The organism is Shewanella hafniensis (assembly GCF_019655335.1).
GTDB classification, from domain to species: Bacteria; Pseudomonadota; Gammaproteobacteria; order Enterobacterales; family Shewanellaceae; genus Shewanella; species Shewanella hafniensis.
On record NZ_BPFD01000038.1, the window covers coordinates 1 to 45,286 of the forward strand.

Annotated in this window: 35 protein-coding genes and 1 pseudogene; 21 read left to right on the forward strand and 15 right to left on the reverse strand. The window is 46.7% G+C overall.

From position 1 onward, the window contains the following. Positions 1–399: 399 nt before the first annotated feature. Together K5Q99_RS12130 and K5Q99_RS12135 are read right to left on the reverse strand one after the other, a co-directional pair. Positions 400–3,021, reverse strand: coding sequence for a PKD domain-containing protein (locus K5Q99_RS12130; protein ID WP_220777000.1), 2,622 nt, complete (start codon positions 3,019–3,021; stop codon positions 400–402). Positions 3,022–3,753: 732 nt separating this feature from the next. Continuing rightward, positions 3,754–4,536: pseudogene (locus K5Q99_RS12135) on the reverse strand (DUF4097 family beta strand repeat-containing protein). Positions 4,537–4,812: 276 nt separating this feature from the next. Between K5Q99_RS12135 and K5Q99_RS12140 the strand changes: the two are divergent. After that, positions 4,813–5,580: a class I SAM-dependent methyltransferase gene (locus tag K5Q99_RS12140; protein WP_220777001.1), complete on the forward strand. Its 768-nt coding sequence runs from the start codon at positions 4,813–4,815 to the stop codon at positions 5,578–5,580. Between the two features lie 25 nt (positions 5,581–5,605). Here K5Q99_RS12140 and K5Q99_RS12145 read toward each other — a convergent pair whose 3' ends face one another. From K5Q99_RS12145 to K5Q99_RS12155, 3 genes are all read right to left on the reverse strand, one after another. Next, a complete protein-coding gene (locus K5Q99_RS12145) occupies positions 5,606–7,660 on the reverse strand; it encodes a M14 family metallopeptidase (protein ID WP_220777002.1) in 2,055 nt (684 codons plus the stop codon). Positions 7,661–7,793: 133 nt separating this feature from the next. Further along, positions 7,794–8,912 carry an FUSC family protein gene (locus K5Q99_RS12150; protein WP_220777003.1) on the reverse strand — a complete coding sequence of 373 codons (1,119 nt, stop codon included), beginning with the start codon at positions 8,910–8,912 and terminating at the stop codon, positions 7,794–7,796. A gap of 267 nt (positions 8,913–9,179) precedes the next feature. Next, positions 9,180–10,430: a dicarboxylate/amino acid:cation symporter gene (locus K5Q99_RS12155; RefSeq protein ID WP_220591662.1), complete on the reverse strand. Its 1,251-nt coding sequence runs from the start codon at positions 10,428–10,430 to the stop codon at positions 9,180–9,182. A gap of 531 nt (positions 10,431–10,961) precedes the next feature. Between K5Q99_RS12155 and K5Q99_RS12160 the strand changes: the two genes are divergently transcribed. Beyond that, positions 10,962–11,318, forward strand: a complete 357-nt coding sequence (locus K5Q99_RS12160; protein ID WP_220777004.1) for a DUF7716 domain-containing protein — start codon at positions 10,962–10,964, stop codon at positions 11,316–11,318. Positions 11,319–11,400: 82 nt separating this feature from the next. On the opposite strand, the gene K5Q99_RS12165 is transcribed toward K5Q99_RS12160, so the two are convergent. The 5 genes from K5Q99_RS12165 to K5Q99_RS12185 form a co-directional block, all read right to left on the reverse strand. Continuing rightward, positions 11,401–13,134, reverse strand: a complete 1,734-nt coding sequence (locus K5Q99_RS12165; RefSeq protein ID WP_220777005.1) for a hypothetical protein — start codon at positions 13,132–13,134, stop codon at positions 11,401–11,403. A 373-nt stretch (positions 13,135–13,507) separates the two neighbouring features. Further along, complete coding sequence (locus tag K5Q99_RS12170) at positions 13,508–14,812, reverse strand: hypothetical protein (protein ID WP_220777006.1); 1,305 nt, start codon at positions 14,810–14,812, stop codon at positions 13,508–13,510. 140 nt (positions 14,813–14,952) lie between these two features. After that, positions 14,953–15,339 (reverse strand): hypothetical protein, encoded by a 387-nt coding sequence (locus K5Q99_RS12175; RefSeq protein ID WP_220777007.1) that lies wholly within the window; start codon positions 15,337–15,339, stop codon positions 14,953–14,955. 2 nt (positions 15,340–15,341) lie between these two features. Then, positions 15,342–16,130: a hypothetical protein gene (locus tag K5Q99_RS12180; protein ID WP_220777008.1), complete on the reverse strand. Its 789-nt coding sequence runs from the start codon at positions 16,128–16,130 to the stop codon at positions 15,342–15,344. A 39-nt stretch (positions 16,131–16,169) separates the two neighbouring features. Then, positions 16,170–16,601 carry a hypothetical protein gene (locus K5Q99_RS12185; protein WP_220777009.1) on the reverse strand — a complete coding sequence of 144 codons (432 nt, stop codon included), beginning with the start codon at positions 16,599–16,601 and terminating at the stop codon, positions 16,170–16,172. Positions 16,602–16,815: 214 nt separating this feature from the next. On the opposite strand from K5Q99_RS12185, the gene K5Q99_RS12190 reads away from it, so the two are divergent. Continuing rightward, on the forward strand, positions 16,816–18,279 hold the full coding sequence (locus K5Q99_RS12190; RefSeq protein ID WP_220777010.1) for an OmpA family protein: 1,464 nt from the start codon (positions 16,816–16,818) through the stop codon (positions 18,277–18,279). Between the two features lie 119 nt (positions 18,280–18,398). Here K5Q99_RS12190 and K5Q99_RS12195 read toward each other — a convergent pair whose 3' ends face one another. The 4 genes from K5Q99_RS12195 to hslR form a co-directional block, all read right to left on the reverse strand. Continuing rightward, positions 18,399–19,958 (reverse strand): AbgT family transporter, encoded by a 1,560-nt coding sequence (locus tag K5Q99_RS12195; RefSeq protein ID WP_220777011.1) that lies wholly within the window; start codon positions 19,956–19,958, stop codon positions 18,399–18,401. A 253-nt stretch (positions 19,959–20,211) separates the two neighbouring features. Further along, a complete protein-coding gene (locus tag K5Q99_RS12200; protein WP_220777012.1) occupies positions 20,212–21,753 on the reverse strand; it encodes a phosphoenolpyruvate carboxykinase in 1,542 nt (513 codons plus the stop codon). 211 nt (positions 21,754–21,964) lie between these two features. Continuing rightward, a complete protein-coding gene (gene hslO / locus K5Q99_RS12205; RefSeq protein ID WP_106648507.1) occupies positions 21,965–22,825 on the reverse strand; it encodes an Hsp33 family molecular chaperone HslO in 861 nt (286 codons plus the stop codon). A gap of 14 nt (positions 22,826–22,839) precedes the next feature. Next, on the reverse strand, positions 22,840–23,238 hold the full coding sequence (gene hslR, locus K5Q99_RS12210; RefSeq protein WP_107946231.1) for a ribosome-associated heat shock protein Hsp15: 399 nt from the start codon (positions 23,236–23,238) through the stop codon (positions 22,840–22,842). Positions 23,239–23,491: 253 nt separating this feature from the next. Between hslR and gspC the strand changes: the two genes are divergently transcribed. The 12 genes from gspC (at position 23,492) to K5Q99_RS12270 (ending at position 35,059) form a co-directional block, all read left to right on the forward strand. Continuing rightward, positions 23,492–24,421: a type II secretion system protein GspC gene (gene gspC, locus K5Q99_RS12215; RefSeq protein WP_220591670.1), complete on the forward strand. Its 930-nt coding sequence runs from the start codon at positions 23,492–23,494 to the stop codon at positions 24,419–24,421. 24 nt (positions 24,422–24,445) lie between these two features. Next, complete coding sequence (gene gspD / locus K5Q99_RS12220; protein ID WP_220777013.1) at positions 24,446–26,563, forward strand: type II secretion system secretin GspD; 2,118 nt, start codon at positions 24,446–24,448, stop codon at positions 26,561–26,563. After that, the gene (gspE, locus tag K5Q99_RS12225; RefSeq protein WP_115335979.1) at positions 26,556–28,121 is read left to right on the forward strand and encodes a type II secretion system ATPase GspE; all 1,566 of its coding nucleotides are present in this window, start codon (positions 26,556–26,558) and stop codon (positions 28,119–28,121) included. The genes gspD and gspE overlap by 8 nt, the downstream gene beginning before the upstream one ends. A 3-nt stretch (positions 28,122–28,124) precedes the next feature. Then, positions 28,125–29,348: a type II secretion system inner membrane protein GspF gene (gene gspF, locus K5Q99_RS12230; protein ID WP_115335980.1), complete on the forward strand. Its 1,224-nt coding sequence runs from the start codon at positions 28,125–28,127 to the stop codon at positions 29,346–29,348. Between the two features lie 62 nt (positions 29,349–29,410). Next, positions 29,411–29,845, forward strand: a complete 435-nt coding sequence (gspG, locus tag K5Q99_RS12235; protein ID WP_006083645.1) for a type II secretion system major pseudopilin GspG — start codon at positions 29,411–29,413, stop codon at positions 29,843–29,845. A gap of 1 nt (position 29,846) precedes the next feature. After that, positions 29,847–30,422, forward strand: a complete 576-nt coding sequence (gene gspH, locus K5Q99_RS12240) for a type II secretion system minor pseudopilin GspH (RefSeq protein ID WP_011848173.1) — start codon at positions 29,847–29,849, stop codon at positions 30,420–30,422. Continuing rightward, positions 30,409–30,777, forward strand: a complete 369-nt coding sequence (gene gspI, locus K5Q99_RS12245) for a type II secretion system minor pseudopilin GspI (RefSeq protein ID WP_011982092.1) — start codon at positions 30,409–30,411, stop codon at positions 30,775–30,777. The genes gspH and gspI overlap by 14 nt, the downstream gene beginning before the upstream one ends. Beyond that, the gene (gene gspJ, locus K5Q99_RS12250) at positions 30,758–31,531 is read left to right on the forward strand and encodes a type II secretion system minor pseudopilin GspJ (protein ID WP_220777014.1); all 774 of its coding nucleotides are present in this window, start codon (positions 30,758–30,760) and stop codon (positions 31,529–31,531) included. The genes gspI and gspJ overlap by 20 nt, the downstream gene beginning before the upstream one ends. Then, positions 31,528–32,526, forward strand: coding sequence for a type II secretion system minor pseudopilin GspK (gene gspK / locus K5Q99_RS12255; protein WP_106648496.1), 999 nt, complete (start codon positions 31,528–31,530; stop codon positions 32,524–32,526). The genes gspJ and gspK overlap by 4 nt, the downstream gene beginning before the upstream one ends. Positions 32,527–32,617: 91 nt before the next feature. Then, on the forward strand, positions 32,618–33,805 hold the full coding sequence (gene gspL / locus K5Q99_RS12260; RefSeq protein WP_220777015.1) for a type II secretion system protein GspL: 1,188 nt from the start codon (positions 32,618–32,620) through the stop codon (positions 33,803–33,805). A gap of 1 nt (position 33,806) precedes the next feature. Next, a complete protein-coding gene (locus K5Q99_RS12265) occupies positions 33,807–34,283 on the forward strand; it encodes a type II secretion system protein M (RefSeq protein ID WP_106648494.1) in 477 nt (158 codons plus the stop codon). Between the two features lie 14 nt (positions 34,284–34,297). Beyond that, positions 34,298–35,059 carry a type II secretion system protein N gene (locus K5Q99_RS12270; RefSeq protein ID WP_220777016.1) on the forward strand — a complete coding sequence of 254 codons (762 nt, stop codon included), beginning with the start codon at positions 34,298–34,300 and terminating at the stop codon, positions 35,057–35,059. A gap of 78 nt (positions 35,060–35,137) precedes the next feature. On the opposite strand, the gene yrfG is transcribed toward K5Q99_RS12270, so the two are convergent. Beyond that, positions 35,138–35,800 (reverse strand): GMP/IMP nucleotidase, encoded by a 663-nt coding sequence (gene yrfG, locus K5Q99_RS12275; protein WP_220777017.1) that lies wholly within the window; start codon positions 35,798–35,800, stop codon positions 35,138–35,140. Between the two features lie 166 nt (positions 35,801–35,966). Here yrfG and K5Q99_RS12280 point away from each other — a divergent pair, with 166 nt between their 5' ends. The 6 genes from K5Q99_RS12280 to K5Q99_RS12305 all read left to right on the forward strand — a co-directional run. Beyond that, positions 35,967–36,554: an aspartyl/asparaginyl beta-hydroxylase domain-containing protein gene (locus tag K5Q99_RS12280; RefSeq protein WP_220777018.1), complete on the forward strand. Its 588-nt coding sequence runs from the start codon at positions 35,967–35,969 to the stop codon at positions 36,552–36,554. Further along, a complete protein-coding gene (locus K5Q99_RS12285; protein ID WP_220777019.1) occupies positions 36,532–38,589 on the forward strand; it encodes a phytanoyl-CoA dioxygenase family protein in 2,058 nt (685 codons plus the stop codon). Before K5Q99_RS12280 ends, K5Q99_RS12285 begins: the two co-directional genes overlap by 23 nt. After that, on the forward strand, positions 38,589–39,749 hold the full coding sequence (locus K5Q99_RS12290) for a sulfotransferase domain-containing protein (protein ID WP_220777020.1): 1,161 nt from the start codon (positions 38,589–38,591) through the stop codon (positions 39,747–39,749). The genes K5Q99_RS12285 and K5Q99_RS12290 overlap by 1 nt, the downstream gene beginning before the upstream one ends. Next, positions 39,746–40,234 (forward strand): GNAT family N-acetyltransferase, encoded by a 489-nt coding sequence (locus tag K5Q99_RS12295; RefSeq protein ID WP_220777021.1) that lies wholly within the window; start codon positions 39,746–39,748, stop codon positions 40,232–40,234. Before K5Q99_RS12290 ends, K5Q99_RS12295 begins: the two co-directional genes overlap by 4 nt. A 243-nt stretch (positions 40,235–40,477) precedes the next feature. After that, positions 40,478–41,077, forward strand: a complete 600-nt coding sequence (locus K5Q99_RS12300) for a phage tail protein (protein ID WP_220777022.1) — start codon at positions 40,478–40,480, stop codon at positions 41,075–41,077. A 92-nt stretch (positions 41,078–41,169) separates the two neighbouring features. Beyond that, the coding region (locus K5Q99_RS12305) for a beta strand repeat-containing protein (protein ID WP_220777023.1) at positions 41,170–45,286 on the forward strand (4,117 nt) is incomplete at its 3' end.

Here is a 45,286-nt window from a genome sequence, read left to right on the forward strand (position 1 = left end):
TCAATCAGTGCCTTAGAGGCCAGCATCAAGCTGTTTAATCGTTTTAGGTGAAGTTCTGGGCAGTATTGGTGTAAAGAATGTTGTAGGATATTGGCTTCGCGCATCTTGTTGTCCAAGTGTAGTTTTTGGCGAAACCATTTGATCATGCAACAAGATGCGCTTCCACCCTAATTTGATGATTTATTTGTAAATCATCAGGGGATTCTTCAGCATTAAGCGTCCTTATGCTATCGCGTCAGACGCTCGTCCCTGATTCGACTGACGCTATCTCGGCATCCATGCCTCGCTCACGCAACGAACGCAAATGCCCTGCGGCAACTCCGAGGGGATGTGTATTCTGTTGCTTCGGAGTTGTCCGTGATTTGCTTGAAAAACATGCAAATCAGTCTTTATTATATTTTATTTATTAGTGGCTATTGATACCCAACCACATGATGTACAAAGTGACGGGATATTCGTTCTATTTAACTGCTCACCATTTAGGTTTAATTCATATAGGTCACCAGTAGCATTATCTAAAACTCTTATTACATCATTGGTGTCGATATCAATATCATTCACATTAATTTTTGGAGCAATAGTGGCTACAAACGTTGTTACACCTGTATCGGTATTTATTGTAACTAGCTGTCTGCTTGTAAATCCGATGCCATATAAAGTGCCATTTGATGAATAGTCAATTCCAAAAATAACATCTTCTTCACCACTTAAAGAAAGTTCACTTAACACGGTTCCATCTTTTTCTAACTGATAAAGTTTAGTATGTTGTCGGTTATCGTCAGTATATTCTAGCTCTGAGGTTCCCCAAAATTTTCCATTACTATCGATTGCTAAGCCATGCATTTTATTAGGCTGAGGGCCTTTTTTGATACATAGCGGTTGGCTTGGATCTACAGCTAGCATTCCATTCGGTTGATAAGTACTTACAGAGTAAAGGATACCCTCTTTATCAATATCTAAAGCTCCCACATTCGAGCAAGCAGTTGTTTGAGCTTGCAACACCTCATCATAATTAGTACCAGAAAAACCATGATATTTATTTCCAGCTACAATGATTAAATCTATATTCTCTGATATTGGGTTTACACCTTCAACCACCGTAAGAGTAATTGAAGATGGTTCGCTGTCTTCTGTTCCATCATTAACGACAAGTGAAATGAGGTACTCGCCAGCCTTATCTACTTTAATACTAGGTGTTGCTGTTGTTGCATTATTCAAAGATGCAAAACTAGTAAATGGCTTAGAGTCTAACGACCAAATATAAGTTAATTGATCGCCATCGCCATCATAGCTGCTAGTACCATCTAATTGTACAATAGTACCTGTATTTATGGATTGGTCCTGACCTGCATCTGCAACAGGTAACGCTGTAGGTGGAATATTATCTGCTAGAGTAACGGTGATATTCTTTTCTGTTTGTGCGCCATATTGATCAGTTGCATAAGCGGTTAAGGCATATTCTCCTGCGGCTTGATCTGTGTCGATTGAGATTTGACCACTCAAAGTAACTGTGTGCCCCTCAGGATCGGATACATCACTCTGTTTAATGAGAGTTATAATGCCTTGATTGGTATTCAATGAAATTGAGTTTGGTACTTCAACACTAAATGTGGGTGCTTGATTTTTTACTATTTGATAGGACTGTGATTGATTGACTACGCTATTGTCTGAGCCATCAGTAACCGTTTGTGTTACATGATAACTACCCTCAATGTTTGTTAGTTCTAGGCAGTATTGATTTGCGTCATTCTTTTGTCCAAAAGCAATGTTTTCAGCCAATCCATCACTGGAAGTTAGTTCAAGCGCTTCTGATACGTAGCTGCTATTATCTTCAACCGTAGTGGAAACACAGATATTGCCAACATCTAATCCACCATTATCATAAGGGACTGAGAAAGATATTTCATTAATAGACCCTACAGGATCTAATGCATCAATTATAACTTTTTCGCCTGCAATCTTACCAATCAGGCTAGAGTTGAACGTTGTACCTTCAAATTCAACGGTTCGTGAACATTCCAGAGTAAATTTATTGTTATCATCAATCAGTTCATCAATATCATTAACTATGTCATTCACATTTAGCAAATAAGTCGAGTTTGTTTTTGATAAGGTGTAATTGCCACATATCACATCATGCATGTTTCCTTCTAATGTGATTCCAGATCCTGTTGATGCGGATGAGACAGTAGTACCATTTACTGTAGTTTCAATTGTTAACGTAATATTTTGAGCTGTATATTCTAAGTTGGAGGCCGCGCTTGAATAGCTTGAAATTGCTGTTTGAGCTTTTAATAATTTTTTATTGACGCTTTTTGCTTGAGTGGTGGTAAAACATTCCATTGGATATACTACATCTGAGCTAGGTACGGTTACTCCTGAAGTATCTTTTTGAACTTCTAAAAGCTTGTGTGGGACAGAAGAGCCACATACGCCATAAGGGGATTCGTTTTGAGCTAATTGTTTGTCATTTAGTGGAGTGTCTAGGTAACCAATGTTGACATTACTTGCACTTGTTGAAATACCAAGTAGTTCAGTACCTTCGTAGCTACCGCCACTGACGAATCCGCTGACGCTATTTTCTAAATGAGAGATAACATCTTCGGTGTTTGGCAGAACACTTAAGTCAACATTAGATGTTGTTGAAGCTCCTTTGCTGTCATTAGCTTTAACTGAAACTTTATAGTCACCTGCTTCAGGTGCAACAAAGCTAGCTTGGTGGGTGAAATTAAGCTCACCAGAGTATTCTTCAAGGTTTACTTCTACATTGCCCAATTCGGCAGTCCCAGATATAGAATCACCATCACTATCTGTTATTGTTAATAAGACTGTAAAATTATCGTTTCTTTCAATAGCTGTACTATTTGCTTCATCAACGACAGAGCTTGTTGAGCTTATTACAGGAGCTTGGTTTACAGGAGGAGTTGTTACTTCTTCATTTCCTCCAGAACTACCACCGCCACACGCAGTTATATTAAGAATAGCTAATAAAATTGCTAATTTTGGGAATGTCGACTTCATAATTAACTTCCTTATTGATTGTTGATTCCATTGCGAAATCTTAAATTTATTAACACTCATAATTTAACCACGAAAAGGCTTGCTTGCACAGTTGCATATGTGGGACAGAACGTTTAAACGAGACACCCATTGTTAAATTTTTTTCCAGGAATGATAGGGCTGGAAAACTCTTTTAGGATTAACAGCCTGTACCGGAGGTTCAGAAGTTCATCTCCCCTGCGAAGTTGCTGAGGGGCGTTGAAGAAAATCGCGTGAGCGAGGCATGGATGCCGAGTTAGCTTTCGGGGTACAGGATGTACCATCGGAAGCGTTAGCGATTTTCGAATAAGCACGAAGCTAGTAACTAATGCATGTAACTTCGCTAGGGGCGTCTTGGAGCATCCAAGGAGGATAGGACGAGTAGTCCTCCTTGGTCGGGTGTGGGGTGAAGCCCCACGACTTTGACTTTTTTAAAACGTATTAACAAACAAAATAATGCCTTATTTATATACTCATTGCTAAATTTTTCTAGTAAAAACAAATAGGTAAAACGTTACCAACGACTGGCCTGAATTGAGGCTGAGAAAGTCTCAGACGATGAAAAAAATGCCGCTACCAGGGAGTCGCGGCAAAATTGCAATAACTGCAAAGGGTGGGTAGAAGACTGACATCTTGGCTGGGAACCTTTGCAACATCAGTCTCTACGCCGGGAAGTGGGTAAAACCTTTGGGTGTAGGGTGGCAAAATAGCGCGTTATTCCATGCTTACTGGGCCGTCGATTTTGTTAAATTTCACATCGCCAGAACCTGCCGCAAGAATCGTTAATCCCTAAGTGTTAAACACATTAATGTCGCCTGAGCCATCTGTGATGGTCACAGGACTCTGCACATTGGCGACTTCGATGTTGCCCGAGCCGTCATCAATTGCGATATTGCCGCGAATATCGGTCACCTTGATGGCACCAGAGCCATCGTCAATCTTGAGGTTACCGTTAATTTGACTGACTTCAATGTCCCCTGAACCATCATCAATGCTGACATTGTTACCGCCGTTGATGATGAGTTCGCCTGAACCGTCTTTAACATTGATATCTGCTGTCATCTTGTTGATCAAAATGGCACCTGAGCCGTCATCGATATCCAGTGCTAAATTCGCAGGCACTTGCAGTTTTAGGTCGATATAGGGCGAGTAATTATTAAAACCGCTTTGTTCAAAATCGGCTTTGAGCTTGGCCTTGTTGGCCTTTTTCTCAAGGGTGAGAATGAGTTTGCTGTCGTTGCTGTCTTTATTACTATAGATATCAGCGACGAGTTTAATTTGAGTTAGGCCTTCTACACCGATAATTTCGAGGCCGCCTGCGCCGGTTTCGGCAATCAGACCTTGTAAGTCTTGGCTATCGAGTATGAGTTCGCGTTGTTGGTGGTCTAAGTCTGGCATGCCTGCGGCGTTGACATTAATAATGCAGCCAGTGAGCGATACCCCTGCGGTAAACACCAATATAAAAGCGAGGGTGAATATAAATGGACGTAGTGACATGTTAGCTTCCTTGTTTATCTGGCACTCGTTTTTCGGGTGAGTGCAGAGTAGTCTGGCGATGGATAAGACATTGCACAGCCCATGCCAATTTTAAGTTTCATTTATAATCAAATGTTTAAACTAAAAGTGTCCGTGCTTTGCGGTGCGGACATGTCCGCCAAATGAGTGATTTACTCACAGATTAGTGAAATTGCTTATTTATTAAGTTAGCTTGAGCCTCATAGGTCTGGCTGGGCAAACATACAGACAAGACAAAAAACATAAGAAGGGATGCAGATGGATTATTTAACGACGAACAAAACGGCTTGGGATGCGCGCACTCGGGTACATTTAACTTCGGATTTTTATGATGTGGCGGGCTTCCTGCGTGGGAATAGCTCATTACGGGAAATTGAGCTGAGCGAGCTTGATGTGGTGGGGAAAAGTTTGCTGCATCTGCAATGTCATTTTGGCTTAGATACCCTGTCGTGGGCGCGCATGGGTGCCAGAGTCACAGGCGTCGATTTGTCTGAAGTGGCGATTGATGAAGCACAAAAGCTGGCGCAGCAGACACAGTTGTCCGCCGAGTTTATCTGTAGTGATGTTTACAGTGTGGCGGGTAAGGTTGAGCCGCAAGATATTGTGTTTACGTCTTATGGTGCCATTGTGTGGTTGCCGGATTTAACCCTGTGGGCGCAGACGGTTGCCGACTGTTTAAAGCCGGGCGGACAGTTCTATATGGCTGAATTTCATCCGGCGCAGCAGTTGTTCGATGGTTATAGCTATTTTAATCGGGGTGAGCCAGACATAGAGCTGGAGGGCACTTATACCGAAAATACCGATGATGAACAGCAAACCTTAATGTGTTGGTCGCACAGTCTATCGGAAGTGATCAATGCGTTATTGCAGGCGGGCTTAGTGTTAGAGTTCTTCCACGAGTTCGATTTTAGCCCGTACAACTGTTTCGAAGGGCTCGAAGCGCAAACTGATGGCCGTTATGTGTTAACACACCAAGGGCAGAATGTGCCCTTAGTGTATAGCATTAGCGCTCGTAAGCCTGTGTAATGCTTGCCGTTTGTGTTGGCGAGGATTAACGACTACGGTAAACCGGATACTTAAGGTAGCGGTTATCGTAGTAAGGGCTGCGTTCATAGAACCAGCGCAGACGTGCCTCGGGATCGGCGGCAAATTCGGCGTTGGTTAGTGCCTTGTCGAACTCAGCCTGCAGCTTAGGATCATCTTTTAGCATCTTGGCTGCTAGCGGTTCAACCGCATAATCTTCAATGTATTCAGTGCGGGTAAAGATAGGATTGAAGAAACCCCATTGCAGCAAAGAATCTGGCGATTGCGGCTCTAGCAGTAAAACAGCCAGATCGCCCAGCGGTTGATCTGTGCTGATTTTAATGGTGCCAGCGGGCAGAGTGGTGCTGACTTTAGTCAACTCTGACTCGGCTTTGACCGTTTGACGGCCCTCAAAATCCTTAGTGTTAAACACGGGATTACTGAGTTTATATTGCTGTAATTTAAGCTCTGTCGGTTTGGTCAGGCGCGTCATACGAATGCCGTGTATGTTCAAACGATCAATCACTTGCGTCCATTGCGCCGGAATATAGTAAGCACTCGGACGAGTGACTTTAATATCGGGCACAGTCTCGGCGATCACGGGCAAGTTGGGGTACAGCTTAGGTTGACCGTTCCAGCGCACCACCTCTGTGCCGCTAATCGGACTCTGCTCTAGCTGGTAATCTATACCCTTAAAGTCCCAACCTTTTGCGAGCGGTGCCGATTTCCACGTTAATGTAATCAGCGGCGAAGCGCGGTACTTATCTTCCTGAATCGCACTCTTCAGTTTAGTGGCCTGTTCGCCCACGGTTTTGAGGGTTTGCTCCAGCATCACATAGGTGCCAAGCACTCTTTGTTTAAAGGGTTTTAAGCTATGGTTTTCAATCAAAATAGTGGGTAAATGGCGGGCATCGCCATAACCGTTAGAGAAGCGTGGGCTAGGATTCCACAGCGACATGCCTTTGGTGATATCGGCGTTATCCACGGCAAAAATCAGCGGGCCGGGAATATGGCCTTGCTCGGTTAATGCCGCTTCAACCGCGGGTCTGTAGCTGTTTTCGAGCCAGCGGTAACTGGCTGGGCTTAACCCTTGGGCTAGGTTATAACCAAAGGTGACATCGTATTGATAGTCGATGCCGTCGGTGACATGCACGTCGATATACAAGTCAGGTTGCCATACGTTGATTGCGCGCAGCATGTGCTGCATTTCTAAGGTATCGGCCTTGGCATAATCGCGGTTAAGGTTGAGATTATTTGCGGTAGTACGCCAACCCATATTCACAGGGCCGCGTTGATTCACGCGATTAAATTCGCCGCTGCGCTCATGGGCATCGACACTAAACATAGGCACAAACAAGAGGTTGGCTTTATCCAGCAGGGCGCTTTTATCGCCCTTAATAATGTCGCGTAGCAGCATCATGCTGGCATCTTTACCGTCGATTTCTCCGGCATGAATCCCCGCTTGCACTAACACAGTTGGCTTAGTGTTTTGCTTGAGGCGTGCCGATTCATTAATGCCTTCACTGCTGGCGATATACATCCAAATATCGCGGCCCTGTGGGCTCTTACCTAAGCTAACCTTTTGTAATTTATCTGTCTCACCAGCCAGCTTGTCGAGCCAAGCGATAGTGGCATCGTAGCTTGGGCTCTCAATGCCACTACTTTGCTCAAACGGCGTTGCCCACTCATTATCGACACTCAACATGAGCGATTCGCTGGCGCCATGCCAAGTGATACTCGGCGGTAAAATGGCATCGTTGACAAAGGTATTGGCTCGCTCAGGGATCGGTGCGGGCTCTGGCGCTACTGCCGCCGCATCGGTTACGACATCCGCTGCGGATTCAGTTGCTTGGGTATTCGCAGCCGGATTCACATCCTGTGGCGCTGTTGCTACTGGGGTTTCAACTGGCGTTTTGTCGGTAACGGTTTGCGCCGCAGCGACTGGCGTTGAGGCCGACAACTCAGTAGATGCTTGAGCTGTTTTGGCTAAGGTTTTTGCCTCGTTGGCAACAGCATCGACTGAGTAGAGACTGCCCGCAGAAAGGCAGGCAATGGCGATAACGGAGAGGGAAAATAAGCGCATGAAAAGAGTCCAGATATCGAATTTTTAATAGGACGGTATCTTTTCATTAAACGCCCCGTTAACGCAAGGGCGGTCAAGGGGTTATCTTGGTTCGCGAGAGTGATTTTTAGCTGTGATTCCCCGTGGTAACGGCTTATGAACGCTTGGCAGTTTTGTGTAACACGGTTTGTCCGCGATAGGCGATTTCGATAATCTCGATATCGGCGTAGAGGGCTTCGACGGCGATGGCGAGTTGATAGATAAGCCAGCCGTATCCCGTGAGGGCAAATCCTTGAGCGACTTCATTTGCTAAAGGGGCTGAATTCGGCGTCTGAGCGGCCAAGCTGATTTGTAATCTGAGTTGCAACTCTTGCCCTAGGGCGGTGGGCAGCGTGGGTAAAGATGCGGTTTTACCTGCGACAAATTCACTCAGCCTTTGAAGATGGGCGGTAAGCTCGGCGGCGACGCGATTGATTTGGTGGTAAGCCTCTTTGTCGGCTTCCTGCCAGCGACTCAAAGGCAACAATTCGAGTAGGGTGATCAGCCGAACCTGTTTATTGACCAATTCCGCCAGCAGTATTTTATGTTTTTTTAAGGTTTGGCTTTCCCATTCTAGGGAGAAAAACAGCTTCTTTTGGGTTAATACCGCTTTCATGGCCGTTTCGAGTTCGGCGCGAAAATCTAAATCATGGTTAGCGGGAGCGTGTAAATGTTGGGTGAGCACCTTTGCCATATTGTCGATGGCATTGGCGAGCTGGCTGCGCCAGTCTTGTTTGGCCTTGATTGGGAAAATAAATAGCGAGACTAAAATAGCAATCACGCAGCCTGAGAGTATGTTGGCTGTGCGCCACAGCGCTTCAGAAGTATCATGGTTAGCATCGCCGACCACTATGATGATGGTAAATCCTGCCACGAGATAGGCGTAGCTGTAGCGTCCCGCCGAGATAAAACAAATCAAGCTGACGGCTAAGATCAGTAGCCCCATAATCAGCCAATAACTGTCGATAGTGGCGACTAACATCACGCCATAAGCAGAACCTAAACAAGTGCCTACCGCCCGTTGCAGGGACTTTTCAATCGCACCACCCACCTGTGGCAGGCTCATCATAATGATCACGATTGTCACCATGCTCCAAATAAAATGTGGCGGCGACCAAATGGCATTAATGGTGACGGCAATCAGCAAGGCGAGGCCAAGTTTAAGGGCATGAATGGCGCGGAAATGGCGATAGATAAAGTCGGCAAAAGGGCTTGCAGGGGCAAATACGGACATAATGCAACACTCCTTTGGGCTGATGATAGCCAAGCCATTATCGCAGAAAGACGTCGCGCCCGTGTGGCTTGGCAGATAAAGAAATACGAATTGCGAGGCAGCGCCGTTTGAGCTTAGTCCAAGGCGCCGCCAAGATCACATTAATTTCAATTAAGTGATAATAAATCAGTAGGATAGAGTTCGGTATATCTAACGGCGGGCATAAAAAAGGCTTGAATAAGCCTTGCCTATTCAAGCCGATATTTGAAGCCTTGAGTGACTGTTTCGCTAGCTTAAGCTGCGCTCGCTATCCGCTTTAACGTTAACTTCTGTGTATTTATCCATGATCAAGGCACAAGCTGCATCGCCAGTGATATTAAGTGCGGTGCGGATCATGTCAAACACTCTGTCTAAGGCAAATAGCAAAGGTAAGCCATCGATAGGGATGCCAGCCGCTAACAACACAGCCACCACTAAGAATGATGGACCGGGCACACCCGCTTGGCCAATTGCGCCTAAGGTTGAGGTGAAGATGATGGCTGCATAGGCTGTCATCGACAAATCGACGTTATACATTTGGGCGAAGAACATGGCCACCAAACCATAATAAATCGCATTGCCGCTCATATTGATCGTAGCGCCTAACGGCAGCACAAAGGCCGTGGTTGCCTTAGAGACTTTAAGATCTTCTTCGCAGGTTTCCATATTCACCGGCAGTGTCGCCATTGACGAGGCGGTCGATAATGCCATCACCTGTGGTTTCTTCATTGCCGAAATAAACTGGCGTGCCGAGACTCTCGAGAAGAGCTGCACCACCAATGGGAAGAAGATAAAACCGTAAATCAGAATCGCAGCCACAAACACGGCGAATAACTTAAATACGACTTCTAAGGCATCGAAACCGAAGGTGCCGACGGAATCGGCCATCAAACCAAATACACCGATAGGCGCAATGATCATCACGCAGTTGATCATCCATACAAAGGCGTCAACAACAGTGTTGAGTGCGGCTAAAATTGGCTTAGCGCCATCGCCTTTAACCTTGGTCAGCGCGATACCGAAGAAGATACTAAAGACTAAGATTTGTAAGATGTTACCGCCGTTCAGCGATTCGAACACATTGGTTGGGATCATGCCGATAAAGGTATCCATAACCCCTGGCAATGCGCCGTGTTCCTTAGTCACTTCCATCAAATCTGGGCTGCTATGGGCAGTGAAATCGACCCCCGCGCCGGGTTGGAACAGATTGCCCATTACCAACGCCAGTACTACGGCGATGCCTGATGTCACGATAAAGAAGCCAAAAGTGCCAATGCCTATCTTACCTGCCGATGGGCTATCGCCTAAACTTGCCGCGCCGCTGATGATAGAAACTAACACCAGTGGTATCACTAGCATTTTGATTAAATGGATAAAAATGGTTCCGAGTGGTGCAAACACGCTTGCACTTTCGCCCATGATAAAACCGACTAGCGCGCCGATAATCATGGCAATAACCACTTGCACACCAATATTGCCTAATAAACTCTTGCTCTTCATTCTTGCGAAACTCCCCAGTTGCCGCAGCATTTTGTGTCATATAGGCGATTTGAATCTAGACGCCGTAAACCTTAGTGATTAAGGCCTACTCTAGGCTAAAAGCCAATGCCCGACACTTTTTTTGTCCGGCTAAAGTACCACAATTGCATAGCAGGGGATTGTGAAACATCACCAACCTTGGTTTCAAAATAACCAAAGTCTAAATCACGCTAACATTAAATGAATAATACTTAAATTTATCGGCTTAAAAATGAATAAAGTTTATTTAATGGTGCGATTTTAGCTGCCAGATTGATGAATTGTGATTTTGCGTTAGGTTGCACAGCCGCGTTGGGTAGATATAACGACTGTTGAAAGTATCAATTTTAACCTTTGCGTAGTTTTTTCTGTGGTATACAACCCGTTTTTTCCATTATTTATGGATGAACTGACTGCAAGTGATTAGAAGGAGCAGATTAACTCAAAGCCATAGACTTATATTTTTTAAGCAAGTTAACATGTCACTCTGACGTTAATATGAAGGAGACATTGGTGGATATAGGATCATTCCTTGGCGAATCAGAGCCGTTAAAAAGCTGGGTTAATAAGTGTATTACTCAGCGAGGCTTACAATATTGGCTTGTTTATCAAGATTCTGCGGAAAATGAAATTCTCCAACTGACCACGCGGCTACTGCCAATTGTCGATGATATGAGGGATTGGTCTAATGAAGAAATCGATGAGTTTGAAGATAGTCTGATAAACAATGGTTATTGCTATCTGCTCAATATGGATCAAATCGAAGATGTAATCGATAATCTTAAGCAGCAAAAAGCTCAGCCCAGTGAACAGGAACTGCTTGAAGCTATTATCTTTTACTATGAGCGAGATGCGTTTATCAGCCTCTGATAGGCTCTTTGTGGGGCGTTGCGACTTAAGTTGAGATAAGCGCCCCTGAGGTATCACTTCAGGGGCGCGGATGGAGTAAGCTTTACTTTGCTAGCGACTTAAAGTGGTTGTGCAGGGTATTGCTGAAGCTTTGATCGTAGGTAAAGCGATATAACTGTTTATTGTCAGTCGTATCAAATGCCGTGTTTAGCTCAACTTCGGTCAGCAAGTTTGAGGTCACAAGGTAGTAACTCGGTTGCACCATCTGGCTCGCAACAGGATCCGCCACAATTTCAGTGATGGTTAGCAGCTTGCCGCCGTTTGGACTGGTGCTAATGTTCCACTCGTGTTGGCTTTCAGGCTGACCGAAACTATCGAGAATGGTGAATTTATTCGTTGAGTCCTCAATGTAACTCTCGGGGTAAGCAAAGGGCCACAACAGTTCCACAATCAAGCTAATAGAAAGCTGGCTCGCGGTTTCAACGCCCGTTTCATAAGTGATGGGATCTTCTGCGCGGCATAACACGTCGTCTGTTTGTTTAACATCCGTACGATATATTTGCGAAGGCCAACTGAGTGATCCCAGCTTAAGATCTGAAGGGAGGTTTGCCAGCAAATCCTGCCAGTCAGCGGCCGTGTTCTGATACTTATGGAAATTCATTTCGACAGGGACTTCAGTGCCGGCATAAACGGTTTTTAATTGATTGCCTTCAATCACAGGTTCTTTAAGGACATACCCTTGGTCGTTACGCGAGGCATTGATCCATTTCTTCATCGGCTCATTCCAGCATTCGGTAGGGACCTCCTCTCCCGACGTGTTGTCGAAGATCATCACAGCGTCACCTGAAAATACCCCAGTAAGAGTTTGGTCAGCATTACCATAATCTAAGTTGACAAAATGGCTGTTACGAACGGTGGCGATATTGAGCACATGAGATGCGTCGGTTTGATTGAGCATGCTGCTAAACACTGTATCCCAGTCAGTGCTGTTCATCGCCTTGTCATCAACTGGCGCGTCCATATAACCGAAGGACACTAAGGTGCTCTCCACCTTATTGGTAACGGCAACGGGATTAGTTTGCAGATAAGCCTCAGTGCCAAAACCATACCCTAGGATTAAATTCTCGAAGGCTTCAAATGCGGCGATTAACACTTCGATAGCCGCCAAAATTTCCACTGTGCGCTCATTGGTGAGATTTAGCAGATAATCGTGTAACAGCAGGGTGTCGAGAAATGTGGGTTGCAGGGTGATTTCTGGCGAAAGACTAAATAAATCGGCTTCAACTTGTTTAAATCCACTGGCGTATAAGGATTTGAGTTTGGCGCGGAACTCAATCACTTGCTGTGGTGTTAAGTCGGCCTCAATCATTTTTCGATAGCGTGAAAACTCAATATTGGTCAGCGCGTTGATATGACCCGCATGATCGGGCAGGGCAACGATGTTCATGCCGCCAGTGGTGGCGTTGGTGTTAGCTGCGGCGGAGCTCATCGCCAATGCTGAGCGTGCAGATGACGGTGCGGTATCAATCCAATTGGCTAACAGGTAATAGTTAGGTTTTTCGGTCTCGCTTTTCCAATCGATTTGATACTTACCGTCAGTGCCCGTAGTGGTGCTCGGTTCACCCTCTGAGCAGCTTAAGTCTTGGTTGAGATCGACGCACACGTTGGCCCCGGCGATAGCGCCGATATAAGTGACCTGACCCGTGACTTTATGTGCGTATTCTGTGGGTGGCGTCGGCTCTGGCGTCGTGGTGGTGTCATCTTTATCGTCTGAGCCAGAACATGCCGTCAGCAAACTGGTGGCGATTAGCAAAGAGAGCAGTTTAGGTTTAAACATCTTGTGTCCTTACATTAATTCGGCAATTTCCATTGTGCTTATTGAGGGTAAAGCCATCTGAAAACTTTGCTTATTCAAAGTGTTATAGCGTTAATCACTATCAAGCCAAATGGTGTTAACTTGAGTTTCTGTTGCTAAGAAGGTTGGTAAGTATCAGTCTGAGGGATATAAGTTGGCAGCATGTGCGCTAACGCGCCCTGCATATTGGAGATATCCCTTTCACGACAACGTTTGGCATCCTTCCTGTCGTAACACAGCGCAGTAAAATTGCTGTATTAGTAGCGCGTATATTTTCCTTTTTGTTTAAAAATCATACAACTATACAAAGGTATGATAAGGGGCTCTTAGCGGCTTACGTCGGTTAAATACATTTTTAGATTGCACATTCGAGCATTAACAGTGGTATGCCATTAGCTTCTGCTTGTTGCATACGTTCGGCCATTTCTGTTGGGCTAAGTCCTGGATGAATAGGGATCAGCTTTTCTGATACCAATAATGGTTTGAGTTCAGCGCAATTCACTGTTTTGTCAATGCTGATGGTCTGGACGTTAAGTTCGATTAAGCTTGGCCAATTATTTGAGCTAATGCGGCTGAGGAACAAGCTATCGAGTTTTATGTTTTTACCAGAAAAGTCAGTTACCTTCATATCGGTCAGCATTAAGGTTTTAAGATTATTACTGTTCAGATTACCGAGTGTGCTGAGCGTGCCACCTTTTAAACTTAGGGTGTCGAGATTGTTAAAGGCGCTGAGATCTTGCAACGTCACTATGTCAGTGGGGTTAAATTGGCAGTTAAGCAGGCTGAGTTCTTGGCTCTGCTGAATAGCGAAGAGTTTAGTTTGTTTTTGGATACAGTCATTAAGTGGCATATTGCTGAATTTAACGGCGGATATCGGTTGTGAAATCTCAGTCGCGAGCACCGTTTCAGGCTCATCAGACTCGCTATTGTCTTGCTCAATATCATCTTCGATGGCTTGTTCATCTCCCATATCATCGCGTATTGGTGCATCATCTTCAGCCATTTCATCCGCCATATTTTGTGATGCAGTTGGGTGGGGCAAGCCCTGTTTAGCCGCAAATGCATCAATAAAGGCGTTGGCTATTGCATCCCCTTTTTCGCCTGTGAGTCCATCGACAATAGCCGGTGTATCATCGCCTAAAACACAGAGCCGAAATCGATGAAACAGACTCGTTAAGGTGTTTACCCGTGTCTGATTAATATTCATGTCCATTAAGGCTGGAAAAGCGTCGCCTAGGTTTTGGAGTTTAGGGTAAGTGTTGAGCCTATCCACATAGGCGTTGAGCTCTTTGATTTGTGCTCTGAAATCAGCCACAAGTTCTGGTTGATGGCATTGACTCGCATGCGGAACTTGCTGCTGTAATTCTTTAAAATACCTAAGGTACTCATTCGCTAACATGAGTTGTTGCTTTGCCTTAATCGCCAGACGTTGAGGAATGCCTTCCCTTATAACGGCAAGTGCATCACCTTGGTGGCGATCTAACGCATCGTCAATTCTGTCCTCTGGTGCTGTTTCCCCTAATGCAATGGCTTGCTCTATGAGTGGTACTGTTTGGCTGTCAAAAGTCGCCAAAGCCTGATCTCTATCCTGTGCGGCGCTAGCAGGAAAAATACTGCAGGCAAGTAAACTACACAGTGCAATAATTCTTATCTTTTCCATAAGTATCGATATCCGTTTAGCTTCAATTTTCAGATTATTTTAAAAACATACATATTAGGTTCCAGTTAGCTAAGCAGGGGAACATTGCAAAATGTTGATAATTGCTTACCTATCGCCTGTATTTGGTGCAAGTTACCATATTAAAACTTCAATGGTTCAATTTGAGTATCCATCACAATTAATAAATCGTACCCATGGAGCTGGCCGAGACGTTGCTGTATTTGAAATGCTGCAATGTGGTTGATGGGGATGACTTGTTGGGTTAGCGGATAGAGCGAACTGACGTTAATGGTGATTAGTTGTCGTTCGAGATCAAACTGAATACGCCTACGAGCAAATAGTAGATGCCAACTAAGAAGTGCAATGAACGACCAGATAATCACTTCGGCATAGGACCAATGCTCAAAACCTAGCGCGTTAAATAAGGTGAGTGAAGCGACTAGGCTTGCAAAAATCCAGCGCCCAATGGTTTGCGCTTGAGTTTTAGCCATGATTGCTATGGTCGGTGAGAGTTGTTTAAAGCGCATCGCTATAGGCTTCCAATAAACTTCATCGCAAAGCCAAACGCCATAATAAATGGCAGCGGATAAAACAGTTTAAGTATTAACTTAGGGGGCCAAAGTGGTTCGATATCTGCCGAAAGCGAACGATGAGCAAGGTTGCCATTCTCTTTAACGTCAGTCGCCTGTGCGCTATATCCATCGACTGTGTTGATGGTGTCGACCTCTTGCGCGATAGGTTTATCCTGACAATTTAGCGAGAGTGACGCGATAAGTTGTTCATTCGATGAGAGTATGTCTAGCTCACGGATATTGGGAAATTGGGTGATTTGCTCTTTGGCAGAGAGATTAAATGTCTGTGCAAAGAACATCATAGCTTGAGTGGTATCGGTTAAACTGCCGATGGGGTACACAAGATTGTGCAACTTAAGCTCATATTGGTTTCTGTTATAACTATCGTGGCGCAGTAGTAACTCGGTAGATTTCAGCGGTGCAAGGTAGGCTTTTTTGAAGTGATAACCCAAAAATTGTGATTGTACGAAACGTTGCTGACTTGGATTATCAAGCACCAAATGCTGCTTGAATGCCCAGAGAATGAGCACTACAGGTAGCAACAATGCCACCACAAACTGGTAAAAAGTCTGCTCACCGCCGTCGAGGGTGATCGCCATGATAAGAGGCGCCGAAAGTGGCAATAGTCCCAATAATGCTAACCCTCGACGAACATAATGGCTCTTAGTTGCAAGGCGAAGCTGTTCAGGTAATCCATCAGGATTGATAAATCTTTGAGCTTTTTTAGATAATTGCGAATACTGCATTACTACCTTGCCTTTATGTCGTTGGCTGTTTTAGGTCACTTACGGCAATTTGGAGAGGAACCAACCTTTTGGTGTTTCGATAAATTTGCAACTGACCGAGGCTTGTTCATTGGTACTGGTGATTAGCAGTTTAACTCTTGCCTCTTGGATAGCGCCTTTTTGGCGTTTCGACTCATCTGCTTTGCTGTAGCTCACGCTTTTGGGAGTAATTTCCCCCATAGTTTGGTCAACATACCAACGCTTGTGGGAGCGTTGCAAAATCTCGCCCGCATATTCCTGTTCTTTTTTAGTTGGTGCGTACGGCATAAGAGCGATAAAGGCCGCTAGGTCTTGGGTCTTAATAAAATCGAAAGTGCCTAAGCAGCGTTGTGTTAATTCATCGTCTAATTTTTGATTTACTGCTTGCACACATAGAGGCATAAATAAAAGGGCGATTATGGATAGAGCGCGGGCAGAGTGGGGTAGTCGCAAAATAAACATCCTTGTAATAACAGTGAGTCACGGTGAACAGACAGGCTAAGTGATTGACAACTAGACCTGTTTACCAGTTTGTTTGTCAGCCATTTTTGCGTGTAGAGTCCATCTCCTCAATCACGCTAAAGTATTAACTTGTTTCATATTTGTTATTGCGCAATCCGTTTAGTGTTACTTTTCGCAGCAGTTTTTCTATGGAGGGTAAATATTGATGCGTGTTTCTAAGCGGAGTTATTTAGCGGGGTTGTTGGCAATTTCGACGAGCCTAATGCCTTTGTCGTTAATGGCAGCGGATGAGGGATTATTTACGCCTTTTCCTACGGCGAAATTAAAGGATGAATTGACGCGCCATTATGCCGAATATCCCTTTATTATCAGCGCGGGTGAACAAAGGTCTGACTATCGTTTTAAGCCTATCTTCGGTCAGGTCCATCAGCAAAAATACAAATTAGCGCCCGAATATAGCCCTGCGCATATTCTCGACAATTACCGTGAGCAGATTAAAAAGCTTGGTGGCGAAGTCCTATTCGAGTGTCTGCTTGAGGCTTGTGGTGATTCTCGCTTATTACGAGAGAAAATTGCGCTGTTGGATGGCGTTATTGGTGTAGAAAGTGGTTACTTGTTTGCTCGAGTTAAGAATGAGCAAAAAGAGTTTTATACCGCCATACAAGCAGCAGTTATGGATGATTCTGCGGGTCTTCATATTACGACGCTCGAGGCGATCCCCGAGCCGCTAGATTTAGTCACGGTTAATGCCGCATTTTTACAGCAGGCGCCTAAGCAAATCGAGTTTAAAGATAATCAAAAGAAGGATACCAACGGCGCCGAGGATCATCCGCTTATCAGCCGCCTAAAGGGAAGCTATATCCAGGACTTTAAACGCCAGGGCTTTGCGAGCACTGCCTTTGTGTCGTCAATGGATGCAAGCAATAAGCCTGTGCTGGTGGAGCGTGCGGGAAAGTTGACTCAAAATGGCTATTCAATACCAAAGGAATATTCGGGTTACGAGGTGTTCACTAACTACAAGGTGGCATTGACTAAACTCGGATTCGAGACGCAATTTGAGTGTCAGGGAAAGGCCTGTGGTAGGGAGGATAGGTTTATCAAAGCCATCGATTCTCTAGTGAATATAGGTAACGAAGACAGCCAGTTTTATGGCTGGTATACATTAACGCGCCCCGAGGGCAATGTGCATGTAAGTACTTATACCATTGGCTTTATTGGCGGCTTATGGACAGAGTTACGGGTATTGGAAGAAACTCAACTTAAGGACGATCGCGTGGGGATCAATCTTGAGGCGCTGACCGACCAAATCGAAGCCAAGGGGCATGTTGCCTTAGAAGGGCTGTTATTTGAGTACGATAGCGACAAGTTGTTGCCCGAGGCGCAGCCCGTTGTCGAGGTGCTGGCGAGTTACTTAAAGGCAAATCCTAAGCGTGCATTTTATGTGGTGGGTCATACCGATGACAAAGGTAATCAAGCTTATAACCAAGGTCTATCCCAACGCCGTGCGGTGGCGATTGTGAAGTTATTGACCACGAGTCATGGTATTAAAGCTCAACAGCTTGAAGCTGTGGGTATTGGCGAGCATGCGCCCATTGCCAGCAATAATGATGAGGCGGGGCAGCAGCAGAATCGCCGTGTCGAGTTAGTATTGAGATCGGATGCTAAGTAAGCCCAATCGTTTGATTCAATTGATATAAAAATGGCGTCAGCTCTTGTCGAGTTGGCGCCATTTTTGTTTACCTGTGATAGCTCAGCCGACGTCTCTGCCAAGCGATATTCAGGCTAAGGCTAAGATAGTGCCGGGAAGGAGAGTGAACTGCCAATTCCCAATGGCAGACCTAGGGCCCAGTAAGCGAGTAAGAAACCGCTCCAAAGCAGCAGAAAACTGATTGAAAACGGCAACATCAGCGCCACTAAGGTGCCTATGCCTGATTCCTTAACGTATTTTTGGCAAAACACCACTATCAGCGGAAAGTAAGGCATCAGCGGGGTAATGATATTGGTCGACGAGTCGCCTACGCGGTAAGCGGCTTGAGTCAAATCGGGCGATACGCCCAGTTCCATTAACATGGGCACCATGATGGCACCAATCAAGGCCCATTTGGCCGACGCTGAGCCGACTAATAGATTGACTAACGCGGTGAGAAACACAATCCCCACCAAAGTCACACCCATAGGAAGGGCCAATTCCTTTAGCGCCAACGCGCCTTTAATCGCCATTAATGCGCCTAAATTGGATTGACCAAAGGCATAAATAAACTGAGCACAGAAAAAGGCCATGACGATGTAATAACCCATGCCGCTCATGGACTTACTCATGCCCTGAATAATGGCTCTGTGGTTATTCGCCGTGCCTGCAACATAGCCATAGACTATGCCTGGCACGAGGAAGAGCACAAAAATAATCGCCACAATGGAGCGCATTAAGGGAGCCGAGGCACTGGTTAGCGTGCCATCGGTACCACGCCAGGCAGAGTTGTCACCATAGGCGCTAAACACCAGCCCTAGGGCACATAACAACATGGCGCCCATGGCGAATTTGAGGCCGCGGCGCTCATGGGGTGCTAGCTCATCAAGCGTTGGGAGTGTTGCTGGATCGCCATTTACCGCAGTGTTTTTTAGGCGCGGCTCAATCACTTTATCCGTTAAGAACCAGCCAACTAAGATAATTAAAATGGCAGAAGCCGAAGTAAAAAAGATGTTATTCAGTGGGTTAATCGTTAATGTGGCGGCCGCTGGGTCGGCTGATAATCTTGCTGCTGCCTGAGTTAAGCCCGCTAACATAGGATCAAGGCTCGATGGCACACCCACGGTCGCAGAAAAACCGCCGGATACGCCAGCGAAAGCGGCGGCAATACCGGCTAAGGGATGGCGACCAGCGGCATAAAAGATCACCGCGCCGAGCGGGATAACCAGTACATAACCCGCATCAACCGCGACATGGCTCAGAATACCCACGGCGATCAATACCGGGGTGAGTAACATCTTGGGGGTAACAGATAAAATCGAGCGCAGGCCAGCATTAATAAAGCCAGTATGCTCAGCAACGCCAAGCCCCAGCATAGCAACCAGCACGACACCGAGCGGCGGGAAAGTCACAAAGGTGGAGACTATGTTCGAGGTAAATGCAGTCAGTGCGCCGCCTTCGAGCATATTGACGACTTGAATGGGGTTGCCAGTACGAGGGTCGATTTCATCAAAACTGACACCCGATAATCCCCAGGAGATCAGCCAGACTAGGCCCAGAAACATCGCAAATAATACCGCCGGATCGGGCAGTTTATTGCCGACGACTTCGACGCCATTGAGAAATCGCTGGAATCCAGTGACAGGTTTATGGTTTTCCATTTGGGTGCCGCTTCCTAAAAATGATGATTGTTATCGGCGATTATAAAAACGTAGCATTAATTTAAGCTTGGTTTAACTAATCGATAAGAAATAAAACACATAAAAATCTATCGCAGCGACGTTCGTGTGGGCCGATTTCATCGTCTCTAAATCAATTTAGCCGCAAATAAAAAGCGCGGGTTCATCGCTGACCCCGCGCTTTTTTACTCAACAATGTGTTTGATTACATTATCTAAATGAATCCGCTACGCGCTTATGCCTTTGGGCCTGCGTTACGGATAGCGTCTGACACTTGATACTTAGCGAAGTTTTTAGTGAAAGCTTCGGCCAGTTTTTGGGCGTATTCGGTATATAGCGCTTTGTCGCCCCAAGTGTTGATTGGGTTGAGTAGGTTAGTGTCTACACCGGGTACCGCGACAGGCACGGCCAGATTCAGCGTCTCTAAGTGGGCGGTTTCCACATCTTTCAATTCACCGCTGACAATCGCATCGACGATGGCGCGGGTGGTGGGGATGTCAAAACGTTTACCCACACCGTGTGGACCGCCAGTCCAGCCGGTGTTGACTAAGTACACTTGGCTGCCGAAGGACTCAATGCGCTTCATTAACAGTTCTGCGTACACGCCAGCAGGGCGTGGGAAGAAAGGTGCGCCGAAGCACGTTGAGAAGGTGGATTGAATCGCGGAGGTTGAACCGATTTCAGTCGAACCGACTTTAGCCGTGTAGCCAGACAAGAAGTGGTATGCCGCTTGTTCTTTGGTCAGGATAGAAACCGGTGGTAAAACGCCAGACACGTCGCAAGTTAAGAACACAACCGCATGTGGCTCGGCGCCACAGTTATCTTCTTTACGTTGGGCGATGTGCTCCAGCGGATACGCTGCGCGAGTATTTTCCGTTAGGCTGCTGTCTTTGTAGTTAGGTACGCGGTGTTCGTCCATAACGACGTTTTCGAGCACAGTACCGAAACGAATCGCATCCCAAATAACAGGCTCATTCTTCTGGCTCAGGTCGATACATTTGGCGTAGCAACCGCCTTCAATATTGAATACGCCGCCGGGTGCCCAGCCGTGTTCATCGTCACCAATCAGGAAGCGTTTTGGATCGGCAGAGAGTGTGGTTTTACCTGTGCCTGACAGACCGAAGAATAGCGTAGTGTCGCCATCTTTACCCACGTTAGCCGAGCAGTGCATAGGCAGCACGCCTTGGGCTGGCAGCAGGAAGTTTTGTACAGAAAACATAGACTTTTTCATTTCGCCAGCGTATTTCAGGCCAGCTAGCAGCACTTTACGTTCGGCGAAGTTTAAAATCACGGCTGCATCTGAGTTAGTGCCATCACGTTCTGGTACGCAAACAAAGTCAGGGGCATTGATGATCTGCCATACTGGCTTGTCTTTACGGTTAAATTCTTCTGGGATGATAAAAAGGTTACGGGCGAACAGTTGGTGCCAAGCGTATTGCGTGGTGACACGTACTGGTTGGTAATGCTCAGTATCGGCACCGACTTCGAGGTCAGATACAAACAGTTCTTTATCGGCTAGGTAAGCTTCTACCCGCGCCCATAAACCTTCAAAAGCACCGGGATCGAAAGCTTGATTGACTGGGCCCCATTCGATGTCTGCTTCTGAGCTGGGTTCTCTTACGATAAAGCGATCGCCGGGTGAGCGACCACTGCGAGCGCCTGTTTTAGCGACTAATGCGCCATTGGCTGTCAATTCACCTTCGCCGCGTAGCAGGGCAAATTCGACAAGTTGTGCTGTTGAGGGGTTAAAGTGAACGCGGTTTAATCCATCCGCCATAGTGAGGTCTCCATTTGATTTGTAAGGTTATTTTTGTTATCGATCGTCTGCCGATTTTGTTTTATTTATCACCTAAGTCGTGCTAGGTAACAAAGTGAGGCGATTGTAGCCTAAGCCGAGTGCAATGTGTGAGGGGATTGTGGGGATGAATAAAAAATGGGCGCCGAATCGGGCGCCCATATTGTTTAGCTTTGATGAACCGGTTAAGTGATTATTGCTGAGTCGCGGATGACTGACCGTTCGCAAATAATGCCGCTACGTCTATGGCATCAAAGGTGTATTTTGCGTGGCAATATTCGCAGCCCATTTCAATCTTGCCGTCTTCGGCGAGAATGGCTTCGATTTCTGCTTGATCTAAGGTTTTGATTGCGCCGGCACTGCGTTCATGGGAACAGGTGCATTTAAAGCTCACATCGATAGGATCGAATAGACGCACTTCTTCCTGATGATAGAGGCGATGTAATACGCTTTCTGCATCAAGAGTGAATAACTCTTCGGCCTTGATGGTCGACGTTAGTTGGCTCAAGTGTTCGAAGTCGGCGTTGTGATCTTGCTGGCTTGGCAGAATTTGTAGGAACATGCCCGCCGCTTGTTTGCCGTCGGCAAATAACCAAATGCCTGTTGGTAACTGTTCAGATTGATTGAAGTATTCTTCAACACAGGCCGCAAGTGTTGGCTTGTCCAGTGCGACCACACCTTGGTAGCGCTCACCTTCATCGGGTGTTAAGGTGATGACCATATAGCCCTGACCGAACAGATCGGTAAGGCTAGCATCATCGGCAAGTTCAGCATTCCAGCGAGCCACACCGCGTAACTCTTGTAGATTGTTACCGTTGATCACTGCTAAAGAAACAGGGCCGTTGCCTTGTAACTGTACGCTGATATCGCCGCTAAATTTTAATGTCGCTGTTAATAGCGAGGTGGCCGCCATTAATTCACCCAACAGCACTTGCAGTACGGCTGGATATTCTTGGGCGCTGATCACTTGTTGATAGCTGTCTTGTAACTGCACCAGTTCACCACGCACATCGGCATTGTCGAACAAGTAGCGGTGTAAAGTATCTTGGTTCATCGTGTATCTCACTGTTAAAGGTCTTTAAAGCGCATGAGCTGACGTCGTTGCTTTTTATCTGGTTTCTGATCGGGTATCGGGTTATTGAGCATGTGGAGACGTCGTTGCTCAGCATTAATGGCCCGTTTAGCCAGACTTGTCGCGGTTTCTTCGTACAATTCTTGTGCAATCGCACCACTTTGGCGTAATTGCGATAATTTTTTTATGACGATCTCTTTATCGTCATATCCTTGGCGTATCTTAAGGACAGCGCCTATCTCGGCATTCCTACTAGATTTGGCGCGCTGGCCGTTGTAATGTACTTTGCCGCCGTTAATCATTTCTTTGGCGATGGCACGGGTTTTATAGAAACGTGCAGCCCAAAGCCACTTATCGAGTCGAATGTCTGTTTTGTCGCTTTGACTTTGCGTCATAGTGTCTCCAGCTAAAAGATCGATGAGTTCACATGCCGAGTAAGAAAATGCGTGAAGTGCATTTCTATTATGTTAAAGGGTGGCATGCTTCACACCCTTTTGTGGCGGGCAAAGTTAGCATAATTGGCCTATTTTCGCCAATTTGAATGCTGTTATGGGCTTGTTGCCAAATGCAGCCTAGGTTAGCATGAGGCGGTTATTGCCTAATTATTATAATCAGAACAGAGACCTGTATCGAGGGTCCACATAAAATATGGATTTATTAGATAAAGTTATCGCAAAAGCCATTGGCATGCCCCATAAACTCCTAAGCCGGATTGTCTTCTGGTTGGGCTTTATTGTGATCATGTTGTTAGCTGCGCAAATTACATGGAAATTAGTGCCTACTCACTCATCTGCCAGTGCTTGGTCCCCAACGCCCGTAAGCGTGAATGGCAAAGGTGCCGGTCAGGTTGATCTCGCAGGTCTGCAGCAGCTTGGACTCTTTGGTAAGGCGGATGCGACATCTGATAAACCTAAAGTCGAAGTCGTTGAGACTGTGACCGACGCACCTAAGACTACACTTTCAATTCAGCTGACTGGGGTTGTCGCATCGACGGCCGACCAAAAAGGCTTAGCGATTATTGAGTCCAGCGGCAGCCAAGAAACCTACAGTTTAGGTGATAAGATCAAGGGCACTTCTGCATCACTCAAAGAAGTCTATGCCGACCGCATCATCATCACTAACGCTGGCCGTTACGAGACCTTAATGCTCGATGGCTTAGTCTATACCAGCCAAAGCCCTGCTAATCAGCAATTACAACAAGCTAAAAGCAATAAGGCGGACTCGGCAGTGAGCCGTGTCGATCAACGTAAAAATGCCGAAATCTCCCAAGAACTCGCCGAATCTCGCACCGAATTGTTAGCCGACCCCAGTAAGATCACCGATTACATTGCCATTTCACCCGTGAGACAAGGTGATTCTGTGGCGGGTTATCGTTTGAATCCAGGGAAAGACGCCAATTTGTTTAAGCAGGCGGGTTTTAAAGCCAATGATTTAGCCAAATCGATTAATGGATACGACTTGACCGTAATGAGTCAGGCGTTAGAAATGATGAGCCAATTACCCGAGTTAACCGAAGTGTCCATTATGGTTGAGCGGGAAGGACAATTGGTTGAAATCATGTTTAGTTTGCCGCAATAACACGCGTTAGAGGAAAGAAAAAGAATGAATAACAAAAGGATTCGACGCAAGCTGATTGCTGGGGTTGTTGCGGGTGCAGCCATGTTCTCCTCCCAATTCGCTTGGTCTGAACAATATGCGGCCAACTTTAAGGGCACAGATATTCAAGAGTTTATCAATATCGTTGGTAAAAACCTGAATAAGACCATCATAGTCGACCCAACCATCCGCGGAAAAATCAACGTTCGCAGTTATGACCTGCTGAATGATGAACAGTATTACCAGTTCTTCCTCAACGTCTTACAAGTCTACGGTTATGCCATCGTTGAGATGGAAAATAATGTTATTAAAGTCATCAAGGACAAAGACGCCAAAACCGCAGCCATCCGAGTGGCAAATGATAACGAACCCGGCATGGGTGATGAAATGGTCACCCGCATCGTGGCCTTATATAACACTGAGGCCAAACAATTAGCGCCCTTGTTACGCCAATTAAATGATAACGCGGGTGGCGGTAACGTAGTGAACTACGATCCCTCCAACGTCTTGATGTTGTCTGGCCGTGCTGCCGTGGTGAATAAGTTGGTTGAAATTGTCCGCCGCGTAGATAAGCAGGGCGATACTTCAGTACAAGTCGTGCCGCTCGAATACGCTTCTGCGGGGGAAATGGTACGAATTATCGATACTCTTTACCGTGCCACGGCTAACCAGGCTCAATTGCCAGGCCAAGCGCCAAAAGTGGTTGCCGACGAACGCATCAACGCTGTGGTTGTTAGCGGTGATGAAAAGAGTCGCCAACGTGTGGTCGAACTTATTCATCGTCTCGATGCCGAGCAAGCCAGCACGGGCAACACTAAGGTGCGTTACTTACGTTATGCCAAGGCCGAAGATTTAGTTGAAGTGCTGACAGGGTTTGCCCAAAAATTAGAGGGTGATAAAGACCCAAGCGCTCAGGCTGCTGGTGGTAAACGCCGTAACGAAATCAATATCATGGCACATGCTGAAACCAACGCCTTAGTGATCAGTGCTGAACCCGATCAGATGCGTACTATCGAGAGCGTGATTAATCAACTCGACATCCGCCGTGCTCAAGTGTTAGTTGAAGCGATTATCGTGGAAGTGGCTGAGGGCGATAACGTTGGCTTTGGGGTGCAATGGGCCTCGAAATCGGGTGGCGGGACTCAGTTTAATAACTTAGGCCCAACCATAGGTGAAGTCGGGGCGGGTGTTTGGGCGGCTCAAACTGAAAAAGCTTCTCAAACCTGTACGGGTTCAGGTGATAACAAAACTTGTACAGAAAATCCAGATAAGCGTGGAGATGTTACCTTACTTGCCCAAGCTTTAGGTAAAGTGAACGGTATGGCATGGGGTGTGGCCATGGGTGACTTTGGTGCACTGATCCAAGCCGTGTCGAGTGACACTAACTCAAACGTACTGGCGACACCTTCTATTACTACCTTGGATAACCAAGAAGCATCTTTCATCGTCGGTGATGAAGTGCCTATTCTGACTGGCTCTACCGCCAGCTCTAACAATAGCAACCCATTCCAAACCGTTGAACGTAAAGAGGTTGGGGTTAAGTTGAAAGTGGTGCCGCAGATCAACGAAGGCAATGCGGTTAAGCTGACGATTGAGCAGGAAGTATCAGGAGTTAACGGTAATACAGGTGTGGATATTTCCTTTGCGACACGACGTTTAACCACTACCGTTATGGCTGATTCAGGGCAAATTGTGGTTCTGGGTGGTTTGATCAACGAAGAAGTGCAAGAAAGCATACAAAAAGTACCATTCTTGGGTGATATTCCTATTTTGGGACATTTATTTAAATCTTCTTCTAGCAAAAAGACCAAGAAAAATCTGATGATCTTCATTAAGCCAACCATTATTCGTGATGGTGTGACTATGGAAGGGATTGCGGGCCGTAAATACAACTATTTCAGAGCATTACAACTTGAGCAGCAAGAGCGTGGCGTAAACTTAATGCCAAATACGCAAGTGCCTGTGTTGGAAGAATGGAATCAATCAGAGTATTTGCCGCCAGAAGTTAACGCGATTTTAGAGCGTTACAAAGAGGGCAAAGGCTTAGATACTCAGATGCGTAAAACAGATCCGACTTTAAAGTCACTGGAAGAAAACAAGAATAAAGATAAAACCAATGAGTGAAATACAATTATCCCAAGTCGATGACCTCAGCCAAGTCTCCAATGAGCTAGGTCTGGAAGCTGAAGGTGATGAGGTGTTTCGTTCGAGCAGTAAAGAGCGTTTACCCTTTGCCTTCGCCCATCGCCACGATGTGGTGCTCGCGCCGGGTGAAACGGGCGAGTTGAGCTTGTTTTATACCAGCAAAACACCGTTAACGGCCATGCTTGAAGCACGGCGTTATTCGGGTGTCGATTTGCCTTTGGTTAAGCTCGAAGTCGCGAAGTTTGAGGCTAAGCTCACCCAAGCCTATCAGGCAAACTCGTCTGAAGCGCAGCAGTTGATGGAAGACATAGGCAACGAGATGGATTTATTCACCCTTGCCGAAGAACTGCCGCAGACCGAAGACTTGCTCGAAGGTGATGATGACGCGCCTATCATCAAACTGATTAATGCCTTGTTATCTGAAGCGATTAAAGAAGAAGCCTCGGATATCCACATCGAGACCTACGAGAAACAGCTCATAGTGCGTTTCCGTATCGATGGTGTGCTCAAGGAAGTGCTTAAGCCAAACCGTAAGCTGTCGTCGCTGTTAGTGTCGCGGATTAAGGTGATGGCGCGCCTCGATATCGCCGAAAAACGTGTACCACAGGATGGCCGTATTTCCCTGCGTATTGCTGGTCGTGCGGTAGATGTGCGGGTATCGACCATGCCATCGAGCCATGGTGAGCGCGTCGTGCTGCGTCTGCTGGATAAAAATACTGGCAACCTCGATTTAGAGCAATTGGGGATGACCGATAGTATTCGCGTTAAGTTTGAAGATCTTATCCGTCGCCCCCACGGTATTATTCTGGTGACTGGCCCAACGGGCTCGGGTAAAAGTACCACCTTGTATGCGGGTCTGACTGAGATTAACTCTAAAGACACCAACATACTTACCGTGGAAGACCCAATCGAATATGAGTTAGACGGCATAGGCCAGACCCAAGTTAACATTAAGGCTGACATGACTTTCGCTCGAGGTCTGCGTGCGATTTTGCGTCAAGATCCCGATGTGGTGATGATAGGTGAAATCCGTGACCTCGAAACCGCGCAAATTGCGGTGCAAGCATCACTGACTGGTCACATGGTGATTTCAACCCTGCATACCAACACAGCCTCTGGCGCAATTACGCGTTTGCAAGACATGGGTGTTGAGCCATTCCTTGTATCATCGAGTTTGCTCGGTGTGTTGGCGCAACGTTTGATCCGTACCCTTTGTCCCAAATGTAAAATTGAGCACGTGCCCGATGCACGTGAGCGTGAGTTACTGGGCATAGCGGCCGATGACGACAGACGTATCTTCCGCGCCAATGGTTGTAAGTCCTGTGGTAACAATGGTTACCGTGGTCGAACCGGTATTCATGAATTATTGTTGGTTGATGACAATGTACGCGAATTGATCCATGGCGGCCGCGGTGAGTTAGCTATCGAAAAGTATATCCGTCAGTCTGTGCCGAGCATTCGTCATGATGGTATGAGCAAAGTGCTCGCGGGCATCACCACTCTCGAAGAAGTGCTACGTGTGACTCGCGAGGAGTAATTTATGCCAGCATTTGAATATAAGGCATTGGATGCCAAGGGAAAGCAGCTTAAGGGCGTAATCGAGGCGGATACCGCCAGACACGCCCGCAGCCAGTTGCGCGATCAGCGCATGATGCCCTTAGAAATTCTGCCTGTTTCTGAAAAAGAAGCCAAAGCCAAAAGCAGCAGCTTTGCGTTTTTCAAACGGGGTATCTCGGTCGCTGAATTAGCCTTGATCACCCGTCAAATCGCGACCTTAGTGGCCGCAGGTTTACCGATTGAAGAATCCCTCAAGGCCGTTGGTCAGCAATGCGAAAAAGATCGCCTTGCAAGTATGATTATGGCGGTACGTTCGCGGGTGGTTGAAGGTTACAGTCTGGCCGACTCCTTGGCTGAATTTCCGCATATTTTCGATGATTTATACCGTGCCATGGTGGCTTCGGGTGAAAAATCCGGTCACTTAGAAGTGGTGCTTAATCGATTGGCGGATTACACAGAGCGACGCCAACAGCTTAAATCTAAGCTGACCCAAGCCATGATTTATCCCGCAGTATTGACCACAGTGGCGATTGGGGTGATTTCTATCCTGCTGGCGGCGGTGGTGCCGAAAGTCGTTGGCCAGTTTGAACACATGGGCGCCGAGTTACCCGCTTCGACCCGCTTCTTGATTTCGGCCTCTGACTTTGTGCAAAACTACGGTGTGTTTGTGGTCATTGCCCTAGTGATGCTGTTCGCGCTCTTTCGGCGCATGTTAAAGTCGCCTGCGTTTCGAATGAAGTACGACAATTTTCTATTGAGCATGCCAGTTGTGGGCCGCGTGAGTAAGGGCTTAAATACGGCACGTTTTGCACGGACCTTAAGTATCTTATCCGCAAGCTCTGTGCCTTTGCTTGACGGTATGCGTATCGCCAGTGAAGTATTGCAGAATGTGCGAGTACGAGCTGCAGTGGATGATGCGACTGCGCGGGTGCGTGAAGGAACTAGCTTAGGTGCGGCATTGACTAATACTAAGTTGTTTCCGGCAATGATGTTATACATGATTGCCTCGGGCGAAAAGAGTGGCCAGCTTGAGCAAATGTTAGAACGCGCCGCCGATAACCAAGACAGGGAATTCGAGGGCAACGTCAATATAGCGTTAGGGGTATTTGAACCTATGCTGGTGGTGAGTATGGCGTGTGTGGTGCTGTTTATCGTGATGGCGATTCTGCAGCCAATCTTAGCCTTGAATAACTTGATTAGCGGTTAATTTTTGAATTTATGGATTATGACCAAGTCGATTGGCATAGGGTTTTTTAGGAGAAGTAGTCGATGCAAATGAACAAGAAACATCAAGGTTTTACCTTACTTGAAGTGATGGTGGTTATTGTTATTTTAGGGATTTTAGCCTCTATGGTGGTGCCTAACTTAATGGGTAACAAAGATAAAGCTGACCAACAAAAAGCAGTATCTGACATAGTCGCACTCGAAAATGCCTTAGACATGTATAAGTTAGACAACGGCATCTACCCGACGACCGAGCAAGGCTTAGAAGCCTTAGTGCAAAAACCAACGATTTCACCTGAGCCACGTAATTACCGTGAAGATGGTTATGTCAAACGTCTGCCAGAAGATCCATGGCGCAATAAGTACTTGCTGCTCAGCCCTGGCGAAAACGGCAAGCTAGATATATTCACAGCAGGCCCAGATGGTCAACCAGGTACCGAAGATGACATCGGTAACTGGAATTTACAGAATTTCCAATAAGATGCTAAAGCTGCGCCACGCTGGTTTCACCTTAATGGAGGTGATGCTAGTGATCTTGTTGATGGGACTCACGGCAGCGGCTGTGACTATGTCTATCGGCAATTCGGGCCCACAACAGGCCCTAGATAGAACGGCGCGGCAGTTTATCGCTGCCACTGAAATGGTGCTAGATGAGACCGTTTTGAGTGGCCAATTTATTGGGATTGTGATTGAGAAAACCAGTTATCAGTTTGTTTTTTATAAAGACGGTAAGTGGGAGCCTTTGGACAAAGACAGACTCTTGTCTGAAAAGCAGATGGAGCCGGGTGTCGTGATGAACTTAGTGCTCGATGGTTTGCCCTTGGTACAAGACGATGAAGAAGACGATTCTTGGTTTGAAGAACCACTGATTGAGCCCTCTGCCGATGACAAGAAGAAACATCCTGAGCCACAGGTCATGCTATTCCCGAGCGGTGAAATGAGCGCTTTTGAGCTGACGTTTATCGCCAAAACTGACAAAGGTCAGCAGGCCGAAGCGTTAGTGGTCGGTGATGCGCTGGGCAGATTAACCATAGGGCGCCCCGATGAAACGCGTTAAGGGCATGACTTTACTCGAAGTGATTGTGGCCCTTGCCGTGTTTTCGATTGCGGCCGTGTCGATCACTAAAAGTTTGGGCGAGCAGATGGCCAACATGCCGATTCTGGAATCGCGCACTTTGGCACAGTGGGTGGCCGATAATCAGATGGTCGATGCCAGACTCGAGCCGCAGTTTCCTGAAATCGGTAAAAAAGAAGGCCAAGTTGAACTCGCAGGAAAGGATTGGTATTGGCGTAAAGAAGTGGTGAAAACCACGGACGATAATTTTCGTATGATCCGCATAAGCGTGAGTGAAGACGAACGCTATCAGCGTATTGCAGCACAAGTGAGCAGTTATGTCCTTAAAACTGACTAGTGCGCAGCGGGGATTTACCCTACTAGAAATGCTGATCGCTATCGCGATTTTCGCCATGATAGGTTTGGCTTCTAATGCCGTGCTCAGCACTGTGCTGACCAACGATGAAGTGACGCGCGCTTTCTCTACTCGGCTTAAGGCCCTGCAGCAAGGCTTTGGTGCGATTGAGCGGGATCTCGCCCAAATGGTGGCGCGTACACCCAGATTACTTGAAGGGGGTCGAGGTTCGACCGTCTTCCAAACGGGCAATGATATCTTAGACTCGGAATCGGAAGCCTTAGTGTTTTACCGATTAGGTTGGTTAAATCCAGACGGTTTATTACCGCGGGGCAGCTTACAGTCTGTGGCGTATGTGGTGCACGAAGGGCGACTGGAGCGTTGGTATTTTCCTTATCCTGAGCCTGAATTTGGCGCCGAGCCGATTAAGACAGTGGTCATAGATAAAGTGTTGTCGGTGGAATATTCCTTCTTTATGGATGACAAATGGGAGCGCAAAGTAGAAGCGACTAAGTTGCCTAAAGCGATCGCCATGGAAATTGAGATTGAAGGCTTAGGCAAGATCCAACGTAAGTTCTTGCTGCCGCTAGGTGCTGCAGCACCTGAAAAGTCTAAGGATGATGATAATAAAGACGAAAATCCGGACGATGCTAACAAAGATAAAAACGACGACGGCAGTGGCACAGGCAATGGTTCCGGTGACCCAGATTCTGGCGATACCGGAGACGGTGATCCTGATGCCGAGGGCCGCGAATGAGAACCCAATCTCGGTCTAAACAGCGCGGCGTTGCACTGATCGTTGTGCTCTTGATAGTGGCTATGGTGGTGATCATCGCGACAAATATCACTGGCCGTAATCAGTTGTCCATGCGCCGAACCTTAAACTTGGCTCAGTACGATCAAGCTTATTGGTATGCGATTTCCGCCGAAGAACTGGCGAAGAAGATTTTAAAACAAGATTTAGATGACTCTGAAGGTCGAGTCCACAGGCAGCAATATTGGGCCATGGCTGATGTGGTTTTTCCTGCGGAATACGGTGAAATCGCGGGCAAGATCACTGACATGCGCGCCTGTTTTAATTTAAACGCCTTGTCCGCGACCACGAAAGAGGTGGAAAACGGTCAACCTAAGCTGCCCTTGGCGGCGAAGCAATATAAGGCTTTGTTGGTGAGTTTAGGGATGGACGACTTTAGTGCGGACCGTCTGACTCAGACCTTAAAAGATTATATCGACGATGACACCACGGCCAGCCCTTATGGTGCCGAAGATGCCGAATACGAAGCGCGTAATGTACCTTACCGTGCGGCCAATACGCTGATGAATCATCGCAGTGAGTTACGGGCGGTGATGGGATACACCCAAGATATCTATTTGAAACTCTTGCCCTATGTTTGTGTGATCCCAGGCAATGATCGGCAATTGCTTAACGTCAATACCTTAGAAGTTGAGCAAGCGGCGTTATTAGCTGGCATGCTCGATAATCAGATTTCGGTCGGCGAAGCAGAAAGTATCATCAACCAACGTCCCGGCGATGGTTTTGACAAAATCGAAGATTTTTATGAAAGCTCATCTATGGGCTCGATCAAGTGGGAAGGTGCCATGAAGTCGAGTTTTGTCATCGATAGCCAATATTTTCTGTTGGCCTCGGGGGCGAAAGTCGATAACGCCGTATTTAGAATGGAAAGCGTGCTCAAAAAGGGCGGCGGCAACAAAATGGAAGTGCTCACCCGTCAGTTTGGTGGACAAAAATAATGGCAGTGCTCACCCGGCAGAATCTGGTGGCCAAAAATAATAGCAACGAGCTCAGTCACGCTTTCTTGACTGGGACTGGTGGAGAAAAACTGTGAGTGAACGGCTATTTATTCGCTTGGGCAGAACAGCAGAGCAAGCATGCTCATGGCTCGTTTGGTCTGAGCAAGAACAGGAAATTATCGCCTCTGGCGAGCTCGCCAATGCCCAAGGTTTGTCGACCTTAACTGAGCGTGCGGGTAATCGTCCCGTCGATGTGTTAGTGCCCGCCGCGGCAATGACACTCACTAGCGTGCATTTACCCGAAAAAGGCCAACGCCAAGCCTTGAAAGCCTTGCCCTTTATGCTCGAAGAAGCTTTAGCCGAGGACGTGGATGCCATGCATTTTACCGTCGGCCCGCGTGATGGCGATGCCTTAAGCGTGGTCGCCGTGGCCCATGAGCAAATGCAGACTTGGCTGAGTTGTTTGACCGAAGCGGGTTTAAAGGTGAAGCGCATCGTACCCGACTGCTTAGCCTTACCATTGCAAGAGTGCCAATGGGCGGCAATGAATTTTGGTAATGAACTATTACTGCGTACCGGATTCGCGACAGGCCAGAGTTTACCTTTGCCTTGGTTACCGATTGCGCTGGAGCAACTTAGGCCCGCACAGGGCGAAGTGTCTGTCGCCAGTTATACCGATATGCAACTCGAAGGTGTTGAGCTTAAGCCGCAGTCACTTGAGCTACCTATGTTAGTGTTAGCCCGTGGTATTTTGCATGCGCCAGTGAATTTACTGAGCGGCGTTTACACGCCGAAGCGTGAATACAGCAAACAGTTGATGATGTGGAAGAGCGCTGCCATCGTTATCGCCATCGCTTGTGTGCTGGCCTTAGTGAATAAAGGGCTGACCATACATCAAGTCAATGGTCAGATTGCCGATCTGAAAGCTCAGAGCGAATCCATTTATCAGCAAGTGGTGCCGGGGAATTCGCGCATTGTTAACCTGCGTTCGCAGATGGAAAGTCAATTACGCGCATTGCAGGGACAGGGCAGTGGCGCCGAGTTTTTTGCCATGCTCGATGGTTTACAGGATGCCTTTAAGCAAGTGCCTGAACTTAAACCTAATAGCTTAAGATTCGAAAGTGCTCGTAACGAGATCCGCATGCAAGTGAGTGCGAAAAATTACGCGCAAATCGAGAAGTTTAAAGAGATCGTTGGTCGTCGTTTCCAACTCGATGGCGGCACTATGAATAGCGGTGAAGATCAAGTCACCAGTACCTTAACCTTGAGGAGCAAATAAGATGGATAATTTGCGGACTTGGTGGCAAGGGCTCGCATCGCGCGAGCAGCAGTTAGTCGGTTTTTGTTCGGTATTTTTAGTCATTGGTATTTTTTATTGGGGTGTTTGGACGCCAATCGCCACTGCCGAAGCCGATGCATTACGTAACCTCACTGCACAGCAACAGACGTTGAACTATGTAAAACAAACGGCGAATAAAATTGCGGGTTTGAAGCAAAACGGCGCTAAGCCGACTATGTCGGGTAGTTTAAGCTCAGTGGTTAACCAAACTGCGGGCAATTATGGGTTAGTGATTACTCGTATGCAGCCCCAAGGCGATAAGATCCAAGTGTGGATGGATGATGTTCCTTTTGATGCCTTGTTGGGTTATTTGAGTGAGTTAGTGCAGAAAAAAGGACTATCACTCGAAAGTGTTGATTTGGCAGAGGCCGATGCCCCTGGCTATGTCAAAGTTAGACGTATCCAACTGTCGCAATAAATTAAGGTGTAGCTGTGAGTTTGATAAAAAAAGTCATCATAGGCGTACTGATTTATTTAGTATTTTTAGTCGTTCTATTTCCCGCTAAGATTGCGATAGCGTTAGCGCCATTACCTGCAAATATCAGTGTTTCGGGCGTGAGCGGCAGTATTTGGTCTGGCAACATAGAAACCTTAAGTATGCCGCAACGCCAGTTAGAACAAGTGCGTTGGGATCTGAGTCCTTGGGCCTTGTTGTTAGGTAAAGTGAAAGTTGATTTTCAAGTGGGCAGCCGCGCAACGCCTGTCAGCGCTAAGGGATTAGTCTCTTGGTCCATGGGCGGCTTAAGTGCGCAGGGGTTACGTTTCGAAGCGCCAGATAGCTTTTTACTCGGCAACGCAAAACTGCCCTTTAAAACCGAAATCTCCGGTGAAGTCAGCCTATTAGTCGAGACGTTAGAGCAAGGTAAACCTTGGTGCGAGCAATTGTCTGGTAAGCTGTTTTTGAATCAAACCAATGTTAAAAACCAGTTTGGCAACTATCCACTAGGCAATATCGAACTCGGCCTGAGTTGCGTAGACGGCAAAGCGCAATTAGCCACAGATGAAGCCAAAAACCAGCTCGGTATCGTCGGCACTTTGCAGTTAGACGAAGGCAATATGGTCAAAGTAGCAGCTAAGATTAAAGAAACGGCTGAGCAACCAGAAGATATGCGTAAGTCACTGGGTATGTTAGGCAAACGCGACAGCGACGGTTATTTCCCTGTGGTATATCAGGGGCGTATTCCTGGGCTATAGCGCTGTTTCAGCGCGCGATGATAGATCTGCACTATGAATGAAAACGAAGGCACCTTAGGTGCCTTTTTTATTGTATTTTTATCGTGTTAGATCCTTGAGTAGCGAGTGATAGTCGGTAATCGCGGGGAAATCTTGAAAGACTTTGACTGGCTTTTTACTGTCTGGGTTAGCAATCCCTAATTGATGACCCACACCGGCAAGTTTAGCGGCCTTGAGTATGGGTTCGCTGTCGTCGATAAAGAGACAGCGACTTGGCTCAAGTTGAAACTTTTCAAACAAGGTGAGCCAAAATTGTGGGTGTTCCTTAGGGTAACCTGTCTCGTGGCTGGAGATCATGGCATCGAGCCCTGCGGCCAGCTCGGTATGTTCAAGCTTTAAGGCAAGACTCTTAGGGTGGGTATTGGTCACCAGAATGCGCTGTTTACCCGCAGAGGCCAAGGCCGCTAAAAATGGCATGCTGTCTTGGCGCAGCTGAATGCGATCCACTAAAGTGCGATGTAAACCCATAATGTCGAGTTGTAGCTGCTCCTGCCAATAATCGAGACAGTACCAATCGAGTGTGCCGACGACTTTTTCATAGGCATTTACGACTAACTGCTGCGCTTCGTCCTCGCTCAGACCCCGTTGCCTGCTTAATTCCTGCGGCACTAAATTCAGCCAAAAATGGTTGTCGAAGTGCAAATCTAAAAGCGTGCCATCCATGTCGAGCAGGACCGTATCGATAGTCTTCCAGTTAAACATTGGTATTTCCTATTCTTTGCATGATGAACAACGCCTGCGATTGACGTATGAGCAGGGTAATTCTCAGTGGTCGCTACGATGATTATTCCCGTAACTTGTATGCTCATATCTTTGTGCTAGTCTTGGATGACTAATTATTTTTAGTCTGAAAATTAAGCGGTTGGATATGGATATCTGTTCTTTTGCCCTATTAGCTCAAGTTCCAAACTCCCTTAGTTTACAGCAAGAGCTGAATGCTTTGCTGCTGCAAGACTGGCTACCCCACGTAAATCAGCGTGATTATATGGGGGGGTGGGATGTTCTCGCCTTACGCTGTGCTGCAGAGTATCGCGGTGCTCATCCTATCTTGCAAGCCTTCTCAATTTCTACCGGTCAGCACTGGCAAGATTTGCCTCAACTCGAATCGAGCCCTGCGTTATGCCATTTTCTGCAATCCTTAGCCTGCCCAGTGAAATCCGTGCGTTTGATGCGCTTACATGCGGGGGCAGAAATCAAACCCCATAGAGATCAAGGACTCTGCCTAGAACAAGGCGAGGCAAGATTACATTTGCCACTGCAAACGAATGAGCAACTCAATTTTTACGTGGACGATAAACGTGTACCCATGCAGGCCGGAGAGCTTTGGTATATCAATGCCGACCAAGTCCATTGGGTTGAAAATAAAGGGCAGGATGCGCGGATCAATTTAGTGATTGATTGCGAGGTCAATACTTGGTTAAGGGAGTTAATCGATGCTGCAAAGATCAGAGCTTGAATTAGGGCATAGTTTGGATGTAGCTGTATTAACTCAGTTTGCTAATGCGCTACTGCTGTCAACCTCAGCAGGGGAGTCTAAACGGCTCATTGATCCCATGTTGAAGCAGTTGTGCCAAATAGCGGCAGTGGAGTTACACCCCGAGTCTTTTTTGGATACTGAGGCGAGCCATACGCCTTTTGGTAAGGCTGTGTCACTCACTACCGCGGCGCAGTGTGCCGAAGATCCCGAGCGGGGCCGAGTCTTTATACAAGGGATTTATCAAGCAATACAAGATCGTCTAAAGGCTCATCCCGGGCAGACTGTGAACATCTTATATGCGGGGACTGGGCCTTTTGCTTGGTTATTATTACCTCTGCTGCCGTTATTTTCTGCGAGTCAAATTCAAGTGACCTTGCTCGACATTCATCAAGCCTCGTTAGATAAAGTTACTAAGCTTATTGAACACTTTGATTTAGCTGATCGTGTGGTGGAGAGTGTCTGTGCGGATGCCACGCTTTGGCAGCCAAATACAGTCGTAAAGTTTGATGTGATTCTTTCCGAAACCATGAAGCACTTGTTGCAACAGGAGCCGCAAGTGCAAATTTTTACCCATTTACAGGCGTATCTTGCAGATGATGGTGTGCTCATCCCGCAAAATATTGAGTTAGACGCTTGGCTTGAGTGTCGTACTGTGCAGGATTTTGTGGAGACGCATTATTTAGGACCGTTATTCGCGCTCAACCTACAAACAGCACGCTTGCTTGCCAGTGGAGACCGTAGCTTCTTGGCTGGTACTTTACTACTCCCCGATTTCAGCCCGAGTGCGGTAACGCTTAAGTTCACGACTTCCATTCAAGTCTATGGTCATTCCACGCTGAGCGAATACCAATCTCAACTCACGTTACCTCGATATCGACGTGAACATTGGCTTAAGCCTCTTTCAACTCTCAGTTTTCGATATGAGCAGGGCACTCATCCCGATTTCGTGTTTGATGTTATAGCGCAAAAACCTGTGCTTGTGTCGAGTGACGATCTGAGCTGCTTAGGCATTTATCATCTACAGCGACTCTGGCAAAAAATACAACTGCGTAAACGGGGTGAGTCTTTCATTGAACTCGCTAATGAATGGCATTTAGATAAGGCCTTGCTGGATCTCTGTGGCATAGGCCTAGAGCCGGGTCTAAGAGCTTTATATCAAAACGATCATCAGTCAGCTTTTGTCGCTTACATTCAGCAAATAGCCAAGCTAACAGCCGCGGATATAGCTGGGATTAATCAGCAATTAGGCGCTATTTCCCATGGATTAACGCCATCGGTCACAGTACCAGAAGTCGAAGACTTCAATTCAGCAGAGGTTGAAGACTTAAATCCAGCGGCAGTCCTCAGTGAGTCACAACTCAATTTTTGGCAAAGTGAAGGTTACTTAGTGATCCCGCAAGTACTCACGGCAGAGCAATGCGCCGCAACACGAGATTTTATTTGGCAGCAGTTAGGGGCCAATGAACAAGATCCCGCCACTTGGTATCAAGCTCATGAGTTTATGCAGAAAATAATGCTACAACTGTTTCGCCATCCGCAACTGGACGCGAATCGACAAGTCCCCAAAATCCGTCAAGTGTTTGAACAGTTGTGGCAGCGAACGGATTTAGTCATGACGACCGATAGAGTCAGCTTTAATCCACCTGAAACGCCAACTTGGCAATTCCCCGGTCCGGATATGCACTGGGATATGCCGCTACAGCTACCCGTTAAGTTTGGCACTCAAGGGTTAATTTATTTAACTGATACGAGTGCCGAGCAAGGTGCATTTTGTTGTGTCCCCGGATTTCATCTCAAGATAGAAGAGTGGCTTCTCGAACAAAACAAAAAGCAAAACAAGACGGATATCGAGCTTCAGCAACAGGATTGGAGCAAGTGGCCTATTAGACCCCTAGCCGCAAATGCAGGTGATTTAATCATTTGGCACCATGCCTTGCCCCATGGCGCAAGCCCGAATCGGGCTAAACTACCGCGTATGGTGCAGTACATTAACTTTTATTCTGTGGCTTGCTAATGGTTGATTTTAAAGAACAACAGCAACGCTATTGGCAATTGTTGCATCAACCAGAGTCATTGTTTTTACTGCATCAAGCGAATGATGTAGAGCATTTTATCGCGCTGATGACGGATTTTCTTGCTTGGCCAGAGCTTAATTTAGAACACATGCTCGCATTTATTGCTTTGCAGCAAGATAGTTTTATTCCAGATTTAGATCACTTCAGTCAAGCCTGGTTTCCTTGTCGTTATAACTCACAACATCACACGGTGAGTTGGGTTCCGGCATTTCATAGGTTATCTAAACCCTTCTTAGAGGACGATATCAGTGATGCTCGTCGTTGTTTGCTCGCCAGTTTTATCCAACCTAAAACCTTGCTCGAACCACTATTATCCCAACGGGAAAGTTTGCCTATCGTAAATCCAAGTTTGATGATTTTTCACTGGTCCCGTTGTGGTTCGACGCTAGTTTCGAGCAGCTTTGCCCTGCTCGAAACTTGCCGAGTGCTCTCTGAATCTATGCTATGTAGCGATGTTATGCATGATGATCATTGGCCTTTGGCACTAAAACCTCAGCTCGTCGATTTATGCTTAAGACTACAGGGGCGATTGAGGCTGGGCGAGCGTGAGTTAGTGATCAAGTGGAATGCATGGGATCTGGCTTGCTGGCCGATGTTGCTCGAACTTTACCCTAAGAGTCGAGTGTTATGCTTGATACGCAATCCTAAGGATATTATTGCGTCTCATCAACGAGTTGTTGGGAGACATATGGCTGGAGGGCAAAGTTTACTCCCAACTGAACTGCATACTCAACAGATGGAAAATACGGATACTGAGCCTAGCTTAGATGAATTTCGTACCACCGTTTTACAGTATTTAGCGCAATTATCTGTCGCTTTACATCAATCTTCTCGAGTTATTCTACTGGATTATCATCAATTAAAAGATTTTAAACCCACAACATTCTCTACCATCTTAGGATGGCCACTATCTGAAGGTGAGATTGAGCGCTGGCAACACCATTGGCGTTTTGATGCGAAGCAGCAAGGGCAACTATTTACACCTGTTGTGCCAAATGAGTCCGTCCCAATCCGTGAATGTCAAAGCCCATCGTGGCAGCAATTATTAATCACCTATAACCAACTTTTGCAGCGTTTATATTGGGATAAAAAGGCATGATGCGAGGTGAGTTAAATCTACCAATAGGCTTGAGTGTTAAAGCTGCTAATACAAATGACGACCCATTTATGGCACAGCTTTTTTATTCCACAAAAACGCTTTTTTATGAACTTGGTTTACCCAGTGAAGTCGTTGAAATCATGCTGGAGCAACAATACCGACTGCAGCAAGCCTCTTATCGGGAACAATATCCAAATGCCAACACTTATATCTTGTTTTATCACCAGCAAGCCGTAGGGAAAGTGATGCTCGATATCAGTGAGTATAGGATTCATCTTGTTGATTTTATTATCATACCAAGTATGCGGGGACGCGGTTTTGGTTCGGCCATTTTAGCGGCCATTAAGCAAGAAGCGATGAAACGCCATTTACCTATCGGTTTATCTGTGGAGAGTGAAAATACTCAAGCTAAAAAGCTTTATCTACAGCATGGGTTTAAGCCCGAAAGTTACTCTGGCGCCTATGAATCTATGCTATGGCGTTAAGTGGAGAGTGATAATTTACACTGATTTATTTTTGTACAATTGTGTTTATTGATTTTTAATGTATGTTTAATTGTAATCAATTTGTTTTGTTTTTGATTTAAGTTATCTAGATAGTCCTCTCATCGTGTGATGTGGATGATGTTGTAATCAGCAAAAGGAACTCGCTGTCGATTAAATGTCGTGAGTAATCATTTCGTTGAAAAACGTTAAATAGACAAAATCGTTATTTTAAGGAGAAAAACAATGTCAGATCCATTTATCGGTCAAATCTCTATGTTCGCTGGTAATTTCGCTCCCCGTGGTTGGGCTTTTTGTAATGGGCAATTATTGTCCGTCTCGCAAAACTCTGCGCTTTTTGCAATTCTAGGCACCACCTATGGTGGCAATGGCCAAACGACTTTTGCACTGCCTAACCTACAAGGGCGTGTGCCTGTGCATCAAGGCCAAAGCCCTGGCATGAGTCAATATAACCTGGGACAAACGGGTGGGACTGAAAATGTGACATTGACTGCCAATGAATTACCCGCGCATATTCATTCCGTAGCACTAAATGGAACAGGAAATACGAGCGTTGCATTGGGAGCTTCCTCCGCTAACGGTAATACCGCTACTCCAGGGCCAACCACGGTACCCGCCAAAGTGGTTAGTGGGCTAACTGCTCTTAATGCTTTTAGCACTACTGCACCAGACACCACACTGTCGCCTGCGACTGCCACCACAACGGTTAACGTAAATGGAAATACTGGTATTGCCGGTAATAATATGCCAGTGCATATCGTACAACCTTACCAAGTTGTGAATTTCATTATTGCTCTTGAGGGCCTTTTCCCTTCTCGTAATTAAATCTGAAACAATATGGTTTAAATCTGTAAGTGCAAATGCGCGCAAGGATTGCGCTACTTGTATTGAAAATAAGCTAATTTAGGGGATGTGTCATGCTGCAACATGCTTACAAAATGATTCATGCTTTTAAGCATATTATGACTAGATTCTGTCATTCTTATTTGAAAATGTTCATTGTAGGCAGTTTTTTTGCGATGACCTCCCTCCATGCTAGTGCACAAAACCGTTCTTTTGACTTTACAACTGGCGATACCGTAACGCTGACAAATGCGGGATCTGCACTATCTAATCGAACAACATTTACACTGGAGTTTTGGGCCAAATTTACTAACGTCAGTGGGACCATCAATTTAGTGGATTTCACTGGCGGTGCCGATGCCGGTGGCCTCATATTGAACTCAGGTATACTAACTGTCGATCTTGAGCAGGATTTTCATAACCTGACAGAAAGTAATGTGTTGTCGTTAAGCGCAGGAACCTGGTATCACATTGCAGTTGTATTTGATAATGGAACTTGGGATTTTTATGTTGATGGCGTCGGACAGGGAATAAACGTTTTAGATCAAGGCGCCCGTAGTAGCGTTCCTAATTATACGGGATTTGGAGTGACCAATCTTGTGTTTGGGTTGCAGAACCACGTAGCGGTAGATGATTTCGTCGGTAGTATCGATGATATACGTATGTGGAGTAGTGCGCGCACGCAAGTGCAGATTCAAAATAACCGCAGTATCGAGTTGGTAGGCAATGAATCCGGCCTGCTGGGTTATTGGAAGCTGAATGAAGCCAGCGGTACTACAGTCAACGATAGCCAGACTAATTCCTCCATGTTAACAGGTACTAGCAGCGGTATCGGGTATAACGCAACGGGTGCATTTGTTACCGATTCTGTTGCCCCTGCGGTAAGCTCTATCACAGCCAGCACTGCAAACGGTACTTACAAAGTCGGGGATGTTATTAGTGTAGAGGTTAATTTTGATGAAGCAGTATTGGTGACAGGTACACCTCAACTCACACTTGAAACAGGCAGCACTGATCGCACCATTAACTACACCAGTGGTAGTAACTCCAGTACGTTGACATTCAGTTACACAGTTCAGTCTGGCGATACTTCGGCCGATTTAGATTATGTTGCTACCAATTCGCTGATGCTAAATAGTGGCACTATTCGCGACGCGGCAAGTAACAACGCCACCTTGACCTTGCCTTCTCCCGGTGCAGCAAACTCTTTGGGGGCGAATAAAAATATCATTATCGATGGCGTGGCCCCGACGGTTTCATCAGTGACTTCCAGTACCGCGAATGGCACTTATAAGATCGGCGATAGTATTAGTATTCAAGTCGACTTCAGCGAGGCTGTAACTGTTACAGGTACTCCGCAATTTACACTTGAGACAGGCGCAACGGATCGCACCGCGAACTACGCAAGTGGTAGTGGTTCCAGTGCGCTGACATTCAACTACACCATTCAGTCCGGCGATACGTCCAGTGACCTAGATTATGTCGCCACTAACTCCTTGGCATTGAATAGCGGAACCATCCGCGATGCCGCTACTAACAATGCGACCCTCACATTGGCGTCCCCTGGCGCAGCTAATTCACTGGGCAATAATAAAGCGCTGGTAGTGGACGGCATTGTGCCCTCTGTGACGAGCACCGCACCTTCGGGTGGTGCAGTATCAACAGATACCAGTGTTGATTTCACCGTTAACTTCAGCGAATCAGTCAGCAACATTTCTACCGATGATTTTGTCTTGGGTACAACCGGTGGCGCGACTGCCACTATAGTCAGCGTCTCCGCGAGTTCAGGCTCCAGCGTGAATGTGACAGTGAGCGGTATTACGGGTAATGGCACCATCAAACTCAACCTGAATGCATCGACCAATATCAGCGATGCAGCGGGTAACGCTGGCCCTGCAGCCTATACCAGCGGCTCAACTCATACTGTGGCTATCCCGACAGCCCCAGATGCTCCTACTATTGGCGCTGCAACGGCAGGTATTGGGCAGGCCTCTGTGGCTTTTAGCGCACCAGCAAATAATGGCGGCGCTGCCATAACGGGTTATACAGTGACATCTAACCCTGATGGCATTAGTGCTGGTGGTAATGGATTTACAACTTCTCCGATAACCGTAACTGGCCTAACAAATGGTACGGCTTACACCTTTACTGTGACGGCAACTAACGCCATTGGAACAAGCTCTGCATCAGATGCTTCAAATTCAGTGATACCCAAAGTTAACCAGACAATTACTTTTGCTAATCCGGGGGCGCAAAATTTCGGCACTAGTCCGACGTTAACTGCAACATCAGATTCATCGTTAATTGTCAGTTTCAGTTCATCGACACCAGCAGTTTGTTCGATTACGAGCAGTGGAACCCTGACCTTTTTGTCAACGGGCTCCTGTACTATCGATACAGATCAGAGTGGTAACGCGAGTACCAATGCTGCAAGCACTGTAAGTCAAACCTTTATGGTGAATGCCGTAGTGCCAAGTGCCCCAACGATTGGCACCGCAACGGCAGGGAATGCCCAGGCATCGGTTAACTTTACTGCGTCGGCAAGTAATGGTGGTGCTGCGGTTACTAGCTATACAGTTACGTCCAACCCCAATGGTTTTACTGGTACGGGCGTGGGTTCACCCATTTCGGTGATAGGATTAACCAATGGAGTGGCTTATACCTTCACTGTTACCGCGACTAACTCGACGGGTACAGGTGCTGCATCAGCAGCATCTAATTCCGTCACACCAGCATCACCGCAGACAATTACCTTCGCCGACCCAGGGGCGCAGAGTTTTGGTACCTCGCCAACCTTGACGGCGATATCAGACTCAGGATTAACCCCGACCTTTACTTCATCAACCACAGGAGTGTGTACTATTTCTTCTGGCGGGTTATTAAACTTCGTTTCTGTGGGTACTTGCACTATCAATGCCGATCAAGCGGGCGATAGCAGCTATTTGGCAGCGACGACTGTCAGCCGCTCATTTAGTATCAGTGCGGTTGTACCGGGTGCGCCAACTGCAGCGAGTGCGACTGCTGGCGATACTCAAGCCAGTGTGACCTTTAGTGCGCCAATCTTTACCGGTGGTGCAGCTATTACTGGTTATACAGCAACGTCAAATCCAAGTGGCTTCTCTGGGACGAGTGCTAGCTCACCGCTGACAGTAACTGGTCTTACTAATGGTGTAGCATATACATTTACCGTCACGGCTACTAACTCGGTGGGGACGGGAGCCGCTTCTGCTGCAACGAGCTCTACCACGCCTAAAGCGATACAAACCATCACTTTTGCAGACCCTGGTGCTCAAAGTTTTGGTACCGCACCGACGCTCATTGCGTCAGCAAGCTCAGGCTTAACAGTGACTTTTACATCATCTACTACAGGAGTTTGTACTATTACCGCTGGTGGCGCCTTAACGTTCGGTAGCACTGGCACGTGTACCATTGATGCGAATCAAGCGGGAGATGGCAGTTACTTAGCTGCGGCTCAGGTGAGTCGCTCATTCACTGTGAATGCTGTCGTTCCAGGCGTGCCAACCATAGGAACGGCTAGTGCAGCTGATAGCCAAGCGAGTGTGAGTTTTACCGCTCCGATATTCAATGGTGGTTCGTCAATCACGGGGTACACAGTGACCTCAAGCCCAGGTGGTTTCAACGCTTCGGGGGCAGCTTCCCCTATTACAGTAACTGGGCTTGCAAACGGTAGTCCTTATACCTTTAGTGTCGTAGCAACGAACGCGATTGGCAGCAGTAGTGCGTCAGTGGCGAGTAACTCGGTAACGCCAAATGGCGCCCCAGTCATTAGTGGTACGCCGACCTTAAGTGTTAATCAAGATGCGTCGTATCAGTTTACGCCTACAGCGTCTGACTCTGTGGGAGATGTACTTAGCTTTAGTATTGCTAATAAACCTGCATGGGCGACATTTAACACAACAACAGGAACGCTGTCAGGTACTCCCTCTAATCAAGATGTTGGTGTAACTAACGGGATTATTATCAGTGTTTCTGATGGTGCTTTGTCTGCGAGTTTACCCGCATTTAATTTAAGTGTAGTGAACATCAATGATGCGCCGACCATCAGTTCAACGGCCATCACAGCTGCCACTCAAGATGCGGCGTACAGCTACACCTTTGCGGCGAGTGATACCGATGTGGGTGACACATTAACTTTAAGCGCGGTGACCAAACCAAGTTGGTTGAGCTTCA

What these genes read in the sequence shown, in the direction of transcription:
- K5Q99_RS12300 (WP_220777022.1), top strand. Translation starts at nt 40,478, where the DNA reads ATGTCAGATCCATTTATCGGTCAAATCTCTATGTTCGCTGGTAATTTC.
- K5Q99_RS12265 (WP_106648494.1), top strand. Translation starts at nt 33,807, where the DNA reads ATGGATAATTTGCGGACTTGGTGGCAAGGGCTCGCATCGCGCGAGCAG.
- K5Q99_RS12200 (WP_220777012.1), bottom strand. Translation starts at nt 21,753, where the DNA reads ATGGCGGATGGATTAAACCGCGTTCACTTTAACCCCTCAACAGCACAA.
- hslO (WP_106648507.1), bottom strand. Translation starts at nt 22,825, where the DNA reads ATGAACCAAGATACTTTACACCGCTACTTGTTCGACAATGCCGATGTG.
- K5Q99_RS12165 (WP_220777005.1), bottom strand. Translation starts at nt 13,134, where the DNA reads ATGTTTAAACCTAAACTGCTCTCTTTGCTAATCGCCACCAGTTTGCTG.
- K5Q99_RS12140 (WP_220777001.1), top strand. Translation starts at nt 4,813, where the DNA reads ATGGATTATTTAACGACGAACAAAACGGCTTGGGATGCGCGCACTCGG.
- K5Q99_RS12180 (WP_220777008.1), bottom strand. Translation starts at nt 16,130, where the DNA reads ATGCAGTATTCGCAATTATCTAAAAAAGCTCAAAGATTTATCAATCCT.
- gspJ (WP_220777014.1), top strand. Translation starts at nt 30,758, where the DNA reads ATGTCCTTAAAACTGACTAGTGCGCAGCGGGGATTTACCCTACTAGAA.
- K5Q99_RS12130 (WP_220777000.1), bottom strand. Translation starts at nt 3,021, where the DNA reads ATGAAGTCGACATTCCCAAAATTAGCAATTTTATTAGCTATTCTTAAT.
- gspE (WP_115335979.1), top strand. Translation starts at nt 26,556, where the DNA reads ATGAGTGAAATACAATTATCCCAAGTCGATGACCTCAGCCAAGTCTCC.
- gspD (WP_220777013.1), top strand. Translation starts at nt 24,446, where the DNA reads ATGAATAACAAAAGGATTCGACGCAAGCTGATTGCTGGGGTTGTTGCG.
- K5Q99_RS12150 (WP_220777003.1), bottom strand. Translation starts at nt 8,912, where the DNA reads ATGTCCGTATTTGCCCCTGCAAGCCCTTTTGCCGACTTTATCTATCGC.
- gspF (WP_115335980.1), top strand. Translation starts at nt 28,125, where the DNA reads ATGCCAGCATTTGAATATAAGGCATTGGATGCCAAGGGAAAGCAGCTT.
- K5Q99_RS12195 (WP_220777011.1), bottom strand. Translation starts at nt 19,958, where the DNA reads ATGGAAAACCATAAACCTGTCACTGGATTCCAGCGATTTCTCAATGGC.
- K5Q99_RS12170 (WP_220777006.1), bottom strand. Translation starts at nt 14,812, where the DNA reads ATGGAAAAGATAAGAATTATTGCACTGTGTAGTTTACTTGCCTGCAGT.
- gspI (WP_011982092.1), top strand. Translation starts at nt 30,409, where the DNA reads ATGAAACGCGTTAAGGGCATGACTTTACTCGAAGTGATTGTGGCCCTT.
- gspG (WP_006083645.1), top strand. Translation starts at nt 29,411, where the DNA reads ATGCAAATGAACAAGAAACATCAAGGTTTTACCTTACTTGAAGTGATG.
- K5Q99_RS12295 (WP_220777021.1), top strand. Translation starts at nt 39,746, where the DNA reads ATGATGCGAGGTGAGTTAAATCTACCAATAGGCTTGAGTGTTAAAGCT.
- hslR (WP_107946231.1), bottom strand. Translation starts at nt 23,238, where the DNA reads ATGACGCAAAGTCAAAGCGACAAAACAGACATTCGACTCGATAAGTGG.
- K5Q99_RS12290 (WP_220777020.1), top strand. Translation starts at nt 38,589, where the DNA reads ATGGTTGATTTTAAAGAACAACAGCAACGCTATTGGCAATTGTTGCAT.
- yrfG (WP_220777017.1), bottom strand. Translation starts at nt 35,800, where the DNA reads ATGTTTAACTGGAAGACTATCGATACGGTCCTGCTCGACATGGATGGC.
- K5Q99_RS12280 (WP_220777018.1), top strand. Translation starts at nt 35,967, where the DNA reads ATGGATATCTGTTCTTTTGCCCTATTAGCTCAAGTTCCAAACTCCCTT.
- K5Q99_RS12175 (WP_220777007.1), bottom strand. Translation starts at nt 15,339, where the DNA reads ATGCGCTTTAAACAACTCTCACCGACCATAGCAATCATGGCTAAAACT.
- K5Q99_RS12190 (WP_220777010.1), top strand. Translation starts at nt 16,816, where the DNA reads ATGCGTGTTTCTAAGCGGAGTTATTTAGCGGGGTTGTTGGCAATTTCG.
- gspC (WP_220591670.1), top strand. Translation starts at nt 23,492, where the DNA reads ATGGATTTATTAGATAAAGTTATCGCAAAAGCCATTGGCATGCCCCAT.
- K5Q99_RS12145 (WP_220777002.1), bottom strand. Translation starts at nt 7,660, where the DNA reads ATGCGCTTATTTTCCCTCTCCGTTATCGCCATTGCCTGCCTTTCTGCG.
- gspH (WP_011848173.1), top strand. Translation starts at nt 29,847, where the DNA reads ATGCTAAAGCTGCGCCACGCTGGTTTCACCTTAATGGAGGTGATGCTA.
- K5Q99_RS12155 (WP_220591662.1), bottom strand. Translation starts at nt 10,430, where the DNA reads ATGAAGAGCAAGAGTTTATTAGGCAATATTGGTGTGCAAGTGGTTATT.
- gspK (WP_106648496.1), top strand. Translation starts at nt 31,528, where the DNA reads ATGAGAACCCAATCTCGGTCTAAACAGCGCGGCGTTGCACTGATCGTT.
- K5Q99_RS12285 (WP_220777019.1), top strand. Translation starts at nt 36,532, where the DNA reads ATGCTGCAAAGATCAGAGCTTGAATTAGGGCATAGTTTGGATGTAGCT.